Source organism: Deinococcus planocerae (genome assembly GCF_002869765.1).
Taxonomy (GTDB): Bacteria; Deinococcota; Deinococci; order Deinococcales; family Deinococcaceae; genus Deinococcus; species Deinococcus planocerae.
The window spans coordinates 1-53885 of record NZ_PNOR01000018.1 but is presented as its reverse complement, the minus strand read 5'-3'; the positions used below and the strand labels follow the sequence as shown (position 1 = coordinate 53885).

Here is a 53885-nt window from a genome sequence, read left to right as displayed (position 1 = left end):
CCACCGGATGCATGAACTTCCCCTCCCCACCCTGACCGTGCCCCAGGGATGGCGGGTGCAGATGCAGGGCGGGGGAGGCGGCGAGGCCGAACGCAGCGAACGTGCGCTTCTCCTGCCCCCCGAGGGCGCCGCGGAACAGCCGGACCTCCTCGTCCACCTCCGGCCACAACTGGAACGGCAGGGGTGGCGGGTGCTGCATGTGGAAAACGAGGCGGACGGCGCCTCCCTGACTGCCCGCACGGCTCAGGGCGTGGGCGTCCTCACTCTCGGCCCGAAGGTGGGAGCGTGGGAGGCGGTCTTGCTCCATCTGGTGCTGGGACCGGATCGACACGGCAGCGCCAGCTTCTACACCCTAAGCTCGTAGGGATGAAGGCCCGCACCCTCGCCCCCCTCCTCCTCGTCTTCCTGGCCGTGCAGCGGCTCTTTGAGCTGCGCCTCGCCCGCGCGAACGAACGCTGGGCGCGCGAACACGGCGCCGTCGAGTACGGGCGGGAACATTACCCCCTCTTCTTCGTGCTCCATGCGGGCTGGATGCTCGCCACCCTGCTCGAAGGCCGCCGCTCGGGGGGGCGGGTGAACTGGCCCGCCTTCCTCCTCTTCGTGCTCGCGCAGCCGCTGCGGTCCTGGGTCATCCGCACCCTCGGGCGCTCCTGGAACACCCGCATCCTGATCGTGCCCGGCGGAGAACGGGTCCGGCGCGGCCCGTTCCGCTTGCTGCCGCACCCCAATTACGCCGTCGTCGCGCTGGAACTCGCCTCGGCTCCCCTGGCCGTCGGGGCGTGGCGCACGGCGCTGGCCTTCACGCTGCTCAACGCTGCCCTGCTGCTCCTGATCCGCATTCCCGCCGAGGAGCGGGCGCTGCGGGCGTATGCGCAAGGGCGCGGGGAGAGGAGCTGAGCGGGCCCTAGAGGAAGGGGTCACCCTGACTTGGGAAGCTGCGCATCAGAGCGGAGCGGAGCATCCCACGCCGGGGGTGAAACCCTTCGCTCGGCTCAGGGTGACATCGTTCGTATGTGGGGCGCCCTAGCGGTGCCGCTCCTTCCAGCGCCTCGGCGCGCGGCGCTCGAAGACCAGTCCGCGCGGGGTGTCGGCGAGTTGCAGGGCGGTGTAGACCCGCACCCCCTGGAGTTCGAGGCGGCCCCGGGCCCCGGCACTCGTGCGCTCGACCGCCGCCGCGACGGCCACGACGCGCAGGCCGTGGCTCGTGGCGAGGGCCACCGCCTCCAGCTCGGGCCCGCCGCCCTGAAGATGTTCGGTGACGAGCACGACCTCCCCGCTGGGGGGAATCAGGGGCAGCCAACTGTCCACCTCGCCGGGAAGGGCCGCGTCGAGCAGCGTGACCCCGCGTGCCTGCGCGAGGCTGGCGGCCAGAGGGGCCCCGCTCGGCAGCGTGAGCACGGCGTCGAGTTCCGGCAGGGCCGCCGCGAAGACCTGCGCGAGGTCCGCCCACTCCCCCGGTGACATCTGCGCGAGCCGTTCGAGCAGCCGCTCCTCGGACGGCAGGGTGGCGGCGATCATCTCGCGGAACGTGGCGACCATGAGGGGCAGCTTAACGTCTGGGCTCACACACGGCAGTCACCCGCCGGGTGGGGCAAACTTCACACTCCGGGGGGCGAGCGGCAGCCTCCGGCCCGCCCCGCTGGACGCCCCGCGCATGGGGAGGCGTAGGGTAGAGACCTATGCGCGCCACCGCCGCCCCCGCCGCCGTCCGCCACGCCACCGCCGTCGCCGTGGCCGTCACGGCGGGGCATTTCATCAACGACGCCTACGGGGCGATGCTCACCCCCCTGACCCCCGCCCTCCAGGACCGCTTCGGGGTGTCCATCGCCGCCGTCACCCTGCTCTCCTCCGTCTACAGCCTCACGAGCAGCGTGCTTCAGCCCCTGCTCGGCATCGTCGGGGAGAGGTTCGACCGCCGCTACGCCGCCGCCCTCGGCCCGCTGATGACGGGGCTGGGCCTGACGATGATGGGCTTCGTGCCGTGGTTCGGGGCGCTCGTGCTGCTCGTCGCCGCCTCCGGGTTCGGCAGCGGCTTTTTCCACCCGGCAGGGGCCGCCTACGTGGCCCTGAACAGCCCACCCGAGAGGCGGGGGCTGTGGGCGAGTCTGTTCAGCGCCGGGGGCACGGCGGGCATGGCGCTCGGCCCGGTCTTCGCGGGGGTCGGCCTGGAGCATCTGCCGTGGTTTTCCCTGATCGGCGCGGGGATCGCGGCCCTCACCTTCGCGGTCACGCCGTCGGGGCGGGCGAGCGGGCGGCGGGTCGGCCTCGCCGAGTACGCGCGCATCTTCCGGGGGCCGCTCGTGGCCCTGTGGGCGATGGCCGTGCTGCGCTCGCTCGCCAGCATGGGGTACAACGCCATGCTCCCCTTCATCCTGCTGGGTCGGGGCTTCGGGGCGCGTGAGGTCGGGGTGACGCTCGCCGTCTACGCCGTCGCCAGCGCCCTCGGCGGCATCGTCGGCGGGAGGGCGAGTGACCGCTACGGGCGGGTTCCCGTGTTGCGGGCCGCCATCCTCACCACCATTCCCTTCTTCGCGCTGCTGATCTTGTCGAGTCCGGCGAACTGGTGGTTTTACCCGCTCACCTTTCTGGTGGGGGCGGCGGTGAATGCGAGCGTGCCGGTGGGCGTGGTCGCCGCGCAGGAATATGCGCCGGGGCACGTGGCCGTGGCGAGCAGCATCATGATGGGGTTTTCGTGGGGGTTCGCCGGGCTCCTCATCTTCCTGGTCGGGGCGCTGGCGGACGTGACGAGTCCGACGACGGCGGCGCTGGTGAGCCTGACATTGCTCTTGCCGAGTGCGGTGATCGCCTACCGGTTGCCGGAGCCTGGGCGGGGGCGGTTCGAGTAGGGAGGGGGGCAGGGTGACTTGCCACGGTTGGCCCCCACCCCCCCGAGGCGGCTGGGGGAGTTTTCCGCTGCGCTCGGCAAGGGCACACGGGCGGCGTGGGTGGACGGGTTTCTCCGAACGCAAGGTGTGATCTTGTCGCGTCCCATCCGCGAGCCCACCGTCTCGCTGCGCGAGCCGACGTGGCCGTGGGCCAGGAGCGTTTACTCTCTGTCACTCATGGGGCGTCCGCATAGACGTATTGAACAGCGCAACAGCTTTCGCTTCTTGTGCCCCTCCCCCTACTCCCGCCCCGCCCGCTGCCTCCGCACGAACTCCAGAAACTCCTCCTGTTCCAGCGTGTTCACCACCCGCTCCGGCGTCAGGCCCGCCTTGCGCGCGATGAGGACGCCGAAGCGGGTGTCGGTCAGGCCGCCCAGGACGTGCGCGTCGGTGTTGATGGCGAAGGTGAGGCGGTCCCGCCAGCGCAGCGCCTCGCGCCAGTCGAGGTCGAGGCGGTAGGCGTTGGCGTTGATCTCGACGACGGTGCCGTTCGCTTCACACGCGGCGAGCACGGCGTCGAGGTCGAGGGCGTAGCCGGGTCGGCGCAGGAGCAGGCGCCCGGTGGGGTGACCCAGGATGGTGACGAGGGGGTGCGAGGCGGCCCGGATCAGCCGCTCGGTCTGCCGCTCACGGTCGAGGGTGAAGAGGCTGTGGACGCTGGCGACCACGTAGTCGAGTTCGGCCAGTTCCTCGTCCGGGTAGTCGAGCGAGCCGCCCTCCAGAATGTCCACCTCGGATCCCGCCAGGACGGGCAGGCCCGCCGCCTGAAGCTCTCGGACCTCGCGGATGTGGGCGCGCAGCCTCTCGATGCTCAGGCCGTTCGCATAGTGCGCGGCGCGCGAGTGGTCGCCCGTACCCAGGAAGGCGTGCCCGAGTCGCACCGCTTCCTCCACCATCTCCCGCACGGTCGCCGCCCCGTCCGACCAGACCGAGTGCGTGTGGAGCATCCCCCGCACGTCGGCCTCGGTGACGAGTTCGCTGGGCGGAGGCAGGGTCTCCCAGATTCCGTCGTGCTCGGGTTCGCGGTACTCGGCGGGGCGCAAGGGGAGGCCCAGTTCGCGGGCCACGTCCGCCTCAGTAGGGGTGGGGAGGATCACGCCGTCCCGTTTCAGCCCGCGCCCGCTGAGGTCGAGGCCCCTTGCCCTCGCCTCCGCCCGCAATCCCTCGCGGTACTCGGTGCTGCCGCCCATCATCAGGTCCAGGGCGCCGCGCACCTCCGCCGGGCCGTGGGCGATCTCCACGGGCACCCCGTCCACCCGGCCCGCGAGGAGCGGCTTGGGGTCCACCGGGGCCAGGTTTTCGACCACCCCGGCGAGGCGGGCGCTCACCTCCTCGGCGGTGCCCGTCACCGTCACCCGCGCCGCGCGCACCGTGTCGAGCCCGCGCCGGGCGTCCCCCGCCACCCGCGCGCCGAGGTCGGCCAGCCGCCTCGCAAGTCCCAGCGACACGTCGAGCCCGGTGCTGAGGTGCTGGCGTTCCTGCGCGGCGAGGGCGAACTCGACCGCCTCCAGGATGGCCCCCGCACTCTTGGGCCCAAAGCCCTTGAGGGCCGCCACCCGCCCGTCCCGCGCCGCCTCGCGCAGGGTTTCGAGGGAATCCACCCCCGCGTCCCACAGCAGCCGGATTTTCTTGGGACCCAGGCCGCGCACCCGAAATAAGCCCAGCACCCCCGGCGGCACCTGGCTGGCGGCGTCCTCCAGCGGCTCGAAGAGGCCTGTGTGGGCATAGGTCACGAGTTCGGCGGCGATGCTCCGGCCCACCTTGGGGATGCCCGCGAAGCCCGAGGCGACGAGTTCGGCGGGGTCGGTGTCGAGGGCTTCGAGGCTGCGCGCGGCCCCCCGGTAGGCGTTCGCGCGGAAGACCTCCTGCCCGAGCAGGTCGAGGAGGTCGGCGGTGGTCTTCAGGACATTCGTGAACGCCTTGCGGGTGAGGTCAGCCATGCCGCACCCGGCCCTGATAGGTCACGATGCGGGCATCCACGTCACGCAGCTCCTTGATCGCCTCGGTGAAGTGGTAGCCGACCTCCTCGGGCCGGTGCGCGTCGCTGCCGAGCACAAAGCCGATGCCGCGCTCGGCGGCGGCGCGGGTGAGGTCGGGGGCGGGGTAGGCTTCCGCGACGGGTTTGCGCCAGCCCGCCGTGTTGAAGTCGAGGCTGAGCCCGCGTTCGGCGATCACGTCCAGCGCGTGCAGCGCCGCGTAGCCGTCGGGGTCGCGGTGCCCGAACTTCTTGGGCAGGTCGAGGTGCCCGATGGCGTCGAACAGCCCCGTCCTCGCCGCGCCCTCCACGAGCACGTAGTAGTGACGGTAGAGGCTGCCCAGGTCGCGCGCCCCGTATTCATCCACGTACTCGGGGTTGTCGAAGCCCCAGGCGCCGAGGTAGTGGACCGAGCCGATCACGTAGTCCCAGTCGTATGTTTCCAGCAGCTCGGCCACGTACCGCTCGGTGCCGGGGTGGAAGTCGGCCTCCAGCCCCAGCCGGACCTCCAGCCGTCCCTGGAACACCGCCCGCGCCTCCAATACGTTTCCCACGTACTCCCCGAGCTGGTCCCGCCGCATCCGCCACGGCGCGTCGTACCACGCGGGCATGGGGATGTGGTCGGTGAAGCACACGCCGGAGAGCCCCGCGTCGAGGGCCGCCTGGGCGTACTCGCGCGGCGTGCCCGTCGCGTGCCCGCACAGCGGCGTGTGCATGTGGGAGTCGAAGAGGGGCGAGGTCATGGAAGACAGGGTACGGGATGGGGAAAAGCGCGGCGGAAGTCCCACCTTGGTCGTCCCTTGCGCTCAGCCCCTGCCCTCGTCGGGCCACCCGGCGGGAAAATGGGTGGCTGGAAAAATGGCGCGAGCCGCCGCCAGGAACTCCGGCCACCTCTGGGCCCGGTACCGCCGCGAGAGGTGCAGCAGGCAGAGTTGCCCCACCCCCGCCGCCCTCGCCAGGGCCGCCACCTGCGTGGCCGTCGTGTGGTCGTTGCGCCGCGCGAGGTCCGCGTCCTCCGGGAGGTACTGCGCCTCCGCGTAGAGGGTGCCCACCCCCGCCAGGAGAGGTGCGAGCCGGGCCTGCTCCGCGGCGTCCAGCAGAAAGTCGGTCAGGTAGGCGAGGCTCCCCCCCGGTTGTCGGCGCAGCAGCCGCGCCCGCAACTCCTCCGCGTCGTGGGGCGTGCCGTGAACGTCGAGCGTCCCGGTCGCCCCCGCCTTGAGCGCGGCGAGCCACGGGCCCCCCCTCAGCCCGAGGGTTTGCAGGGCCCCCGGGTCCACGCTGACCCGCTCGGGTTCCCGCACCACGTACCCCAGGCAGACGCCCTGATGCCGCAGGGGCACGGCCTCGACGCTGACCTCCGGGGTGGTGAAGAGGGGGCCGTTCACCGGACGTGTGCTCTCCTCGTGCGCCACCTCGAACGCCTCGCGCAGCTCGAAGCGAAAGGACCGGATTTCCCGCCCGTCCACGTCGTGCACATACCACCTTCCGCTCAGCTCGGGCGCGTGGTTCCACCAGTAGCCCCGGAAGCGGTGCGACAGGATGCGCGCCGTGCCGGGCGGGCCCCAGACGTGGTTCTCGCGGCCCGGCAGGTCGAAGGTCGCGCGGAAGAGGCTGTCGAAGCCCGCCACGTGGTCCATGTGCAGGTGCGAGAACAGGACGTGATCCACCGCCCGCACCTCCGCGAAGGGCAGGGTGTCCAGCGTCCGCGCCCCGCAGTCGAGGAGTAGCCGCGTCTGCCCCTGCCCGGTGTCCGCCGTCACCCACAGGGCGTTGTCCTCCGCCGGACGCCCCAGGACCTGAGCCTTCAACATGGGTCTCAGGGTAGACGACACGCGGGCCCACTCCCGGATGCATCTTTTCTCACCCACTGCGTATACTCATGCCCTATGACGAAGGCCCCCTCTTCTCGAAGAGCTGCGCGGGCCGGAAATGACGGGCAAACGGCGATTCCCGCCGCACCCTCACCGGCGAATAATCCTGCGCTCTTCACCCCCGAGACGCTGCCCGCACCGGTGCTTGCCGGGCGCGACTTCCTGAGCAACCTCGACATGACGGCCCCCGAGCTGCGCGCCGTGCTCGACACCGCCCACTCGATGCGGCGGGGAGAGTGGCGCAGCGTCAAGCCCCTGAGTGGTCTGAGCCTCGCCCTGGTGTTCGAGAAGGCTTCCTTACGCACCCGCACCACCTTCGACGTGGGGATGTATCAGCTCGGCGGGCACGCGATCACCCTCTCGAATACGGAGATCGGCCTGGGCACCCGCGAGCGCGTCTCCGACGTGGCGCGCAACCTGGAGCGCTGGGTGGACGGGGTGATGGGCCGCGTCTACCTCCAGCAGACCCTCCACGAACTCGCCGACCACGCCTCGATCCCGGTCATCAACGGGCTGTCGGACATGCTGCACCCCGCGCAACTCCTCGCCGACTACCAGACCATCGAGGGGGAGTTTGGCCCCGACCTGAAGGGGCGGCGCGTCGTGTACATCGGCGACGGCAACAACCTCGCCAACAGCCACATCCACATGGGCATCCTGACGGGCACGGACGTGACGGTCGTCACCCCGGTCGGCTACGAGCCCAACGCGGGCGTGCTGATGGACGCGGTGCGGGCGGGGGTGCAAGTCACCCTGACGCACGACCTCGCGGCGGTGGAGGGCGCCGACGTGCTCTACACCGACGTGTGGATCAGCATGGGCCAGGAGGCGGAGGCCGACATCCGCCGCCGGGCCTTCCGGGGCTATCAGGTCACGCCGGGGATGCTGGAGACCATCGCCCCCCACGGCATCTTCCTCCACTGCCTGCCCGCCCACTACGGCGAGGAGACGGTCCCCGAGGCGACCGAGCACCCCAAGAGCCGCGTGTTCGACCAGGCGGAAAATCGCCTGCACGCGCAAAAGGCGCTGCTGTACCACCTGATGGGGGAGATGAGGCCGAGGTGGTGAGAGACTAAGGACATGACGGGGGGTGAACGCGGCTTGACCGGCGTGGGGTCGGAGTATGACCCGACGCAGATGCTGCTTGCCAGGATGTATGTGCCCGATGACTTCCCACACGTCATCTATCGGCGCGCAGATTGGCCGGGGTGGCCGCCGGATCCAAGTTTTATCTCTTTCACACGGCAAGGCGACACGTTGATCGAGATGGCGGCCTGGGAACCCTACGACGTGCCCATTCTGCAAGCTGGACAGGTCGGGACTGTCCTGATCATTCCCCTCTGGCCCAAAAGGTGGCAGCATCTTAAACCGGGGCAGACGCTGAACTGGCGACATGCCCCTCTCTCCGCTCAAGTTCTGCAAGGCATTCAGAAAGACGGGATCGTATGACTCAACCCCGCATCTTCATCGACGGCGAGGCCGGAACCACCGGCCTGCAAATCCGCCAGCGCCTCGCCGGGCGCCGCGACGTGGAACTCCTGAGCATCGACCCCGCCCGCCGCAAGGACCCAGAGGCGCGGGCCGCACTCCTCAACGCCGCCGACCTCAGCATCCTCTGCCTGCACGACGACGCGGCGCGCGAGGCCGTCGCGCTGACCACCAACCCGGGGGCCCGGCTCCTCGACGCGAGCACAGCACACCGGGTCGCCGAGGGGTGGGTCTTCGGCTTTCCCGAGTTGAATGCGGAGCAACCCGAGCGCATTCGTACCGCCCGGCGGGTGAGCAACCCCGGCTGCTACAGCACGGCGGCCATCGCCCTCCTCGCGCCCCTGACGGCGGCGGGACTGCTGTCAGGAGATCACCCGGTCGCCATCCAGGGGTTCAGCGGGTACTCGGGCGGGGGCCGCGCGCTCGTGGACGCCCACGAGCAGGATCAACCCCACCCCATGCGCGGCGCATACCTCAGCTACGGCCTGAACCTCGACCACAAGCACCTGCCCGAGATCATGCGCTACGGCGGCCTGACCCGCACGCCCATCTTCACGCCGAACGTGGGGGCGTGGGCGCAGGGGATGACCGTCACCATTCCGCTGCACTTGGAGCCGCTGGGGGTCTCCGCCGCCCGGCTGCACGAAGCCCTGGCCGACCATTACGCGGGCGGACGGTACGTGCGGGTTGTCCCCATGTCCGAGAACCCCACCATCCTCGATCCGCAGGCGCTGAACGGCACGAACGACATGGAACTCTTCGTCTACCCCAGCGCGGACGGGGCGCGGGCCGTCCTCGCCGCCCGCCTCGACAACCTGGGCAAAGGGGCGAGCGGGGCGGCGGTGCAAAACCTCGGCGTGATGCTGGGGCTGGGCGAGCCTGCCCCCTGGGCCCTGGCATGAGGCTGTCCTTGACATGAGGATCAGCAAGGACACCCGGCTGTGCATGTCCCTGGCGGGCCGCCCCGGCAACTTCGGCACCCGCTTTCACAACGCCCTGTACGAGGAGCTGGGCCTCGACTACATCTACAAGGCGTTCACGACGACCGACCTGCGCGGGGCCATCGTCGGCATTCGGGCCCTGGGCATCCGGGGGTGCGCGGTCTCCATGCCCTTCAAGGAGACGTGCGTCGAGTACCTGGACGAACTCGACCCCTCCGCCGCCGTCATCGGCTCCGTGAACACCATCGTGAACGAGGACGGGTATCTGCGCGCCTACAACACCGACTACATCGCGGTGTCGAAGCTGCTCTCCGGCGTGCCCACCGACTCCACTTTCGTCCTGCGGGGCAGCGGCGGCATGGCGAAGGCGGTGGCGTACGCCATGCGCGACGCAGGTTTTTGTTCGGGCACCATCCTCGCCCGGAACGAGAGGGCGGGACGTGCGCTGGCGGAGGCGTGCGGCTATACCTGGCGCCCTGACCTCGACCCCGCCGGGGCCGACCTGCTCATCAACGTCACGCCGGTCGGCATGGCGGGCGGCCCGGAGGCGGACGACCTCGCCTTCCCGCCCGAAACCATCGAGCGGGCACAGACCGTCTTCGAGGTGGTGGCCCTCCCGCCCGAGACCCCGCTGATCCGCCACGCCCGGACACTCGGAAAGAGAGTCATTACCGGGGCTGAGGTCGCCGTCTTGCAGGCGCTGGAGCAGTTCGTCCTCTATACCGGGGTTCGACCAACCGACGAGCAGGTGGAGCGGGCGGCGGTATTGGCGCGGGGCTAAAAGGGCTTCATTCTCCCTCTCCCCTCGCGGGACTCGTAGAGCCGCTTGCGGAGAGGGTTGGGGTGAGGGGGAGGCGAGCGGCCCTACCGCTGAGAGGATGCCTCCGCCTTCCCAATGTCGCTGGGACGCTCTGCCCGCTCACCCCCTCCCAGCCTCCCCCCTCAAGGGGAAGGAGAAAAAGTGTCACCTCTGGATGTCTTGTCTCACCTCTTTCCTGCGGAGCTTTACAAGTCCACCACGTGCGAAGTCACCCGAATCTCCCCGTACGCCCCCTCCTGCTCGGCGCTGAAGGACCCCTCCTTGACCCCCTCCAGCAGCGCGGCGAAGTAGGTCGTGCGCTCGCCCCAGTCCTGGGCCGGAACCCCCCGGAAGGTGAAGGTCCGCAGCCGCACCCCGAAGGCGCGCAACGCCCCCAGCGCGTCTGCCAGCGTCAACCGCTCGCGGGCGAGCAGGGGCACCTCGACCTGCCGCACGGCGCTCTGGGCGGCCTTCACCAACTTGGCGAGGCTGCCCTGCGGGTTGCGCTTGCGCTCGCGGCGGGGGAGGTCGAGCGGCACGGCGCGGGCCGGAATCAGCCCCTCCCGTTCCCGCCTCCGGGCGGCCAGGAAGCCCACCAGCGCGTCCAGCTCCGCCAGCGCTTCCACCCCCTCGATCACGTCGTCCAAAGGGTCGTCGGGGAGGTCGCTGGGGTCAATCTCCTCCGGCTCGGGCTGCGGCAGCAGGAGGCGGGCTTTCAGGGCGATCACGTTCGCCAGCGCAGGCAGCACCTCCGGGTGCGCCTCCGCGAAGGCCGCGCCGCCTTGCCCGGTCAGCGCGGCCACCCACGCCAGCACGTCCCGCGTGAGGACGAGCAGCGGCACCTCCCCCGGCTCCACCCGCCCCGCCCGCAGCGCCCCACCGAGGTCCGAGAGTGACCCCTCGAACTCAGGCAGGCGAACGACGAAGCTCTCCGGAACGGGCGGGGGAGGGGCGGCCAGAACGGTCAAGCCTTTCCCCCCGAGTCCCGCGCACCGCGTTCTGCCTCCCTCACAACTTCAAAAACCCCACCTTCTCCCGCGCCTCCCCCATCACCGGCACGGCGATCTCGCGGGCCTCGCGCGCCCCGGTCGCCAGAGCGTCGCGCACCCGGTCGGGGTCGGCCCGCAACTCGGCGGCCCGCTCCTGCACCGGCGTCAGCTCGCGCCGCACGCCCTCCATCAGCATCTTCTTGCAGTCCACGCAGCCGATCCCGGCGGTGCGGCAGCCCTGATACACCGTCTCGATGGTGGGGAGGTCCGAAAAGAGCTTGTGGTAGTCGCCGATCAGGCACTTGTCGGGGTCGCCGGGGTCCGAGCGGCGCACGCGGGCGGGGTCGGTGGGCGCCACCCGGAGCTTTTGCCAGATCGAGTCGAAGGGCTCCAGGATGCCCAGGGTGCTCGTCTCGCCCTTGCTCTTGCTCATCTTGCCCTGGCCGTCCACGCCGGGAATGCGCAGGGCGTCTTTCGCCAGCACGGCCCTGGGCTCGGGGAAGGTCTCCCCGAAGGCGTGGTTGAACTTGCGGGCGATCTCGCGCGTCAGCTCGATGTGCTGCACCTGATCCTCGCCGACGGGCACGGTGTCCGCCTTGTACAGCAGGATGTCGGCGGCCTGGAGGACCGGGTACATCAGGAGTCCCGCCGGAACGCTCTCCAGTTGCCCCGCCTTGTCCTTGTACTGGGTCATGCGCTCCAGCTCGCCGACGGGGGTGATCACCGTGAAGAGCCACGCGAGTTCGGTGTGCTCGGGCACGTGCGACTGGGCGAAAAAGATGACTTTGGCGGGATCGAGGCCCACCGCCATGTTCGCCAGCGCCATCTCGAAGGTGCGCTCGGCGAGGCGGGCGGGATCGTAGGCGCCGGGGTTGGTGGGCGCGTGGAGGTCCACGACGCAGTAGATGGAGTTCTTGCCGTACTCCTCGCCCAGCCGCACATAGTTCTTCATGGCCCCGAAGTAGTTGCCGATGTGGGGATCACCCGTCGGCTGGATTCCTGAAAACACGCGCGGCATACGCGGGCGATTCTAGCGGGCGCGGCGGGGCGGCGTCTTGCGCCGAATGACGGGGGAAAAGAAAAGCGGCCCCCGTCTCCGGAAGGCCGCCTCTGGGGGTGGAGCTTCAGCGGTTGGTGCCGCTGGTGTTGCCGTTGGAGGCGCCGCCATCCGCCGGGGTCCCGGTGGAGGAGGTGCCCGTCCCCCCGTTCTGGGCAGGAGCGTCCTCGCCGTTGCCCGCGCCGGGCGTCGCCGGGGTGGTCGCGGCGGGGGGCTTGGGCGCCTGGGCCGCCACCCGCTTCTCCTGCGCGGCGAGCACCTGCTGGAGGTTGTTCACGGGCTTCAGGGTGGCGATCTCCTTGGCGAGGTACGCCTGACCCGCCTCCTGCCGCTTCTGGGCGAGCACCTGATCGCGGATCTGGCCGCGCACCGCCGCGAGGGGCTGCACGGTGGCGGGCTTGAGGTCGGTCACGTAGGCCACCACGAAGCGGTTGCCGACGGGCACGACCTCGCTGAGGCTGCCCTCGCCCACGTCGCGCAGGTTCTTCGAGGTGAAGATCGCCGCGTTCAGTTCCTCGCCGAGCGTCTCGCCGCCCGCCGTCACGCTGCCGCGCTCGCTGACCGTGCCGCCCGCACGCGCCGCGGCGGTGACGAAGCTGCCCTGGCCGTTCCAGCCCTGCCGGAAGGCGCTCGCCCGTGCGCGGTCGGGGAAGCTCGCCTCGTTCACGGTGGCGCTGCCGGGCGTCTGGAACTGCGCGCGGTTCTCGGTGTAAAAGGCCTGAATGTCCGCGTCGGTGACCCGCACGTCACGTGCGCCGTACGCCGCCAGGGCCGCCGCGAGCTCCTGGCGGGTCCCGGCCAGGGGCAACTTGCGGTCCTGCACGATCTTCTGCGCGCCGTAGCCGCTGATCAGCCCCTCGACGACCTGCGGCTTGAGGATACCGTTCACCAGCCCCGCTGCCTGCTCGCCGGGCACCTGACCCAGGAGGGAGGCGAACTGCTGGTTTTGTACGACCTGCGACACCACGTCCGAGTAGGGAATCTTCTGACCGGCGACCTGCGCGACCGTGGGGTTCTGGGTCTTCCAGTTGGGGTCCACGGCCTCGATCTCGGCATTCCGTTCGAGGTCGGTGATCCACCGCTCCACGACCGCGTTCTTCTTCTGCTCGGTCACGGCGGTGGTGGCGTCGGCCTTGGCCTCGGCGAAGGGCTTGACGGCGGGCGGCAGGAAGCGCTCGACCTTCACGATGTAGAACTTGCCGCCGCTCTCGATGACGTCGGTCACCCCGCCCTGCGTGAGGGCGAAGGCCGCCGTGCCCACCTCGGCGGGCAGGGCCACCTGCGCGACCGGGCGGGGAGCGCCGTTCTCGATGGGACCCAGTGCCCCACCGCGGTCCTTGAACTCGGTGCTGTTCTGGCTCGCCAACTGGGCGAAGTCCGCCCCGCCCCTCGCCTGCGTGAGGAGGCTCTGCGCCTTCGCCCGGTCGGCCACCACGATCTGACGGCCCACGATGCGGGGGTCGCTCTGGAAGGCCTGTGGGTTGAGGTCGTAGTACGCCTTGGCCTCGGCGTCGGTGGCGGGGGCGGCGGTCTTCTGGAGTTCTTCGACCTTGCGCTGGATGGCGATCTGGTCGCGGACCTGCGCGCGGTAGGTGGCGTCGGTGAGCCCGGCGCCTTGCAGGGCGTCGGTCCAGGCCTTGTTGTCGGTGAGGTTGTTCGCCTCGCGGACCTTCTGGACCTCGGCGTTCACGTCGGCGCGGCTCACGTCGATGTCCCGCACCGCCTGCTGGAGAAGCGAGCGCTGCGCGGCCTGCGACACGACGAAGGTCTTGAAGTCGTCGGCGAGGACGCCGGTGTCCACGCTGCCGAGCACCGGGTTGCCGCGGCGGATCGCCTCGAGTTCCTCGACGGTGACGGTCTGGCCGTTTACCCGCAGGGCGGGGGTGCCCTGCTGGCGGTTGCCGAACAGGCTCCCCACGTTGGGCGTGAACTGGTAGGCCATCCCGACCACCAGCAGGAGTGCGAGAACGCCCAGGAGGACGTTCACGACCTTTTTGTTCTTCACTTGATCTCCTTGGAAACGCGTGCTAGGTTACCCGTGCCTTGCGCCCGTAGCTCAGTTGGATAGAGCGTTGGCCTCCGGAGCCAAAGGTCACAGGTTCGAGTCCTGTCGGGCGCGCCATCCATCCGACGAACGCCACCCTCCGGGGTGGTGTCTTCGTTATCGCCCCGTCCGGTTAAACCGGGGAGAGTGACGGGTGAGTTCCGAAGACGCACGCGGGCGATTCTAGCACGGGGCCGCGGGGACGCATGAAGCGAAAAAGTGCCTCCAGCACGCGCTTTTTCGCTTGTGGTCTCATGCCTTCCGCCCGTGGCTTCCCTCCCCCGGGCCCCCCGGACCTGCCCGGCCCGCGTCTCCCACCTGTACCCTGGGCCTATGGACGCCCTCACCCTGCTCGCAGGCCTGCCCGGCAGCTACGCCGGACCCACCCAGCCCGAACCCGGCCCGCACGCGGTGATCGGGGTGGGAGAGGGCACGCTCGCCGCGCACCTCGCGGGGTTGCTCGTCTCCGGCACGCTGGCCCGGGGCGGCACCCAGTTCGTGATCGGGAGTGCGGACGCGGCGGACCCGGCGCGCGACTACGCCGACCTCGCCGAGGTGGCGGGGGCGAACGTGCGGCGCGTGAGCACGGGCGGCTCGCCCAGCGAGGTGGACGTGCTCGTGCCCGGCGGGTTGAGCACGACCTACCACGCCGCCCAGTACGTCGCCTATGCGGGCGGGCACGCCGATCAGGCGCGGGACGCCGAGCGCCTCCTCGCGGGGTTGCGGGACCGCTGCGCCCCACAGGTGACCGGGGACAACCCCGCCCGCGACCTCGCCTGGACCCTGTGGGGCCGCACGCCCCTGCTCCTCGCCGCGCCTGACGCCGACGCCCTGCCGCACGCGTGGCAGACCCTCCTCGCGCGGGTGGGCAAGACGCTGGCCGTTCCCGTCCTGGGAGACCCCCTCCCCCTCGTCACGGGCGCCTTCGAGGCCCAGCACGAGAAGGGGGACGCCAAGGTCGCCCTGATCCTCGGCGACCCCGACCCCGCCCTGAACATCGCCCGCGAGGTGCTGGAGAGCCGGATAGACGAGGTGGTGGCGGTGCCCTACCCGCCCGGCGTGAATCCCGCGCACCCCGGCGGGTACGCCGCGCAGCTCGCCCTGTGGTACCTCGGCGCCTGGGTGGCCGCCTACCTCGCCGAGCGGTACGGGGCGCGGGGGGAGGACACCCCCGTCCTCGCCCGCGCACAGGCGGCCCTGGCGGGGGAGGGGGACCCGGACGCCCTAGGCCTGGCCGCCCCCCGTGAGCGGGACGACCTGCGCCGCACCGACCTTGTGCGCGACTGGCGAGGGGACGCGGCGGACGAGGACGACCTCGACGAGGACCTGGACGAGGACGAGCTGGACGACGAGCGCTGAGGCCGGGCGGCTCAGGCCACCGCGAGCGCCTCTACCTCGACCCGGTCGCGCCCGGCGCGCTTGGCCGCGTAGAGCAGGGCGTCGGCGCGCTCCAGGGCGGTGGCCGCCGGGTGGGCCCCGGCGAGGCCGAGCGACACGGTGACGTGCAGGTCGGGGTGGCCCGCGCGGGCGCCCACCTCCTGGGCTACCCGCGAGCGGACCTCCTGGGCCAGTTCCTCGGCACCCGGGGTGCTCAGCCCGCGCAGCAGCACCGCGAACTCCTCCCCGCCGAGGCGGTAGGCGAGGCCGCGCCCCCCCAGGGCGTCACGCAGCACGGCGGCGGTGGCCTCCAGCACCCGGTCGCCGGTGTCGTGGCCGCGTGTGTCGTTGACGAGCTTGAAGTGATCGAGGTCGAGGAGCAGCACGTGGGAAATGCCTTCCGGGCTCAGCAGGGCCTCGTCGAGCGCGCGGCGGTTGCCCACGCCCGTGAGCTTGTCGGTGTAGGCGAGGTCGGTGAGCACCTCGGCCCGCTCCAGCGCCCGGAGCTGCGTGACCGTGATCGCCTGGGAGGCGAGCATCCCGACCGTCTGCGCCGCCGTGAGCAGCAGGGCGACGCTCGCCGAGTAGCCCGCGTCCCCGGTCGCCAGGTAGGCCCCGTACGCCAGCGGCAGGTTGCTCGGGGCGAAGATGCCGAAGGGCACCCACCAGCGCACCCCGGCGTTCTCCACGTCCCGGGGAATGCCCCGCATGGCGAGGGCGCACAGCCCCACCACCAGCCCGAGCGTGAGGGCGTGCACCGGGGCCCGCTCGCCCCCGCGCCAGACCTCGTACACGACGAGGGGCAGCGCCACCGTCACCCCGGCGGGCACGCCGCCCCCGACGGTTGCGAGCGCCACGGGCACCGCGCGCAGGTCGAGCGCCACCCCCCCCGCCAGCGGCACCGCGTTGGCGATCAGCACGAAACTGCTCGCCAGGGTGAGCAGCGCCCGCAGCGCGATCTGGGTCCACGTCCAGGCGTGCTTGAGGGAGCGCAGCGTCCACCCCACCAGGAAGGTCGTGGTGCACAGCACGCAGAAGTTGACGAAGAGGTCGTTGAACATGGGAGTCGGGTCCGAGCCTCCCCAGCGTACCGCCCGGGCCGTCACTTCTTCCTGACATCCCGCAGGCAGGGGGGAGGGTGCGCCCCCGGTTCGGCCATCCGGGACACGGCCCCCGCCACCTCAACGGGGTCGGACGGCCAGTTCGGGCGCCGCCGGGGAGCGCCGTCTCAGGGGCCGTCCGGCCTCCGACTCCGGGGAGAGGAGGCGCGGCACCTCGGCAACCTCGCGCCGGGTCCGGCGGCGCAGGTCGAACCGGGGGCGTCCGTCTGGAGAGGTCACGCCCGAACGCTGGGTGCGCCGGTCTGATGTCGCGACCTGACCGCTCCGGCGGGGTGGGTCATCACGGGCCAGACCCGGCCCCGCCCCTCCGCTGGCGGTCGGGAGGCCCACATGGACGAAGGGGACGCGAGCGACCGGACGCGGCGGAGTCTCGCCCTCGCCCTGGCGGGGGTGCGGCGGCACCCCGACCCGGAGTGCGCCCGGGTCCTGGGCCGATTGCGGCGGGAGTTCGTCGACCTGCGCGGCGCGATGCTCGCCTCCCGGCTCGACCCGGCCCGTGCCCAGCGGCAGATGAGAGAGCTGGGCATCGCCGCCGAGGGGGTGTGGCGCGACCTCACCGCCGCGCCCGGGGGCGGGGGCGTGGAAGAGGCCGCCCCGACGACGCCCGCGCGCTAGCCCTCTGCCAGCGCGAGTTCGGGCACGCGGCCTTCCGCCCCCTTCCCCTCCAGCCCGAGCAGGTGACGCACCGCCGCGCTCCAGCCCTCGTCGTCGAGCACCCGGTACAGGTGCGCCCACTGCCAGCGGCGGTAGGCGTCGGCGGCAGCCTCCAGCCCCGCCTCGTCCGCGTGGGCATCGGCCAGTGGGTTGGGCGGCGGCGAGGCGAGGTGATGGCGGGTCAGCGCCCCCTCCAGCTCGGCGAGCGTCTTGGGCCCCAGGGCGAAGGCCACCCGGCCCCCGGCGAGCCAGCGCCGCAGGTCGCCTTCCCCCGGCAGGGCGTACAGGATCAGCTCCCCGCCGGGGTGCGCCTCGCCGGGAGAGACGAGCGTCAGGCCCGGCACCTGATCGCGCAGGTAGGCGGCGACCGGACTGTTTGTGGAGGGACTGCTCGCGGAGGGCCCGTCCGCGTAGGCCGCCGACCCCGCCTTCAGGTGGCGCATGGCCTCTTTCGGGTCGAGGCGGGGCAGAGGCGCGGCGCCCGCCGCGCCGCCCGCCAGCCCCAGGCGCCCCGGCGCCCGCAGCGCCTGACCGTGCAGCTCCAGCCGGGTCCGCCCGCGCCACTCGCTCGTGACGAGGTGGGTGGCGAGGTCACGCTCGCCGGGGGTGTCGTCGCGCTCGCCGTGCTTGATGCCGCGCAGGGGCCCGACTTGGAATTGCAGGCTGTCTCCCCGCTTGCCCACGAGGCGGGTGCCCGCGAGCGGCTCGCGCACGTGCCACAGCGGCGGGGCGTGCCCGGTGCCGTACGGCTCGAAGGCGGCGGCCTCGGTCACCAGGCCCGGGGTGGCCCCCAGGCTGGGAAGCGGCGCGTCGAGGCGGTACTCGGGCACCGGGGGCGGGAACTGCCGGGCGTACTCGTGCAGCCGCCCCCGGAAGGCCGGGAGGTTCGCCGGGTCGATGGCGAAGCCCGCCGCGCCGGGATGCCCCCCGTACCGTTTGAGGAGGTCGTGGCTGTAGCGCAGACCGTCCACCGCGCTGATCCCCGGCGTGCTGCGCACCGAGCCCTTGCCCTGCGCGACCACGAAGACGGGCTTGTGGAAGGTCTCCACCAGCTTGCTCGCCACGATGCCCATCACCCCCGCGTGCCAGTCCTCCCGGGTCACCAGGATGGCGGGCGAGTCGGGATCGGCGATCTCCAGCGCCTGCGCGAACATGCGGTCCTGAATGGTCCGGCGCTCCTGGTTGCGCGCCTCCAGGTAGGTGGCGAGGGTCGCCGCCTCGTGCTCGCCCGGTGCCAGCAGCAGCGCGAGCGCGAGGTCCGCCTCCCCCAGCCGCCCCGCCGCGTTCAGCAGCGGCGCGAGGAGAAAGGCCACGTCCCGGGCACTCGGGCGCTCGACCCCCTTGGCCTTCAGCAGGGCCCGCACGCCCGGCAGCCGCGACTCCGCCAGCGCCGGGAGCCCCGCCCGCACGAGCGCCCGGTTCTCGCCGACCAGGGGAGCCACGTCCGCAATCGTGCCCAGGGTCGCGACCCCCGACAGCTCACGCGGTTCGGTCAGCCCGAGTTCCGAGCGCACCGCCCACAGCAGGTGGTAGGCCACGCCCGCCCCCGTGAGGTTGTGCAGGGCCGGGTCGTACCCGGTCGTCAGGCTGGGGTGCACGACCAGGCACGCCGGAAAATTCGGCCCCGGCGCGTGGTGGTCGGTGACGATGACCTCGACGCCGCGCGCGAGCAAAGCCCCCACCTCCTCCAGATTGGTCACCCCGCAGTCCACCGTCACGAGCAGGTCGCAGGCGGCGGCGTGTTCCTCCACGCGGTCCGGGTGGAGGCCGTAGCCCTCGTTCAGGCGGTGAGGGATGAAGCCGTGCACGTCCGCTCCGAGGTCGCGCAGCCCCAGCACGAGCACGGCGGTCGCACTCACCCCGTCGGCGTCGTAGTCGCCGTGGATGCGCAGGCGCTTGCGCGCCCGGACCGCCGCCACGATCCGGCGGGCGGCCTCCCGCAGCGCCGGGTTGGGCGTGGGCGTGAGCGGCGGGTCGAGGTGGGTGGGCGTCAGGCCCCGTCCGTGGAGCACCTGCGCGAGGGGAGGCGACACCCGCCAAGCCCGCATGGCGTCCAGCAGGGCCGCGCGGCTCGCCGGGGGAGAGAGCAGCCAGCGGGCCTCCGGGGGAGGGGGGGGCTTCACGCGCTCCTCGCCGGGGGAGTGGCGGGCTCGGACGGGGGCAGGGCCGGCAGCGCCCCCAGCCGCGCCTGGAGGGTGGCGGTGAGGCGGTGTTCGAGCAGCTCGCGCTCGCGCCGCGCCCGGCGCACCCGCCGCCGCGCCTGCCACAGGGGGGGCAGCAGCAGCAGCAGGACGTACCCCCCACCCAGCGCCGTGAACACGGCGACCGCCACCCCGGCGGGCAGGGCGAGTTCTCCCTGACCCAGCGGCAGGGGCAGCCGCACGGGCGCCGGGTTCTCCAGGGCGACGAGCAGCAGGTACGCCGCGAGCGCGAGGAGCAGCAGCACCTGGATGAACCCCACGAGTCGCATGGGGCCAGTCTAGCGCCGCAGACGTGCGCCGCGCCGCGCAGGTGTCCGGCGGGACGCGACGGTGGGAGCTCCTCAAGGACGTGGGCGCTGCGGGATGCACAAGGCGGAAGGCCAACCGGGAACCCCCTTGACCCTCCGCCCTCGACTTCTGCACTTTCCACAACGAAAGAAGGCCCCGCGTGGGGGCCTCCTGGGTGCGGCGGCGGGCTTAGAAGTAGAACTTCAGGCCGGCCTTGACCGCGTTGCCAAAGCCGCGGGCGGCGGTGCCGTCCTGAGCGGCGCCGAGGCCCTTGTTGGTGAGGTAGTAGCGGGCGTCGGCTTCTGCGAAGGCCGAGATGCTGTCGGTGATCTGGAAGTCCACGCCGATCAGGGCGCTGAGGTAGGTGTCCGTCACGTTGCCGGTCGCGGCGGTGTCGCGGGTGCGGCTGCTCGTCAGCCCCAGGCCCGCGCCCGCGTAGGGCTGGAAGCGGCCAAAGGTCGTGCCGATGGTCGCGTTCACGTCCGCCGAGATCGCGTTGGGCCCGGGGCGGTAGTCGGCGGCCACGCGGGCACCAATCGGCCCGATGATCTGGGTGCTGCCGATCACGCCGCCGAAGCTGGCGCAGAAGTTCACCTGGCGCCCGTCCGCGTTCGGGATGTAGCAGGAGCCCAGGCTGCCCGGGTTGGCCGCGCCGACGCTCACCCCGGCGAACAGGTTGCCGCGCGTGGGGGTGGTGGCGACGGGCGTCGTGTCACCGATCACCACGGTGCTGGGAGCGGGCTCCGTCGTGGTGGTGTCGGCGGGCGTCGTGGTCGTGGGGGCGGGGGTGGTCGTCGCAGGCGTGGTCGCGGCGTTGCGGGCGGCGGCTTCCAGCGCGTCCACGCGGGCCGTCAGGGCGGCGGTGTCCGCCGTGCCCGCGGCGGGGGCGGTGGGGAGCGCGCGCACGGCGGCCTCCAGCGCGTCGATCCGGGCGGTCAGGGCGGCGGTGTCCGCGCCCCCGGTGCCCGTGCCGGTGCCCAGGGCGGCGATGCGGCCCTCGAGCGCGGTGATGCGGGCCTGCTGGTCGGCGCTCAGGCGCTCCAGGTCGGTCACGCGGGTGGTCAACGCGGCCAGCTCGGTGCTGACCTCCTGGATGCCGCGGGTGATCGTGGTCAGGTCACCCTGGCTGAGGTTGCCGCTGCTCAGGCCGCCGCCCTGGAGCAGGCGGTAGAAGATCAGGGCGGCCTGGTAGCGCGTCAGGCTCTCGTTGCCGCGGAAGGTGCCGTCCGGGAAGCCCTGGATTAGCCCGCGCTGCACGATCACGTCCACCGCGTCCTTCGCCCAGTGCCCGGCGGGCACGTCGCTGAACGTCGTGACCTGGCTGGGGGTGGCGGTCGTGGTCGCCGGGGTCGTGGTGGCGGGCGTGGTCTGGGCCGGCGTCGTCTGCGCCGGAGGCGCCTGGGCGGGGGTGGTCTGGGTGGCGGGTGCGGCGGGGGTGGTCGTGTCCTGGGCGCTGGCGGCGCCGACGCTGAGGGCCAGGGTGGACGCGATGATCAGGGACTTGCGCATGGGTTCTCCTTTACCTTCGCACGGGCACGGCCCTAGCCGCCCCGGTGCATGGGTTTACCGTAGGCAGCCCGCGTGAGTGCCTTGTGAAGCTGCCTGACTGAACCTTGGGGACTGCGTTACAGTTCGTGGAAAAGCCGACAAAAAGCCCACCGAATGAGGAAAGCCTGAAGACGAGCGCGCCCGCATGAGCCTCCGAGACCCGGCTGCGGAGCCCTGACCAACCTCATCCATGAGAAAGCTTGAGGGAGCTTGAGCGCGTGGGTTCATGAAGCCTCTCTCATCCTGGTGTCCGGACGGGTGAGGGGCTGGCCGGATTTCTCATCAGCGTCGGCAGCCTGGGTCGGCGGCCCAGGTCCCTATACTCGCTCCCATGACCCAGATTCACGTGCGCGCTCGACCCGGGGACGTGGCCGAGTACGTCCTGCTGCCGGGCGACCCCCACCGCGCCCGCCGCATCGCGCAGGGGTACCTGGAGGGCGCGACGCTCTACACCGAGCACCGCCAGCTCCTGGGCTTCACGGGCACCTACCGGGGCGTGCGGGTGAGCGTGCAGACGACCGGGATGGGCTGCCCGAGTGCGGCCATCGTGACCGAGGAACTCGCCCGGCTGGGGGCGCGGACCTTGATCCGGGTGGGCACGCTGGGCGGCGCGACCCCGGCGGTCAAGCCCGCCGACCTCGTGGTCGCCACCGCCGCCGTGCCGAACGACGGCACCACCCGGCAGCTTCTGGGAGGCGCTCCCTACGCTCCCGCCGCGAGCTTCGAGGTCGTGGAGGCCGCCGTCCGCGCCGCCCGTGAACACGGGGTCCCGCACCACGTCGGTCTGGTGATGACCGAGGACGCCTTTTACGCGAGCACGCCCGAACACGCCCGGCTGTGGGCCTCGCGCGGGGTCCTGGGCTTCGAGATGGAGGCGAGCGCGATCTTCCTGGTGGCGGCGCAGCGTGGCCTGCGCGCCGGGTGCCTGACCGCGTGCAGCAACGACATCGGCGACCCGCAGCTCGTCCCGGACGACGTGCTCGCGGGCGGGGTGGACCGGATGATCCGGGTGGCCCTGGGCGCCATCGTGACCCTCGCGGGGGGGTAGGGGGAGGCGACCCTTTCTTTTCTCCCGACCTCCCCGTGGCAGGATGAGGGAATGACGATGCTCGACGAGATCGAATTCCGCAACCTTCAGCTCGACCAGCACGGGCCCATCGCGGTGCTGACGGTCACGCGGCCCAAGGCGCTCAACGCCCTGAACGCCGACACCCTCAACGAACTCTCGCAGGCGGTCGAGGCCGTCATCGAGAATCCGGAGGTGGGGGCCCTGATCGTCACCGGGGGCGGCGACCGGGCCTTCGTGGCGGGGGCGGACATTCAGGAGCTGTCGCAGCTCGACGGGGTGTACGCGGGCCGTGAACTCGCCCTCGCCGGGCAGGACGTGATGCATTCGGTCGCCAGCCTGCCCATTCCCGTGATCGCCGCGATAGGCGGCTTCGCGCTCGGGGGCGGCCTCGAACTCGCGCTCGCGTGCGACGTGCGGGTGGCGTCCCCGAACGCGAAATTGGGTCTGCCCGAGGTCTCGCTGGGCCTGATTCCCGGCTTCGGCGGCACCCAGCGGCTCGCGCGGCTGATCGGCTCGGGGCGGGCGCTCGACATGATGCTCACGGCGCGGCAGGTGCCCGCCGAGGAGGCGCTCGGCATGGGGCTGGTGAACTACGTGGCGGACGATCCCCTCGCCAAGGCGCGCGAGGTGGCCGAAGCCATGCTGAAAAACGCGCCCATCGCCCTTTCGCTCGTGAAGGAGGCGGTGCGCCGGGGGCTCGACACCACGCTGGAGGCGGGGCAGGAGGTGGAGGCGGACCTCTTCGGGATGACGGTCGCTACCAAGGACTTCCGCGAGGGAACCTCGGCCTTCCTCGCCAAGCGCCGGGCGGCCTTCCAAGGTGAGTGAGTCGAGGCGGCAAACGCCCGGGAACGAACGGCCAGAGTTGGAGGACAGCATGTCGGGAGAGCAGAAGTTCACCCTCAGCGTGCAAGACGGCACCGTGCAGGACGTGGAGAGCCGCCACCCCGAGGCGGCACTCGCGATCCCCGTCAACGGCGCGCGGGTGGTGGAGTACACGACCCCCCGTGCCAAGCTGATCGAGGAGGCGCACCGGGCGATCCGCGCCGACCTCGCCGACTACCCCCGGGCGCTCGCCGCGTACGAGGCTGTGCGCGGCGACCCCGAGGCCCTGGCGCACTGGGACATGGCGAACTACATCACCATGCGCAAGCTCGGGTACAACGACCACGGGCGCGTCCACGCCTTCATCACGGGCGCGGCGAGCATGGCGATCACCGAGCTGCTGCTGGAGGCGGGGGTCAAGCCCGACCTGATGGAGTCGGGCGTGGGCGACCCCGACGACGTGTTCCTGACGGTGATCCTGGGGACGATGCTCCACGACATCGGCAACCAGATCCACCGGGTCGGCCACGAGGGGCACGGGGTCGCGCTGGCGCTGCCGATCCTCGACCGGATCATGGGCCCCCTCTACCCCGACCCCTTCAAGCGGATGAAGGTGCGCTCCTTCATCCTGGGGGCGATCAACTGCCACGACTTAGGCCCGCCGCCGCTGACGCTGGAGGGCGGCATCACGGCGGTCGCGGACGGCACCGACATCACCAAGGGGCGGGGGCGCAAGGCCTTTGCGCTCGGCAGCGTGGACATCCACTCCATCAGCGCGCTCGCCGTCGATCAGGTCGTCATCGAGCGCGGGCGCGACATGCCGGTCCTCATCAACGTGACCATGAACAACTCGGGCGGCATCTTTCAGGTGGAGGAGGTGCTCGCCCCCAAGGTGATCCGCACGCCCATGCGCCGCTTCGTCGAGCTGCGCGCCTCCATCCGCCCGCAGGGGGAGGCCCAGATTCTGAGCCGGGTGCGGCTCGACGGCGACCACTTCGTGATGGACCTCGACAGCGGCGAGCGCGTGGTCGCCGAGGTGCAGGACACCCAGAAGAAGGTCACCGACGCCATCGCGCAGAACCTGGGCATAGGCAGCGAGCGGCGGTAGGAAAGGCCCGGCCCCCACCTGTACGAAAATCGGCCCGCGCCCTTCCCCTGCCCGCTCTACACTGGGGGGGTGAAGAGGGCTTGGGCCGTGGGTCTGTCTGCCGCCGCGCTGCTGGGCGGCGCGCTCGCGTTGGGGGTCGCCGTGGGGGACGGCGGGAAACTTGCCCCCGGGTTGAGGGTCGCCGGGGTGGACGTGGGTGGCCTGACCCGCGAGGAGGCGGCCCTGGCCCTGAAGGAGCGCGGCGCCGCCCCCCGCGTCACGGTGACGGCGGGCTCCCGCACCTGGACGGTGGGAGCCGACCGACTGGGCTGGCGGGCGGACGTGGGGGCGAGCCTGGACGCCGCCGCGCGGGCGGGCTCGGAGCGCAACGTGTTCGAGCGCGTCCGGGCCTGGATCGGCCAGGCCCGGGTTCAGGAGTTCCCGCTGGCGACGAGGGTGGACGCCGCCCAGGCCCGCGCGGGGCTCTCGGCGCTCACCCGTGAGGTGAACACCCAGCCGAAGGACGCGACCGTCTTCTTCGACAAGGCCATCCTCCGCTACGCCGTGACCCCCGACGCCCCGGGCCGCCGCGCCGCCGTGGAGGTCGCCGCGAACGCCTACGCCGCGAACCCCGCCCTGACCACCCTGACGGTGCCCGTGACCGAGTGGAAGGCGCGGCACACCGCCCAGGCCGTGCGGGCGCACGTGGAGCGCGGCAACCGCCTGATCCGGCCCCTGACCGTGCGGCTGGAGGGCACGGACCTCACGGGCGAGCTGAGGCCCCTGCAAGTCGCCAACCTGTACTGGGTGCGCGGGTCGGGCGTCGTCCTCGACGACGCGATGGTGCAGGCCGTCTTCGAACGCTTCACCGGAGAGATGGACCGACCCGCGCAAAACGCCCGCTACGTCCAGCGGGGCGGTGAGTTGGTGAGGGTGGGGGAGAAGGCGGGCCTCGTCACCAGCCGGGAGGCCGCCCTCGCCGCCTTCCGCAAGGCCATTCTCGACCCGGCGGTCACGACGCTCGTGTTTCCCAGCGAGGTGAGCCGTCCCACCCTGCGCCTTGCCGAATTGCCCGACCCGCAGGGGCTCGAACTCATCGCCACGGGGCGCAGCACGTACTACCGCAGCAGCCCCGAGCGCCGGGCCAACGTCGCCGTCGCCGCCGCGAAGATCAGCGGGGTGGTCGTGCCCGCCGGGGAAGACTTCAGCTTCCTGAACGCCCTCGGACCCATCACGCCCGGCAACGGCTTCGTGGGCGGGCTGATCATCAGCGGGGGGCGCACGGTGGACGGGCTGGGCGGCGGGGTGTGTCAGGTGTCCACCACGGCCTTCCGCGCCCTGTACTCGGCGGGGCTGCCGGTCGTCGAGCGCAATCCGCACTCCTACCGGGTGAGCTACTACGAGCCGCAGGTGGGCTTCGAGGCCGCCGTGTACGACCCCGGCGTGGACCTCAAGATGAGGAACGACACCGGGGCTCCCCTCCTGATCAAGACGGTGAACGACAACGCCCGCAGCACGCTGGCGGTGCAGGTGTGGGGCGTCAAGCCGGAGCGCACGGTCACCGTCCATCCCGCCGTGATCCTCTCGCGCACGCCGCACCCGCCCGCGCAGTACGTGGTGAACCCGGAGATGCGCCCGGGTGCCCTGCGGCAGGTGGACTGGGCGCAGGACGGCTACAAGCTCTACATCACGCGCACGATCAAGGACGCGGCGGGCACCCGCACCGACAAGGTGAGCACCGAGTACAAGCCCTGGCGCGCGGTCTACGAGTTCGGCCCGCGTGGCTGAGCGTCACCGGGGCGCCTTCCCCGCCAGCCGCGGGGGGACGAGCCGTTCCAGCAGCGTCACGAGGTCCGGGTCCATGAACTCGTACTCGTCCGGGATCCCGAGGGTGAGGAGGCGGTCATCGGACAGGGCACCTTTGATCTTCGGGCGTATCCAGTCGCGGTGCCCCTTCTCCATGCATACCGCCACATCCGCCCACTCCAGCAGGTCGCGGGTGAGGGGCGTGTTCGCGTCCCGCGCCGTGCCCGCCGAGGCGACCTCCCAGCCGGGGTGGGTGCGGAAGAGGGCTTCGGCGGTGGGGCTGCGCAGCCGGTTCCGGGTGCAGACGAACAGCACCCGGAGAGGCCGCGCCTCGCCACTCACGGCTCCTTCCCCTGCGTCAGCCACTGCGCTTCGAGGTCGGCGAGGCTGGCCGGAGCGTGTGCCCTGGCCCACGTCGCGGCGGCCTCCACGTCGTAGGCGGTGCGGCGGAACTCGGCGGCCCAGGTTCCCTGGCGGCGGGGGAGGAGCACCCAGCGGGCAAGGGGCAGGCCGTCCTTCTGACGGCTGACGGGTCCGGCGTTCACCACCGTCACCCCGTCCACCACGCTCAGCATCTCGCGGTGCGTGTGCCCGACGACGCAGACGCGCCCGCCCGAGTCGAAGGTGAAGCCGCCCAGCCTCTCGCGCACCTCGCGGAAGCGGGCGGGGCGGGTGTGCTCGCCCACCTCCGTCAGCATCAGGTCCTCCCACGGGCTGCGGGGGCTGCCGTGGGCTACGCGGACCTCGCCGTCCGCCACGTCGAGGAAGGTGGGCAGGGCGGCGAGGAGGCCCGGCACCTCGGGCGGAAGCTGGGCGAGAAGCCACGCGCGCAGGGTCTCCTTGCCCGCGCGCAGCCCGGCCACCCGCTCGTCGGTGTTGCCGCGCACGCTGGGCGGGGCGTATTCACGCTGAAGAGCCCACGCGCCTCCCGGGTCGGCGGCCCCCCACACCGTGTCGCCGAGGTTGAGCACCCGGTCGGGCGCCGCCTCCCGCACGTCGGCCAGCACCGCCTCCAGCGCGAGGTGGTTGCCGTGAACGTCGCCCAAGACGGCGAGCCTCATGTGCGTTCCCCCTACTGCGGCCTGCGGATCGCCGCGAAGATCAGCCCGAAGAGCGCGCAGGTGAAGACGATGGCAAACAGCGAGGCGGTGGGGTTGAAGGTGAGGCGCAGGGCGTCGCCCGTGAAGCGGTAGACGGCGTAGGGGGCGAGCCACCCGAGGGCGTAGAGCAGGGCGCGGCGGGGGTAGGCGCGGGTCGCCGCCGCTTCCGGGAACATGCGGGCCGGAACGATCATGGCGGGGATCAGGAGGAGTTGGGCGAGCCAGAACCACACGGGCAGGTTCCCGAAGCCGTACTCCACCCCGGCGAAGACCACGTTCAGGGCCGCGATGAGGAGGCCCGTCACGAGCATGGAACGAAGCAGCAGCGAGTTCACACCCGGCATGTTCGCACAGCCTGCCCCCCGCTTCCGTGTCGCCTGGGGCCGCCCGCGGGTTGTGGCTGGGAGCACCCCGCCTCCATCATGGGCGGGATGACCGACCAACCGCACAACGACCCCCTGCACGGCGTCACCCTCGAACAGATCGTCGTCCGGCTCCAGGGGCGCTACGGCTGGGACGGCCTGGCGCGGCGGGTGCCCGTGCGCTGCTTCGAGCAAAATCCCAGCGTGCCCTCCAGCCTCAAGTTCCTGCGCAAGACCCCCTGGGCGCGGGCGAAGGTGGAGGCGCTCTACGTGGCCCTCGTGCGCGACGAGCGGGAGACCTGAGACGTGCCTGCCTTCCCTTGGCGGAGAGCGGGCGCCGGTTGAACCTTTCCCGCCCCGCCCCCGTACCCTGGGTGTGACGTGGCTCTTTGCCGAATTGACCTGGACCCGGGGGCGCCGGGGCGAGGTGGCTGACCCGGTGCAAGGCGACGCGGCCCTGGCCGCCCGGCTGCGCGGGCGCGACGAGGAGGCCCTGGCCGAGGTCTACGACCGCCACGCCGGGGCCGTGTACGGGGTTCTCGTGCGCCTGCTGGGCGAGGCGGGCGCGGCGGACACCTTGCAGGACGTGTTCCTGACGCTCTGGGAGCGGCCCGAGAGGTACGATCCCGCCCGCGCCGGGCTGCGCGCCTACCTGCTCGTGCTCGCGCGGTCCCGGGCCCTCGACCGCCTGCGCGCCGAGCGGGCGCATCTGCCCCTGGTGGACGAGGCGGGCGAGACGCTGCCCCTCCCCGACCCCCGGCCCGGCCCCGGCGAGCGGGCCGAGGCTGAGCGGCGGGGTGAGCGGGTGCGGGCGGGCCTCGCCCACCTGAGCGCCGCGCACCGCGAGACCGTGAGCCGCGCTTTCCTGGGGGGCCAGAGCCGGGAGGAGATCGCGCAGGGCATGGGCGTGCCGGTGGGCACGGTCAAGAGCCGCCTGAAGTACGCCCTGGACCACCTGCGGCGCGTGCTGGGCGAGGAGGCGAGCACATGGCTGGACTAGGCGGGAGGGGCGTGACGTGTGCGGAGGTCCGTGAGGCGCTGGAAGCCCACATCTTGCGGAGAGAGCCGTTGCCGGTAGAGGTCGCCGCGCACCTGGAGGGTTGCCCCGACTGTGCCCGCGAACTCGCTCTTCTCCGCTCGGTCGAACTCGCCCTGCTGGAGGAGGTGCCCGGGCAGGCTCCCCCGCCCGGGGTGCGCGCGGCCATTCTGAGCCGCGCCCGGCAGACCCGCCGCCGCGAGAGGCCCCCGGTCCTGCGCCCCGCCTGGGGCCTGGGCCTCGCGGCGGCGCTGACAGTCCTCCTCGTGACGGGGGCCCTGCTGCCGGGCTCGCGCACCTCGGCGGGGCCCCTGCCCGACCCGGCGGTTGTCGTGAGCACCGGGCCCGACCTGATCGTGGCGAGCAACGACCGCGCGGGGACCGTGACGCTCGTGCGGGGCGACCGGGCGCGGGCCTCCGTGAGTACCGGGGGACGGCAGCCCGCGTGGTTCACCGAAGGGGTGCGGCTGGGCAACCGCATCTACCTCGCCGACGCCGCCAACGACCGGGTGCTGGAGGTCCAGCCCGACCCCCTGCGCGTGTTGCGGGGCATTCCCGTGCCGGGCGGGGTGGCGGGGCTCGCCGCCGGGGAGGGGGCCGTCTACTTCAAGAGCGCCCGGGGCGAGGTGGGCCGCCTCGGCGGAACGGTCGTCGCCCTGGCCGACGAGGGCGAGATGCCTCTCGCGGACGTGATGGACGGCGTGCTCCTGCGCGGGGGGCGGCTGTACGTCACCCATCATCTCGGCGGCGAGGTCTGTGTCCTCGATCCCGTCAGCCTGCGGGTGCAGGCCCGCTGGCGGGTGGGCGGGGCTCCCGTCGCCCTGGCCGGGACCCGGGACGGCGTGCTCGTCCTCGACCTGGGGGGCCGCCTCCTGCGGCTGGACGACTCCGGGCGCGTGAGCCGCGAGTGGGCCGTGCCCGGCACCCCCGACAAGCTCACCCTGAACGGCGACCTCGCCCTCCTGAGCGACCGCGCGGGGCGGGTGACGCGGGTGAACCTGGAAAGCGGCGCGGTGACCCCCGTGCCCGCCCGGCACCCGATGGACGTGACCACCTTGCCCGGCGGCACCTTCGCCGTCGCCGAGGGCGCCGTGGACGGAGGCGGCGCGGGCGTGCGGCTCCTCGACGCCTCGTTGACGACGAGGGGGCGGCTGGAGGATTAGACCCTCCGCGCGGGTGGCTGATGGGGGCGGAAGGTCGAAGGCAGAAGGCACCCCGTCCCTGGCCTTCCGCCTTCTGCACCGTCCGCAGCAAGGCGATTGAACCTTCGCCCCCTTCCCTCCGTACCCAGGTCAGGAGGCCAACATGAACAAGTTCCACCTGTCCGCCCTCGCCGCCGCCCTGCTCGCCACCGCCTTCGCCGCCGCGCCCTCGTCCAACACGATGACCGGGCATAGCATGACGGGCGATTCCATGATGAAGACGACGGCGTACCAGCCCTACTCCAAGGCCGCCTTTGACGCCGCGAAGGGCATGCGGCGGGTGCTGTTCTTCCACGCGACGTGGTGCCCCAACTGCAAGGCCGCCGACGCCGACCTCACGAAGAATCTGGCGGGATTGCCGAGGAACGTGGTCGTCTTCAAGACCGACTACGACCGGGAGACGGCCCTGAAGCGGCAGTACGGCATCACCTCCCAGCACACCTTCGTCCTTGTGGACGCGGGGGGGAGGGCGCTGACCAAGTGGTCGGGCGGCGGCGTGCGCGAGATCGTCGCCAAGACCGGCATGGTGCGGTAACGCCATGCTCCTGCTGCTGGTGGCCTTCCTCGGCGGCGTGCTGACCGTGCTGTCGCCGTGCATCCTGCCGGTGCTGCCCGTGGTGCTCTCGGGCACGGTGGGTGGACGGGCGCGGCCCTGGGGCATCGTCGCCGGATTTATCGGCAGTTTCGTGGTCCTCACACTCTTTCTCAGCACGCTCGTCACGGCGCTGGGCATCCCCGCTGAGGCCCTGCGCTGGGGGGCCGTCGCCCTGCTGTTCGCCTTCGGGCTGACGCTGGCGGTCCCGGCGCTGGGTCGCCGTTTCGAGCAACTCGCCGCGCGGGCGGTGCCGCAGGGGGCAGCGCGCGGCGGCGGGGACGGGTTCGTGGGCGGTCTGCTCGTGGGCGCCACCCTCGGCCTCGTCTGGACGCCCTGTGTGGGGCCGATCCTGGCGAGCGTGACCACCCTGGCGCTCAGCGGGCAGGTGACGACCTTCGCCGCCGCCGTCACGACCGCCTACGCGCTCGGCGTGGCCCTCCCCATGTTCGCGGTGATGGTGGGAGGGCGGCGCCTCCTGACCCGGATGCCGGCCCTGCTGCGGAACCTGGGCGGGTTACAGCGGGCCTTCGGGGTGGTGCTGGCCCTCTTTGCCGTCGGCATGGCCCTGGGGGTGGACCGCGCCGCGCAGACCTTCATCGTGGAGCGCGTGCCCTACGTGCAGAACCTGGCCTTTTTGGAGGAAACGGGGGCGGTCCGGGGGGAACTCGACCAGATCGGGCGGTAAGAGCCTCACGAGGAGGCCCCGGGCAAGCATCCCGGGGCCTCTTCTGCTGCGCCACGCCCTTTTCTCCCCCCCGTTCACCCCTCTGGGGAGGTGGAGGGGATGGGCGCGGCGGCCACGACGGGGACTTCCAGCACTTGCAGCAGTTGCGCGGCCACCGAGACGGCGATGGTGAGCGGGTCCTTATAGGGGTTTCGGCGCCCGTCGTCTTCCGTGGCCTGGGAGGTGACGTGCCCCCACGCTGGAGCAGGACACGCGGTCAAAAGGTAAGCCGCCTCCCCAAGCTTGGGGCTCGGGGGGCCTTCCCGTCACCTGTGGGCCGAGGGAAGCGGAGCGCCGGGGGTCTGTTCGGAGGAACCGGACGCCCGGTGCGCACCCGTGGTCGGGGCGGGGCAGGCCTCAGCGGCCCAGCTTGAGCACCCGCCCGCTGCCGTACTCGGCCACGTACAGTTCTCCCGCCTCGTCTTCCCCGAAGGCGGAGGGATTTTGCACCCGCCCGATCCTGACCTTGTTCCAGTTCTGCCCGGTCGTGGGAGCGGCCCAGACGTTCCCCGTGCCGAAGTCGCCGAAGACGTACTGCCCCTTGAGCGCGGGGAGGGCGCTTCCCCGGTACACGTACCCGCCCGTGACGCTCTGGCCCTCGTCGCGCCCGTATTGCAGCACCGGGTCGGTCAGGCCCTGGGAGCGGCAGCCGCTCGGCGGGTCGAAGCACGAACGGCCCTCGCGCACGCGCCAGCCGTAGTTCTCGCCGCCCCGGCTGCTCCTGGGCTGGCGGTCCACCTCCTCGAACTCGTTTTGGCCCACGTCGGCGATGATCAGGTCACCCGAAACGCGGTCGAAGGAAAAGCGCCAGGGGTTGCGCAGACCGTACGCCCAGATGTTGGGGTTGGCGCCCTGCCGACCGAGGAACGGATTGCCGGGGGCGGGCCGCGCCGCGTCACCCCCGACGTCGAAGCGCAAGATCTTGCCCAGGGGCGAGGCGAGGTTTTGCCCGAAATTCTGCGGATCGCCCCCCGACCCGCCGTCCCCCAGCCCCAGGTACAGGAAACCGTCGGGCCCGAAGGCCACCTGACCCCCGTTGTGGTTGGCGTAGGGCTGCTCGGCGGTAAAGAGGATGCGGGCGCTCCCCGGCTCGGCGCGGGAGAAGTCGGGGGTGGCCGTGTAGCGGGCGAGCACCGTGTTTCCGCTCCGGTCGGTGTAGTGGACGTACAGGCGGCGGTTGGTCTTGTAGCCGGGATCGAAGGCGAGGCCCAGGAGGCCCCGCTCGCCGCCCGCCCGGGTCAGGGTGCCCACGTCGAGGAACGGCTGGGCGCGCAGCCTCCCCCGCTCGATCACCCGCACGCGCCCGCCCTGCTCGGTGGCGTACAGGCGGCCCGAACCGTCGCCCGCGTGGGTGAGGGTGGTGACCTGTTCCAGGCCGCTCACGAAGGGGGTGAAGCGGACCTGCGGGGCGGCGCTCTGGTTGTTCTGGGCGCACGCGGAGGAGAGCCAGGCGGCGAGGGTCAGCGCGGCGAAGAGGCGGGTTGTGGACATACACCAGTGTGCCGGGTCACCCGGGCACGAAGTGTAAGCGGGGCAGGACGCGCCCGGACCCGGCCCGCACGGGCCGCTCAGTTGGCGCCGCCACTCTCGTTCTCCTCGTTCTCGTCGTCGTTCTCGCCCCCGTTCGCCGGGCCGCACGCCGCGAGACTGAAGACGACGAGCCCTCCCAGCAGCCACCGGACCACGTTTCCCAGAGGTCACGGTATGCACAGGGGGGCATGGGGCGGGTGTGAAGACGTTGAGGAGGGGAAGGCCCGGTCCTCCCTGCCGCCGGGAACGGGTACGCTGGGCCATGACGAAAACGGCGCCCACCCCCGCGTGGCTCGAAAAGTACCGCGCCCCCGGTCCCGAACGGCTCAGGCTCTATGCCTCGCTGTTCGTCCTCCTCGTCCTGACCGCCGTGCTGGGCCGCGCCCGCCCCGACGACCTCGGCCTCGGCGGCACGTTGAGACAGAGCACCTTCGCCCGCGTCATGTTCATGGACGTGGGGGCGCTCAGCACCCTGGGAGCCCTCTACCTCGTGCTGAACGGCAAGACGGCGGTGCGCCTTCCCGCGGCGGTCGCCACGCTCTTCGTCGGGAGCTTCGCGCTGCTGCCCGCCCTCGCGTGGGAGGACTGGGTGGCGATGCGGGAGGGGCAGGCGGAGTAGTGGAGCACCCGGCCCCGCCCTCCCGCTTCCGCCGGGCCACCAACGGGGCGGCGCTGGCCGTGCTGGTGGGGACATTCCTGTGGCTGGCCTATCACTGGGCGGCTCTTCCCGAGAGTCTGCCCCTGCGCATGAACCTGAACGCGCCGCCCACGCTGGGAAGTAAGGGACGGCTGATCCTCCTGCCGACGATCATGCTGTTTCTCTACGGGCTGCTCTCGTACACGGAGAAGATCGGCGTGATCAACATGCCCGACCTGGGCTCGCCCGAGCGCAACCGGGCCGCCGCGCGGGAAGCCTCGGCGGGCCTGAAGTTCTTCTGCGTGGCCCTGATCGCGCTGATTCAGCTCTCTATGCTCGCCTCCTCGGACGCCGCGCCGCCCGGGGTGGTGGGGTCGTTCTTCGCGTTCGTGGGCGGGGTGGGCGCCTTGCTGCTGCTTGTCGCCTCGCTGCGTCGTCGCGGTTGAAAGGAAAAGGGCCGCCCCACACGCCGGACGGCCTTTCCTGACGGTGTGACCTACGCCTCCGCCGCCTCGCCCTTCTTGCCCCTCCGGTACGGCCCCTTCTCCTTCCACTTCAGCCGCACGGGCACTCCGGCCAGTTGCAGGTCCTCGCGGATGCGGTTTTGCAAGAAGCCCTCGTACGCGCGGGTCACGAAGTCGGCGCGGTTGCAGAAGATGGCGAACGTCGGCGGCGCCGTCTCCACCTGGGTCATGAAGTACATCCTCAGCGGCTTGCCGTGGAAGTTGGGCATGGCCTGACGCATCTGCCAGACCTCCAGCCAGCGGTTGAGTTCGGCGGTGGGGATGCGGCTTTGCCACTTCGCGTGGAGCTTCATCGCCTCGGCGAGCATGTCGTGGATGCCGTAGTCGTTGATCGCCGAGGTGTACACCCGCGGCGCGAAGGCGATGTGGTGGAGCTTCTGGTTGAGGTCCTTTTCCGTGCGCTTGAGGTCCTCGTCGGGCACGAGGTCCCACTTGTTCACCACGACGATGACGGGCTTGCCGCTGTCGTAGGCGAGGTTGGCGAGCTTGAGTTCGTGGTCGCCGATCTCGGTGGCGTTCACGACGAGCCAGATCAGGTCGCTGCGCTCGATGGCCGCCTGGGAGCGCTGAATCGCGTACTCCTCGATGGCCGTGTCGGGCTTCTTGCGGATGCCCGCCGTGTCCACCAGCACGAAGCGCTGCCCGCCGTAGTTCCACTCCACGTCGAGGCTGTCGCGCGTGGTGCCGGGCCGGTCCGCCACGATGGCCCGGTCGCTCTGGGTAATGGCGTTCAGGAGGCTCGACTTGCCCACGTTGGGGCGCCCGATCAGCGAGATGCGGATGGGGGCGACCTCCGGCACGTCCTCGTCGTCCTCGGGGAGGTAACCCATCACCCGCTCCATCAGGTCGTCGAGGCCGCGCGCGTGCTCGGCGCTGATGGCGATGGGGTCGCCGAAGCCGAGAGCCCACAGCTCCGCGAGGTACACCTCGTGTTTGGGGCTGTCGATCTTGTTGGCGACGACGATCACCGGCTTGCCTAAGCGGCGCAGCCACTCGGCGACCTCGTAGTCCGCCGCCGACAGACCCTCACGCGGGTCGAGGACGAAGATCACGGCCTGCGCCCCCTCCATCGCCCACTCGGCCTTCTCGCGGATGGCCTGCTCCCACTCGTCCCCGCTCCACAACCCGCCCGTATCGACCAGGGTGATGCGGTGGTTGTGGTAGAGCATCAGCCCTTCCTTGGCGTCCCGCGTCACGCCCGGAAAATCGGCCACGACGGCCTCGCGCCGCCCGACGAGGCGGTTGAACAGGCTGGACTTGCCGACATTGGGCCGGCCCACGATGGCGACTTTGTGCATGTGGACGCTCCTTTCGGTGTCGAAACCTCCTTGGCGTCAGCAGGAGGTTTCGCCGCTGCCCGCCGCCTGTCTCCAGGCTGGGCGGGCCATAGACTAAGAAGACTAACGGAGAAGAGCCTGACGGTTTGGAACCTGAGCCCCCGTGTAACCGTCCGCACCGTCTTGAAGGCGGCGGCGGGCGAACATCCCCCATGCGGAAGAGAAGTTGGGGTCTGGGCCTTCTCCTGGCGGGAGGCGGGGCGGTGGCCTGGGCGCACTACGCGCCCGCGCTGCCGGACAGCGCCATAGCGAAACCCGCCCGGCAGTTCGGGCTGCCCTTTGCCGGGGCGCCGGGGCCGGAGACGTGGCTGCTCGGGCAGGGCTACGGCAACACGACGGGGGCGTACCGCCAGCGCCGCTCGACCTACGTCAACCTCCAGGGTGTGCACGCGGGGCTGGACTTCAGCGCTCCCTGCGGCACGCCGGTGCGCGCCATCGGGGACGGGGTGGTCGCCGAGGTGGACGGCCCGCACGGCAGCCCGCCGCACAACGTGGTGATCAACCACGCGGGGAACCTCAGCAGCCTGTACGGGCACCTGCGGGTGCGCTCATCCGTGCGGGTGGGGCAGCGGGTCACGCGCGGGCAGGTCATCGGGGAGAGCGGCGACTCGCAGTTCACCTGTGTCAGCGCCCCGCACCTGCACCTGGAGCTGCGTGACCGCTCGCACCAGCGCTTCTTCAACCCCCTGCCCTACATCGCCGCCGACTGGGACTCGCTGGCGCTGGCGGGCAGCTTCGGGCGCGGCTACCAGTACGACCTCGCGGCGCCGCGCCGGTGGCAGACGCCCGAGTCGCAGCCCGAGGTGCGCCGGGGTGGCCGAATCCTCAACGAGTTCGCCCGTCCGTGGCCGCCCTCGCCGGGGGGTGCCCGGTGAGACGGGCCCTCGCCCTCGCCCTGGCCCTCGCCCTCCCGGCCTCCTCGCTCGCCGCCACGCTGCCGTCGCGGGCTGTGCTCTCGGGCACGTGCTGCCCCGGCGCGGTGTGGACGCCCGACTCCCAGGCCCTGCTCTTCCTCGACGGGCCGCCCGCGCGCTCCGCCACGGGCATCTATCAGGTGTCGGCGGACGGGGAGACGGTGAGCCGCCGTTTCTCCACCGTCGCCTTCTTCTCTCCGAAGCTGCGCTGGGCGGTCAGGCCGGGGACGGGCGAGAACACCACCATCGAGCGGCTCGCGGACGGGCGGAGATTTACCCTCCCCACGCGCGGCGGGGACGTGACGTGGACGGCCTCGGAGAACCGGCTCGCGTTCGCGCGCAGCGACACGGCGGGGAACTTCGACCGCCGCGCCACCCGCGTCTTCGTGGCGGACGTGTTCGGCTCGCCGCGTCAGGTCGCCACCCTTTACGGGGGCGGGATCAGCGGGTGGCTGAATGAGACGACCCTCCTGCTGAACGGCAAGCGCAGCGCGGCGAACCGCGACCGCGACCTCTTTACCCTCGACACGCGCACGGGGGCCCGCCGCACCCTCGCCTCCGCCCTCTCCTTCCGGGGGGTGAGCGTCAGCCCGGACGGCTCGCGCGTCATCTACTACGTCGCCTTCGACTCGCCGGGCCGCAACGGCCTGTGGCTGCGGCCCACCTCGGGCGCGGCGCCGCGCAAGCTGGACGCCTTCGGCTCCTACCGCTGGCGCGACGCCCGGCGTCTCCTGTTGATCCCCCTGCGCGCCGACGGCTCCCCCCACGTCCTGCGCGAGTACAACGCCCAGACGAACGCCTGGCGCACCCTCGGCGACCTCGGCGATCAGGTCCGCCAGGGAGACTGGAACGTCAGCCCGGACGGAAAGAGGCTGTCGTACCTCAGCGCGCGGGGCGGGAACGTGCGGGTGGTGGAACTGCCTTGAGAGCGGTCAGCTCTCAGCCGTCAGAAAGAACCTGTTTTGCTGATCGCTGACGGCTGACCACTGACAGCTATGTCAAAAACAGCCGGTATGCCGCGTTCCCCGTCATGTCCGTCGCCGGGTAGCCGACCCCCTGGAGGAAGGCGGCGAAGGCGTCCAGGTCCTCGTCGGGCACCTGGATTCCGGCGAGGACGCGACCGTGGGCGCTGCCGTGGTTGCGGTAGTGGAAGAGGCTGATGTTCCAGCCCGCGTGGAGGTGGGTCAGGAATTCGAGGAGGGCGCCGGGCCGCTCGGGGAAGGTGAAAGAGTAGACCCGCTCGTTCGTGGCCTCGGGGGCGCGGCCTCCGACCATGTGGCGGATGTGGACCTTGGCGATCTCGTTGTCGGTGAGGTCGGTGACCCCGTAACCGTGCGCGGTGAGGGTGTCCACGAGTTCCGACCGCTCGCCGGGGTGCCGGAGCTGCACGCCCACGAAGATGCGGGCCTCATGACGGGGGGCATAGCGGTAGTTGAACTCGGTGACGGCGCGCGGGCCGATCACCTCGATAAAGGTGCGGAAGGCGCCGGGCCGCTCGGGGATGGTCACGGCCAGGGTCGCCTCACGCCGCTCGCCGATCTCGGTGCGCTCGGCGACGTGACGCAAGCGGTCGAAGTTCATGTTCGCCCCGCAGGTCAGCGCCACCAGCGTCTCGCCCGCGAGGCCCCGCTCGGCGGCGTACTTTTTCAGGCCCGCGACCGCCAGCGCCCCGGCGGGCTCCATCACCGCCCGCGTGTCGTCGAACACGTCCTTGATCGCCGCGCACACCTCGTCGGTGCTCACCCGCACCCAGTCGTCCACGTAGCGCCGGGTCAGGTCGAAGGTGTAGGCGCCGACCTGCTTGACCGCCACCCCGTCCACGAAGATGCCCACGGTGCCCAGCCGCACCCGCGTGCCCGCTTGCAGGCTCTGGTACATCGCGTCGGAGTCGTCGGGCTCCACGCCCACGATCCGCACGTCGGCCCACAGCGCCTTGAGGACCGAGGCCACCCCCGCGATGAGTCCCCCGCCGCCCACCGGCACGAACACGGTGTAAGCGCCGCCCTCGACCTGCCGCAGGAGTTCGAGCGCGATGGTGCCCTGCCCCGCGAGCACCAGGGGATCGTCGTACGGGTGGACGAAGGTCAGGCCCGACTCGCGCTGCAACCGGTAGGCGTGGGCCTCGGCGTCGCTGAAGGAGTCACCGTGAAGGACGACCTCCGCGCCGCGCGACCGGCACGCCTGCACCTTGATCTCGGGGGTGGTCACGGGCATCACGATGACTGCCTTCAAACCGAGTTCCTGGGCGGCGTAGGCGACGCCCTGCGCGTGGTTGCCCGCCGAGGCGCAGATCACGCCGCGGGCGGCCTCCTCGGGGGTGAGGTGGCTCATCTTGTTGAAGGCGCCGCGCAGCTTGAAGGAGAAGATGGGCTGCTGGTCCTCGCGCTTGAGCCACACCGCACAGCCCGTGCGGGCGCTGATGCCGGGGGCGGCGCTCAGGGGCGTCTCCACCGCCGCGCGGTAGACCCGGCTCGTCAGGGCCAGCCGCAGCACGTCCTGCGCGTCCAGCGAGCCGGGGGTGAAGGTCTGGGTCTGCGTCATGTGCCTATTCTCCTCGCCAAGAAAAGACCCCCGCCACTCCAGCGGGGGTGAACGTGGGGCGCGCGGGCCCCGGCAACGTCAGTCCCCGGGAGCCCCACAAATTCGCGCCGCCTGCATGGGGAGAGCATAGGCGCGGGGTGGGGAAGCGAAGGTGTGCAGGGGTAGACAAGGGCCGCGGCTTTGCGTCCCCGGGTTCGGGCAGGCGGCGCGAACGGGCCCTCTCGTGACGGGGCCCGGGTTGCGGGCCCCTGCCCTCAGCGTCCCCGCAACTTCTCGGCCCTGTCCTGCGCGGCGTGGGCGAGGTCTTCGAGGGCCTGAACCTGCTCGGAAGGGGTGGTGCCCGTCTCTGCCACCTTCTCGACCACCGCCTCCCCGATGCGGGCCAGGACCCCCAGTTGGCGGGAGTTGGCCTCGTCGAGTTCGGCGATACGTTCCACGACCTCCTCGCCGATCTCGCCCAGCGCCTGCACCTCCTCCTGGGCGCCGAGCTGCCGGATGGCCTCCACCCGCTGAAGGTGATCGGCACTCACCCGCTCCAGCCGGGCGATCTGTTCGAGGGTGTCCGATTGCGCCCGCGCCGCCTCGATGATGGTCGAGAGGGCGCCGACCTGCGCCTGCAACCGCTCGTGAATCCGGCGCAGGGCCTGGACGCTCACCTCGCTCACGGGCGTCTGGGCCACCTCGTCAAGCGCGCGGCGCACCAGCGCGTCGAGGGCCTCGGCGGCGCCGAGCTGCTCCTCGCCGCTCTGGACGATCTCCGAGAGCGCCTGCGCCTGGGCCTCGCGCGTCTCGCCCGGGGCGGCCAGCGGCAGCGTCCGCACCTGCTCGGTCGTCAGGCGCACGACCTGCCGCAGCGCGTCGGTCGCGGCCAGGCCCTCGCGCCCCGCCCGGATGATCGCCTCCAGCGTGCTCGTCTGCGCCCAGCCCGCCGCCCCCACGTGCTCGCGCGCCCGCGCCTCCGCCACCCGGCGCCGATGCTCGCCCACCGCCCGCTGCGCGTCCGCCAGCAGGGCGTCTCTCCTCTCGACCGACCCGTCCACAGGGGCATCTTGAGCCCGGCGGATCGTGAGAAAGGTGACCCAAGCCGGGAAGCGCCAGGAGCGCGACCAACAGGCTCCGCCGTGGGCCAGTGAAGGTGGAATGAAGCGGGCGGGACCGGCCCCTTGAGGTCCGGGCGCCGGGGCGGGTATACTCCCCAGGTTCGCCCCGCCGTGAGCGCGGGAGATGCACATCAGGCCAAGAACGTCTCTGCCCGGCTCAGCCGGGAGGTGGGGCGGTCCGCTGGCGAAGGAGTTCAACATGCAGAGTGCCGTCAAAGTCAACCGTGGTGCGATCCTGCGCGCCGTCGAGCAGCCTCACGTCAAGCAGGGTCACCCCGAGTTCCAGCCGGGGGACACGGTGCGTGTCGAGACCAAGGTGGTCGAGGGCAACCGCACCCGCAACCAGGCCTTCGAGGGCGTGGTCATCGCCGTCAACGGCACGGGGAGCCGCAAGAGCTTCACCGTCCGCAAGATCAGTTTCGGTGAGGGCGTCGAGCGCGTCTTCCCCTTCAGCAGCCCCCTGCTCGCCAAGGTGACCGTGCTGGAGCGCGGTAAGGTGCGCCGGGCCAAGCTGTACTACCTGCGCGAGCTGCGCGGCAAGGCCGCCCGCATCAAGAGCGACCGCAGCCGCGTGATGAAAGACGCCGCCCGCGCCAAGGCGACCGCCGCCGCGCCCGCCGTTACGGCCACCGAGGCCGGGAGCGATTTCACGCCCGTCGAGACCCTCGGCGAGTAAGTCCGCCCTGCCCCCCTTCCGCCCGCCCGCGACGGTGGGCGGTTTTCTTTGACCTGTGTTTTCCCGGCCTGGGCTTTTGCCCGCCCCTCACGATCCCCCCCGGCGCAGGCTTGCTAGGCTGCCCCGCGTGACCACGCCCCGTCTCCTGCCCGCCAGCTTGCCGCTGCTCCTCGCCTTCGACCTCGACGGCACCCTGATTCCCGACCAGGGCCGCGAGGTGCCGGGGGCGAGCGTGGAGGCGCTGGCGCGGCTGAAGGGGTTGGGCGTACGGGTGGCGATCATCACCGGGCGGGACACCGCCCCCCGGCCCGTGCGCGAGGCCGTGCAGCCCGACGCCATCGCCTCCAACAACGGAGGTCGCATCGAGGTCGGCGAGGAACTGCGCGCCGAGGCCCGCTTCAACCCCGGCGAGCTGGAGGCGGTGCTCGCGCACGAGCTGGAGGACGCCCGCGTCGTGGTCTTTACGCAGGAAACCCTCTACATCGACCTCCCGCCGGGCCGCGAGCCCGAGCCGTGGATGCGGATGCGCTCCTGGCGCCCCCTCGCCGAGGCGCCCACCGACGGCGTGCTCAAGGTGGGCTTCTACCACCCCGGCGTGAGGGACTTCGCCGCCCGTCTGAAGGCCAAGCACCCCGGCCTCGTGATGACGGGGGCCCAGCCTCCCTACGACCACTTCCTGACCGTCACCCCGGTCGGCGCGCACAAGGGGGCGGCCCTCACCCTGATCGCGGAGGCGCTGGACATTCCCCTGGAGCGCACCGTCGCCTTCGGCGACAGCGACAACGACGAGGCGATGCTCGAACTCGCCGGGTACGCCGTGCAGCTCGGGAATCTGCCCCTCCTCGCCCGCCACGCCCACGCGCAGGTGGCGGGGCCGGAGGCGCTGGGGGCCTTTCTCGACGCGCTGGCCGACCGGCTGGAGGGGAAAGTTTCGCAGCCGCAGACGGGCGGGTTATAGGAGTCGGCTGAACACCACCTGTCCGCCCCCCAGGTGCAGGTGGTGGCTCAGACCCGGCGGCGCGTCCGCAGGGCGGTGGGCGATCACCATGACGTGCGTGCCGTTTCTGGCGAGCCCCGGCAGCAGCGCGAGGAAGCGGGTGCGGGCCTCCGTGTCCAGAAAGTCCAGCCCCTCGTCGAGGATCAGGAGGCGGGGGGCGTGCGCGACCGAGCGGGCGAGGAGCAGGCGCCGCAGTTGCCCCTGCGAGAGCGTCCCGGCGCTGCGGGGGAGCAACTCGGTGACGCCGAGGTGCGCGGCGAGCGCCTCCACCCGCCCGGCCTGCCCCGGCGTGAGCCCCTGGGCGAAGCCCTCCGTGCCGCCCCACGCGCTGCCGATCACGTCCTGCCCCGTCCACTCGCGCCGCTGCCGGATGCCGACCTCGGCACCGACCAGTCCTATCGTGCGCCGCCGTGAGGTCAGGAGGTCGCGGGCCAGGTAGGGCCGCTCGACCGTGCCGCCCAGGGCCGGGTGGAACTCCCCCGCAATCAGCCGCGCGAGGGTGCTCTTGCCGCTGCCGTTCTCCCCGGTGACGAGCCAGTGCTGCCCGGCCTCCCACGTCCAGCTCAGCGGGCCGAGGGCGAGGTGGCCGTTACGGTAAACCTGTACATTTCGCAGCCGCACGAGGTCGCCGGAGCCGGGCGGAACGGGAAGAAACTCGTCCGCGTCCGCCGCTGTGGGTGGCCCGCCCTCCGCCGTGACCCGCCCCTCCCTCACGTGCAGTGTCCGCCAGGGCAGCGGTGGGGCCTCCTCCGGCCTGTGGGTGGCGAGCACGACGGCGACGCCCGCCCCATGCACCCTCGTCAGCACGCCGCCCAGTTCCGCCCTCGCCTTGCCGCTCAGCCCGTCGGTGAATTCGTCGAGGAGCACGGCCTCGGGGCGCGGCATCAGGGCGCGGGCGAGAACAGCCCGCCGCCGCTGCCCGTGGCTGAGGGTGCGGAAGTCGCGGCCCAGAAGCGGGCCTACGCCCGTCAAAGAGGCGACCTCCTCCAGCCGCGCGAGGGCTTCCGGGGTGGCCTCCCACAGCCGCAGCGTGTCGCCCTCGAAGCCCGCCAGGAGCACGTCGCGCACGGTCTGGGCCCACTCGCGCGTGAGGTAGAAGGCCTCGGCGTCCGGCCCCACGACCGAGAGGGTGCGCCGCGCCCGCACCGCCGACCGCCGCACCTCGCCTCCCAGCCGGTAGACGCGCTCCCCACCCACCGGGGCCACCTCCCCGGCGAGCAGCCGCAGCAGGGTCGTCTTGCCGCCGCCGTTCGGACCGCTCAGGCGCAGGGCCTCGCCGGGGTGCAGGCAGAGGGTCACGTCTTCCAGCAACGTTCGCCCGCCCGCGCGCACCGTCACGTCCCTGAGTTCCACCAGCGGCCCCGTCATCGCCGCCGAGTGTAGAGCGGGAACCCAGGCCCCCGCCCCCGCGTAGGGAAGACAGGAGGCCACAACCTATGGGCGTACTTATCCTCGTCAGCGTTCTCGTGCTGCTCGTCATCGTGACCCTGCTCGCGGGCGTCAAGAGCGTGCCGCAGGGCTACGAGTGGACCCAGGAGCGCTTCGGCAAGTTCCTGCGCACCCTCAAGCCGGGGCTGAACCTGATCATCCCCTACATCGACCGGGTGGGCCGCAAGGTCAACATGATGGAGCAGGTCCTCGACGTGCCCTCGCAGGAGGTGATCACCAAGGACAACGCCCTCGTCACCGTGGACGCCGTGGTCTTCTATCAGGTCCTCGACGCCGCGAAGGCGAGCTACGAGGTCCGCAACCTCGAGCAGGCCACCCTCAACCTCACCATGACGAACATCCGCACGGTGATGGGCGGCATGGACCTCGACGAACTGCTCTCCAACCGCGACCAGATCAACGCCCGGCTGCTGCTCGTGGTGGACGAGGCGACCGAGCCGTGGGGGGTCAAGGCCACCCGCATCGAGGTCAAGGACATCCGCCCGCCCGCCGATCTGGTCGCCAGCATGGCCCGCCAGATGAAGGCCGAGCGCGAAAAGCGCGCCAACATCCTCGACGCCGAGGGCTTCCGCCAGGCCGCCATCCTCAAGGCCGAGGGCGAGAAGCAGGCCGAAATCCTCAACGCCGAGGGGCGCCGTCAGGCCGCCTTCCTGGAGGCCGAGGCCCGCGAGAGAAGCGCCCAGGCCGAGGCCGAGGCGACCCGCATGGTCAGCGAGGCCATCGCGGCGGGCAACGTGCAGGCGATCAACTACTTCATCGCGCAGCGGTACGTGGACGCCCTCAAGGAGATCGCCACCGCCCCCAACCAGAAGACCTTGATCCTGCCCGTCGAGGCGACCAGCATCCTCGGCAGCATCCAGGGCATCGCGGAGGTCGCGCGTGAGGCCTTCGGCGCTGGCAACAGCATGAACAGCCCCATGACCAACCTCGGCAAGGTCGAGACGCCCGTCCTGAGCGGCCCCCGGAGGCCCTGACCGTGGACTGGCTGCCCAGCCTCGGCGGGGTGCAGCCCTGGCACTGGTGGGTGCTGGGGGCCCTCCTGCTGCTGCTCGAACTCGCCGCGCCGGGCGTGTTCTTCGTGTGGCTGGCGCTGGCCGCCTTCACGCTGGGTCTCGTCGTCTTCGTGCTGCCGCTGCCCGTCACCGTGCAACTCCTGCTCTTCGCGGCGCTGAGCGTGGCCGCCTTCGTCATCGGGCGCCGCCTCGTGACCCGCCTCCCCGGCACCGAGGGGGAAGGCACCCTCAACACCGGGGCGAACCGCTTTTTGGGCCGCACGGTCACCGTCACCGCCCCCATCGTCAACGGCGTGGGCCGCGTGCGCGTCGGCGACAGCGAGTGGCGCGCGACCGGGCCCGACCTCCCCGCCGGGAGCCGCGTGCTCGTGGTCGGGGCGGAGGGCACGACCTTGCAGGTGGATGTGGAGCACAGGACGCTGGAGCGCACCTAGGACGGGCAACGCAAACGAAAACCCCCTCCACTCGGAAGGGGGTTCTGCTTTGCCGGGTCCGCTCAGCGCTTGCTGAACTGGGGGGCGCGGCGGGCCTTTTTGAGGCCGTACTTCTTGCGCTCGACCTCGCGGGGGTCGCGGGTCAGCAGGCCCCGGGGCTTGAGCTGGGCGCGGAAGTCGGGGTTGACCTTGAGCAGCGCGCGGGCGATGCCGAGCTTGATCGCGTCGGCCTGACCGCTGGGACCGCCGCCCGCCACGGTGATCACGGCGTCGTAGCGCCCCGCCGTGCCCGTCTCGCGGAAGCCCTGGAGGGCGTGGACGGCGCGCAAGAGACCCCGGAAGTAGGTCTGGAACTCCTTGCCGTTGACGATGATGCGGCCCTCGCCGGGGCGCAGGAACACGCGGGCGACGGCGGCCTTGCGGCGGCCCGTGCCGTAGAACTGTTCAATAGCCATGATTTAGCGAACCTCAAGCCGCTGGGGCTTCTGAGCGGTGTGGGGGTGTACTGCACCCGCGTAGACCTTCAGCCGGGTGTGCATCGCGCGGCCCTGGCGGCCCTTGGGCAGCATCCCGAAGACGGCGTGCTCGATCACGCGCTCGGGGTGCTTGGCCAGCGCCACGCGGGCCGTCTCGGTCTTGAGCCCGCCCTGGTAGCCGCTGTAGCGGGTGTAGACCTTGGTGTCCAGCTTGCCGCCGGTCAGCACGACCTTCTCGGCATTGAGCACAATCACGAAGTCGCCCTGGATGATATTGGGGGTGAAGTCGGGGCGGTGCTTGCCGCGAATGCGGCTGGCGATCAGGGTCGCGAGGCGGCCCAGCGGCACGTTCGCCGCGTCCACCACGACCCAGTTCTGCTCGTCGTTTTTGGGTACGAAAGTCTTCACGTCTTGCCTCGTGGGGGGAATTTGGCTGCGAGTGCGCCCCGCACCTTTGGGGGAAAGGTCTGCGTGCGCCTCCGGGAGCCTCCCGAACGTTTCGGCCCTACCAAGCGCGAAACACCGCTAGGGAGTGTATCAGGGCAAGGGGGAGGGGAACAAGGGCGGGGACACCGCGAAGAAGAGTCCGTCGGCGAGCCGGTTCAGGCGTCTTCCTGCTCCAGGCCCCGCAGGAGCGTCCGCAGGCCCGCCTCCACCCCCGACTCGGGCTTGCCACCGTGGAAGGGCCGCATGGCCTCCAGCCCCGCCACCCCGTGCAGGTACGCCCACAGCGCCACCCCCGCCTCAGCGGCCCGCCGCGCCCCCAGCCTGGGCGTGAGCAGGTCCAGGACAAAGGCCCACAGTTCACCGCTGATGCGGGGATCGGCGTGGGGGGCCGTCATCAGGGCGTAGAGGTGGGGCCGCGTCCGCGCGAAATGCAGGTAAGCCGCCGCCACGGGCGAGAGGTCCGTGAGTGCCTCCGCCCGGGGAGGAACGGCCCCGGCCAGCGCGTCCCGCAACTCCCCCATTCCCCGAGCGGCGAGCGCACCCAGGAGGGCTTCCCGGTCTGTGAAATGCCAATACAGGGCGTTTGGCGTGACCCCCAGACGGGCCGCCACCGCCCGCACCGTCACACTTCCTTCGCCTCCCTCCTCCAGCAGGGCCAGGGCCTGGGCCAGTACCTCGTCGGCATGAATCTTGGGAGGTTGGGGCATGGGGTGGACAGCGTACAGCTTGACCCACCTGGGACCAAGGTATACAGTGTCCATCATCAAGGTAGACGGTGTATACCTTGGAGGGGGTTCCTATGAACGACGCCCGCACCGCCCTGATCACGGGGGGAAACACCGGCCTGGGGGAGCAGGCCGCCCTGCACCTTGCCCGTCTGGGCTGGACGGTCGTGCTCGCCTGCCGCTCGGTGGGGACGGGGGAGGCCGCGGCGGGACGACTGCGCACTCAGGTCTCCGGGGCCGCCATAGGCGTGTTGCCGCTGGACTTGGGCGACCTCGATTCCGTCCGGCGGCTGGCGGAGGGCTGGGCCGGAGACGCCTTCCCGCCGCTGCGTGCGGTCGTGGCGAACGCGGGCATCCAGTACCCCCACCCGCACGCCCGCACCGCGCAGGGGTTCGAGGCGACGTTCGGCGTCAATCACCTCGGGCACCTGCTGCTTCTCGATCTGTTGCTGCCCCACCTGGCCGAGCCCGCGCGCGTCGTGTTCGTCGGCAGCGGGACGCACGATCCGCGGCAGGGAGGCGGTTACCCCCCGCCCTACGACGCCTCCGCGCGGGCGCTCGCCTTTCCCGACCAGGTTGCCCAGGCGCCCGAACCGGAGTGGCGGGCCGGGATGCGCCGATACGCCTCCAGCAAACTCGCCAACGCCCAGACGGCTTTCCACCTCTCCCGGCTGTTCCGGAGCCAGGGGCGGCGCATCACGGTGAACGTCTTCGACCCCGGCCTGATGCCCGGCACCGGCCTGACGCGCGGGTACGGCGGCCCGGTTCAACTGTTGTGGAAGCGGGTCCTGCCCGTGCTGGCCCGGCTCCGCCCCGATTTCGCCAGCACGCCCGTCCGCTCGGGTGACCACCTGGCCCAGCTTGTGGACGGGGAGAAATACCAGGGCATGACCGGACGGTACTTCGTGCAGGGGGGGCGCAAGGCTGGCCCGCAACTCGGCCAAGCCTCCGACCTCGCCCGTGACCCGGCGAAGGCCCGGCTGTTGTGGGAAGAGAGTCTGGTTCTGGTGGGACAGCGTTCGCCGTCCACCGGGTAAGGGCGAAGCGCGTTACTCGTTGGACGCCAGCAAAACCGTCAGCGCCCCCGGCAGCCGCCGCGCCCACGCGCTCTCGTGGTGCGTCCCCTCCGGCTCGGCCACGAAGCGCAGCCGCTCGCCCATCCCCTTGTCCAGCAGCAGGTCGCGCATGGCGTGGGCGTCGTCCCAGTAGGCCCGCTGGCGTTCCGGGTTGTCGGGTCCCTCCTGGCCGCCGATGTCGAGCCAGATGCGCCCGGCGGGGGGAGGGCTCACCCGCACCAGCCGCTCGGCGTCGCCGGGGCAGGCCCAGAAGGCGGGACTCATCACTCCCGCGCCCCCGAACACGTCGGGGCGGGTCAGCAGGCCGTGGAGGCTGATCAAGCCGCCCAGGCTGGAGCCGATCAGGGAGGTGTGCGCCGCGTCCGGCAGGGTGCGGAGGCTGCCGTCCACCAGCGGCTTCACCGTGTCCGCCAGAAAGGCGATGTAGTCGTCCGCGCCGCCTCCGCCCTCCTCCGGGGGGAAGTCGGGGTGCCGGGACGTGCTGTACTCGTGATACCGCCGCTCCCCACCGTTGGGGATGCCGACGGCGATGGCCTCGACTTCCCGCGCCACCAACTCGGTCAGCGTCTCGTCCGCCTCCCACTCGCCGCTGTAGCCCGTGGCCGCGTCGAAGACGTTCTGGCCGTCGTGGAAGTAGACGACGGGGTAACGGCGGTCTGGGTCCGTGTCGTAGGAGGGGGGCAGCCAGACGAGGAGGGTGCGCGGGGTGTGGTTTGCGTCGCCCACCCCCTCCCACTGGAGTAGGGTGCCCGTGACCGTGCTGTCCGGCCTCGCCTCGTAAGGACGCCAGCTCACGCGCCGCTCTCCGTCAGGGCCTCCATCGCCAGCCGGTAGCCCAGGAAGCCCAGGCCGCTGATCTTACCCCGGCAGACGGCGGCGGTGACCGACTTGTGCCGGAACTCCTCCCGCGCGTCCACGTTGCTGATGTGAACCTCGATCACGGGGAGGGGCTGCCCGGCGATGGCGTCGCGCAAGGCGTAGGAGTAGTGGGTGAGGGCGCCGGGGTTGATGACGATGCCGGAAAAGCCCTGCTCCTGCGCCTCGTGAATCCATTCGAGCAGTTGGCCCTCGAAGTTGCTCTGGCGGCAGGTGACGGTGACGCCGAGTTCGGCCCCCCATGCCTCGCACAGGCGTTCCAGGTCTTCCAGGGTCTGCGAGCCGTACACGCCCGGCTCCCGCAGGCCGAGGCGGTTGAGGTTGGGGCCGTTCAGGACGAGGATCAAGGGGGCACCTCTGCTTTGCAGCTCTGCGAGTCCGGTGTGGGGCGTGTGGCGTGGGCCGGTCGCCTGTCGAAAAGCGACTGCATGGACTTTTCTGTCCCCACAAGCTACACGCCACGGGCCAAGGGCCCCTCAACCTCCTCCCGCCACCGGGCGAACTCCCGCCGCAGCACGTCCTCCGGCACCCGCGCCAGGTAAGGCCGCGCCAGGTCACGCAGCAGCACGAAGCGCACCCCCTCCGCGTCGGCCTTCTTATCGCGCGCCATGTAGGGCCACACGTCCTCGAAGGTCAGCGGGGGAAGGGGCCGGGGCCGCTGCCAGCGCAGGAAGGCGAGGGTGTGCCCGGTCAGGTCCGCCCCGCCCAGCGCGCGGGAGAGGCGGGCGGCGTAGTGCATCCCGTATCCCACCGCCTCGCCGTGCGTCACGGCGTGATCGGTGACGGCCTCCAGCGCGTGCGCGAGGGTGTGCCCGAAGTTCAGGAAGGCCCGCTCGCCCCTCTCGGTCAGGTCGCGGGTGACGACCCCGGCCTTGACCGCGATGGCGTCCGCGAGGGTGTCCTCCAGACCGGGCCCGCCGGGGCGGAAGTCGGGCGACAGGACGCGGGGCAGGAGGGTGGGGTCGGCGATCAGGCCATGCTTGTACGCCTCCGCCGCGCCCTCCGCGAAGACGGCGGGGGGCAGGGTGGCGAGCGCGCCTACGTCGCACCACACCGCACGGGGGGGCCAGAAGGCGCCCACCAGATTCTTGCCCTCGGGGAGGTTCACGCCCGTCTTGCCCCCCACCGCCGCGTCCACCATGCCGAGCAGGGTGGTGGGCAGGGTGTAGAAGGCCACGCCGCGCAGGTAGCTCGCCGCCACGAAGCCCGCGAGGTCGGTCGCCGCGCCGCCGCCCAGCCCCACGACCGCCCCGGCGCGCGGGAGGTTGGCCTGGGCGAGCCGCGAGAGCACGCCCGAGAAGACCTCCAGCGTCTTGCAGTCGTCGCGGGCGGGAACGGGGACGGTCAGGCTGGGGGAGAGGGCGGCCTGCGCCAACTCAACGAATTGAGCGGGTAGGTCCACTGGGTGGATCAGGGCGACGTGCCGCTCGGGAACCCGTGCCCGGGAGATCAGCCCTGAGCCGACCTCCACCGCGTAGGGTTGTGCCCCGCCAACCTCAATCCGTCGCACGCTCGGCCCCGACGAGTTCGGCCTCTTCCAGGTCTGCCCCGGCCTCGGCCCAGTCCCACAGCCGCTCCACGATCTCCCCGGCGATCTCCTCGGCGGGGCGCCCGTCGCTGTGGACGTGGAGGGTGCCCTGGCGGTAGTGCTCCTCGCGCTCGGTCATCAGGGTGCGGATGCGCGCGAGGGGATCGAGCGTCTGGAGCAGGGGGCGGTCGCTGTGCTTCGTCCGCTGGTAGACCGTCTCGGGGCTCGCCCACAGCACGACGACGGGCCCGCGCTCCAACAGGGTGCGGCGGTTCGCCTCGTGGATGAAGGTGCCGCCCCCCAGGCTCACGACCGCGTGGTCGAGGCGGGTGACCCGGTGCACGACCTCCTGCTCGCAGGCGCGGAAGTAGCCCTCCCCCTCCTGGGCGAAAACCTCGGGGATCGTCTTGCCGACCACCCGGGTGATCAGCTTGTCGGTGTCCACGAAGTGCAGGGCGAGCATCCGCGAGAGTTCCCAGCCCACCCGGCTTTTTCCGGTCCCCATGAAGCCCGCCAGCGCCACCCACGTGACGGGGCGCTCGATCAGGCCGGACCCGTGCATGGGGGACAGTCTAGTGGAAAGCCCGCCTCCGAGCGTGACCGCCACACCCTGCCCGCGGCTCGCGCCCTCGGGAGGCTCCGGGTGGGCGAGGGAGGCCCGGAGGCCCGCCTCCACCTGCTCCGCCAGGGGCGAGGGCACTGGAGCCTCAGTACGCCCGCGCGTAGTCCCGCGCCGCCTTCAGTCGCTCCTGAAGCTCGGGCAGAGTGTCGCCCCCGAATTTCTCCAGCAGCGCGTCGGCCAGCACCCAGCCGATCACGCACTGGAGGATCACCCCGGCGGCGGGCACGGCGGTCGTGTCGCTGCGTTCGCGGGCGGCGTCCGACGCCTCGTGCGTGAGCACGTTCACCGTCGGGAGCGGCTTCATCAGCGTGGCGATGGGCTTCATGGCGACCCGGACGATGAGTTCCTCGCCGTTCGTCATGCCCGCCTCCAGACCGCCCGCGCTGTTCGTCTCGCGGGCGTAGCCCCCGTCCTTGTAGTACACCGCGTCGTGCACACCGCTGCCGGGCTTGACCGCGTTCTCGAAAGCCCGCCCGATCTCCACGCCCTTCATTGCCTGCACGCTTAGGCACGCCTGGGCAATCCGCCCGTCGAGCTTGCGGTCCCAGTGGACGAAGGAGCCCAGCCCCACCGGCAGGCCCCGGAAACGCACCTCCAGGATGCCGCCGAGGGTGTCCCCGTCCTTCTTCGCCCGGTCGATCCGCTCGCGCATCTGCGCCGCCGCGTCCGCGTCCGGGGTGCGCAGGTCGGATTCCTCGATGGCGTCGAGCGCGTTCCAGGAGAAGGGCTGCCGCGTCTCGACGCCGCCGAGGCTCGCCACGTAATTCGCCCCCTCGACCCCAAGTTCCGAGAGGAGCTTGAGGGCCACCGACCCGACCGCGACGCGCGCCGCCGTCTCGCGCGCCGAGGCCCGCTCCAGCACGTCGCGCAGGTCCTTGTGGCGGTACTTGATGCCGCCGGTGAGGTCGGCGTGGCCGGGGCGGGCGTCGGTGAGGGCCTTTTTGCGGGGTTCATTGCCCGGCTCGGGGGACATGATCTCGGTCCAGTTGCGGTGGTCGCGGTTTTCGACCACGAGGGTGACGGGCGCTCCCGTCGTGCGGCCCGCGCGCACGCCGCTGAGAATCTGGGCCTCGTCGGTCTCGATCACCATGCGGCGGCCCCGCCCGTAGCCGCCCTGCCGACGGCGCAGCCAGGGGTCGATGTCGCCCTTGCCGAGCGGCAACTGCGCAGGCAACCCCTCGATGATGGCCGTCAGTTGCGGCCCGTGCGACTCCCCGGCGGTCAGGTACCTCATGCGGGGACTGTAGCGTCGGGGCCGGGCGCGGCGGGAGGGGCTGCCCAGACGGCGGGGGAGGGGAGACGGGCGGCCCCCCCCGCGTGGAGAGCCGCCCGCCTTCCTGCCGTCCCGCCTATTTGACGACGCTCCCTGTGATGACGACGAGAAGCTGGGTGGCCTTTTTGGTCGTGGACTGCTTGCCGAACAGGCCGCCGATGACGGGCAGGCTCGACAGGAAGGGCGTGCCCTGCTTGCCACTCGTCTCGGTGTTGCCGAGCAGGCCGCTGAGCAGCACCGTCTGGCCGTTCTTGAAGGTGATGGTGGTCTGCGCCTCGCTGTTGGCGAAGTCGAGCACGTTGGGAACGGAGGAGGGCGTGATGGTGGACTTCGGGGTGTTGACCTGACCGCGCACGCGCACGGTGATCGTGCCGTCGGGGGCCACCTGCGGGTCGAAGAAGTCGAGGTTGACGCCGTAGTCGATCTGTTTCTGGATGGGGGGGACGTTGGCCGCGCCCGAGGGAATGTTGAGTTCCAGCCGCCCGCCCGACTTGATGGTGGCCGCCGCGCCGTTCGACGAATTCTGGGTGCTGCCGCCCGCGCCCAGGGACCGCTGCCCGCTCTGCATCGTGATGCTGCCGTCGTAGACCTGTTTGCTCAGGCCCTGAGTCTCCTGGGCCTGAAGGGTCGGGAAGATGTTGAAGCCCATCAGGCTGCGGGTGGGGTCGAAACTCGCGCCGAGCCCGCCCCCCCCCAGGGTAACGTTGAAGCCCCCGAAGCCCACCTTCCAGTCCACGCCCAGGCTGCGGCTCGCGTCCTCGGTGACCTCCTGAATCCGGACCTGCACGTTGACCTGCGGCACGACCTGATCGAGTTGCGGGATCAGCTCGGCAATCTGCCGCACCTGCGCCTCGGTGCCCCGGGCGATCAAGGTGTTCGTGCGCTTGTCGGCGATCAGGGTGACCGCCTCGGCGGCGGGCCGCGTGGCCGCGCCCGTCGTGCTCGCCCCCGGCGTCCCCGCCGTGGTGCCGCCCGCGCCGGTGCCGCTCGCGGGCGGCAGGGCGAGGTTGATGGGGTTGCCGTTCACGTCGAGCAGGGTGGTGGGCAGGCTCGTCAGGTTCTGCCCGATGCCGCCCTGGTCGCTCACCTCGCGCGCCAGCGTGCCCTCCAGCGTCGCCTTGACCTCCTCGGCGCTCGCGTTGATGAGCTGGAAGACGCGCTGCACCGTCTGCGGCCCGGCCTGGGGGGGCGGCGCCGCGCGGTCCACCTGGGCCAGCAGGGTGAGCGCCGTGTCGAGTTGAATCGGCTGCCCGGTGATCACGAGCTGCCCGGTCTGCCCGACCGGCGTGACCTTGAGGGCCGGGTACTGCGCGCCGAGCAGCGCGGTGATGTCGGCCTGCTGGCCCTTGACGCTGTAGACGCGCTGCACGTCGGGCGTGGGGGCGGCAGGCGCCGGGGCCGGGACGGTGCGGACCGCCGGGGGCTGCACGGCGACGATCTCGTCGAGCAGCCGCTGAACCTGCGCCACCTCCTGATTCGTGCCCCGGATGATCACGCTGTTGGAGGCGGGCTCCGCGATGATGCGCATGGTGGGCGAGTCGAGCACGACTTCCTCGCGGGTGGTCTCGGTGGTGCTGCTACTTGCCCCCTGGGACGAAGCGGCGTTGCTCTGACTGTTGCTCACGGTCTTCAGCGTGCCGAAGGACAGCTTGAGCTGCCGTTCGACCAGCGGGGCACTGAGGGTGCCCGGCAGCTTGACGATTCGCTGAACGGGCTTGGCGCTCACCCGCAAGACGGGCTTGCCGCCGACCCTCAGGGTCTCGTAGCTCAGGCCGTAGAGGTCGAGCACGAGCGGCCAGACCTCGTTGAAGGGCTTTTGCACGAAGGAGTAGGACACCTGGGCCGGGCTGGCGGGGGCGGCACCCTGGGAGCTGGGCACGTCGCCGCCCTCTCCCCGCAGGACCGAATTCACGCCGGGTTCGAGGAGGATCTCGTAGCCCGCGCTCATCGCCAGGGCCAGCAGCCTGGAGGTCATGTCGCTGCCGGGACCGGGCAGGGCGAAGGTCACGCTGGCGCCCGTGAGCCCTGGGTCGGCGAGGCGGGAGGCGTTGGCTGCGGTGGCCTGGGCGGGGGCGGAGGGGGTCTGCGCGGCGGCCATGCCGAGCGCGGCGGTCAGCAACAGGGCGTATCTCTTCATGGCTCACCTTGGGTCGAGTGCGAATTGCCGAGTTCGAGGAGCTTGGTTTCGGTGCCCAGCGCGAGGATGGCCCCGGTGGCGGTGACTTCCCGGACCACCGCGTCCGAGTCGGGGAGCGTCTGCCCCGCCGACACGACCACAAAGCCGTCTTTGGAGCGCAGGATCGCGGTGTTCACCGGGCCGAGGACCCCGGCGTCGAAGACGAGTTCGCGCCGCCGCACGAGGTCCTCGAGCGGGCTGACGGGCGCCGCCTGGACCGCCGCGTCCGCCCCGAGCTGCGTGATGGGCTGCGGCAGCTCGGGGGTCGGCAGCGCCGTGGCGGAAGCCGTCCTCGTCCCCGCCGCCTCCGGGGCGCCGGGCCGGGAGCGTTGGCCGAGCAGCGCCGTCAGGTCGAGGGTCCCGCCGGGCACGCGGACGCCCGCCACGGGGGGCCGGACCGGGGCCGGGGGCACGGGCGCAGGCTCACGGCCCCCGCTCGGCGGGCTCAGCGTGACGACGCCCGCCGGAGGGGTGACGGGCACGGGGAGCG

At 71.6% G+C, this 53885-nt stretch carries 57 protein-coding genes, 1 tRNA gene and 1 pseudogene (1 of these 59 running past the window's edge); 28 read left to right on the top strand and 31 right to left on the bottom strand.

The features are described 5' to 3' along the window. Both A7B18_RS11865 and A7B18_RS11860 read left to right on the top strand, forming a co-directional pair. Positions 1–364: the 3' end of a hypothetical protein gene (locus A7B18_RS11865; protein WP_102126911.1), read on the top strand. 494 nt of this gene lie to the left of the window's left edge; only the last 364 of its 858 coding nucleotides appear in the window; the start codon falls outside the window, past its left edge; its stop codon occupies positions 362–364. Positions 365–366: 2 nt separating this feature from the next. Then, the gene (locus A7B18_RS11860) at positions 367–897 is read left to right on the top strand and encodes an isoprenylcysteine carboxyl methyltransferase family protein (protein WP_102126910.1); all 531 of its coding nucleotides are present in this window, start codon (positions 367–369) and stop codon (positions 895–897) included. A gap of 126 nt (positions 898–1023) precedes the next feature. Here A7B18_RS11860 and A7B18_RS11855 read toward each other — a convergent pair whose 3' ends face one another. After that, the gene (locus A7B18_RS11855) at positions 1024–1539 is read right to left on the bottom strand and encodes a hypothetical protein (protein ID WP_102126909.1); all 516 of its coding nucleotides are present in this window, start codon (positions 1537–1539) and stop codon (positions 1024–1026) included. 140 nt (positions 1540–1679) lie between these two features. Here A7B18_RS11855 and A7B18_RS11850 point away from each other — a divergent pair, with 140 nt between their 5' ends. Next, positions 1680–2846 (top strand): MFS transporter, encoded by a 1167-nt coding sequence (locus tag A7B18_RS11850; RefSeq protein WP_102126908.1) that lies wholly within the window; start codon positions 1680–1682, stop codon positions 2844–2846. Between the two features lie 278 nt (positions 2847–3124). Here A7B18_RS11850 and A7B18_RS11845 read toward each other — a convergent pair whose 3' ends face one another. The 3 genes from A7B18_RS11845 to A7B18_RS11835 form a co-directional block, all read right to left on the bottom strand. Next, positions 3125–4825 carry a DNA polymerase/3'-5' exonuclease PolX gene (locus A7B18_RS11845; protein WP_102126907.1) on the bottom strand — a complete coding sequence of 567 codons (1701 nt, stop codon included), beginning with the start codon at positions 4823–4825 and terminating at the stop codon, positions 3125–3127. After that, entirely contained in the window at positions 4818–5603 is a 786-nt protein-coding gene (locus tag A7B18_RS11840) for a histidinol-phosphatase HisJ family protein (protein ID WP_102126906.1), read from the bottom strand. Before A7B18_RS11840 ends, A7B18_RS11845 begins: the two co-directional genes overlap by 8 nt. 63 nt (positions 5604–5666) lie before the next feature. After that, entirely contained in the window at positions 5667–6671 is a 1005-nt protein-coding gene (locus A7B18_RS11835; RefSeq protein WP_102126905.1) for an MBL fold metallo-hydrolase, read from the bottom strand. 75 nt (positions 6672–6746) lie between these two features. On the opposite strand from A7B18_RS11835, the gene argF reads away from it, so the two are divergent. The 4 genes from argF to A7B18_RS11815 are packed head-to-tail and all read left to right on the top strand — an operon-like array spanning position 6747 to position 9941. Next, complete coding sequence (gene argF, locus A7B18_RS11830) at positions 6747–7799, top strand: ornithine carbamoyltransferase (protein WP_102126904.1); 1053 nt, start codon at positions 6747–6749, stop codon at positions 7797–7799. A gap of 12 nt (positions 7800–7811) precedes the next feature. After that, complete coding sequence (locus tag A7B18_RS11825; RefSeq protein ID WP_102126903.1) at positions 7812–8180, top strand: hypothetical protein; 369 nt, start codon at positions 7812–7814, stop codon at positions 8178–8180. Continuing rightward, the gene (gene argC / locus A7B18_RS11820; RefSeq protein ID WP_102126902.1) at positions 8177–9121 is read left to right on the top strand and encodes an N-acetyl-gamma-glutamyl-phosphate reductase; all 945 of its coding nucleotides are present in this window, start codon (positions 8177–8179) and stop codon (positions 9119–9121) included. The genes A7B18_RS11825 and argC overlap by 4 nt, the downstream gene beginning before the upstream one ends. Positions 9122–9134: 13 nt before the next feature. Then, the gene (locus A7B18_RS11815; RefSeq protein WP_102126901.1) at positions 9135–9941 is read left to right on the top strand and encodes a shikimate 5-dehydrogenase; all 807 of its coding nucleotides are present in this window, start codon (positions 9135–9137) and stop codon (positions 9939–9941) included. Between the two features lie 224 nt (positions 9942–10165). On the opposite strand, the gene A7B18_RS11810 is transcribed toward A7B18_RS11815, so the two are convergent. The 3 genes from A7B18_RS11810 to A7B18_RS11800 all read right to left on the bottom strand — a co-directional run bounded on the left by A7B18_RS11810 (position 10166) and on the right by A7B18_RS11800 (position 14010). After that, positions 10166–10927, bottom strand: a complete 762-nt coding sequence (locus A7B18_RS11810; protein WP_102126900.1) for a segregation and condensation protein A — start codon at positions 10925–10927, stop codon at positions 10166–10168. A 40-nt stretch (positions 10928–10967) separates the two neighbouring features. Next, positions 10968–11966 (bottom strand): tryptophan--tRNA ligase, encoded by a 999-nt coding sequence (gene trpS / locus A7B18_RS11805; protein WP_102126899.1) that lies wholly within the window; start codon positions 11964–11966, stop codon positions 10968–10970. Between the two features lie 106 nt (positions 11967–12072). Continuing rightward, a complete protein-coding gene (locus tag A7B18_RS11800; RefSeq protein WP_102126898.1) occupies positions 12073–14010 on the bottom strand; it encodes a peptidylprolyl isomerase in 1938 nt (645 codons plus the stop codon). 40 nt (positions 14011–14050) lie between these two features. Here A7B18_RS11800 and A7B18_RS11795 point away from each other — a divergent pair. Continuing rightward, a tRNA-Arg gene (locus A7B18_RS11795) sits at positions 14051–14127 on the top strand. Between the two features lie 255 nt (positions 14128–14382). After that, the gene (locus A7B18_RS11790; protein ID WP_102126897.1) at positions 14383–15408 is read left to right on the top strand and encodes an SIS domain-containing protein; all 1026 of its coding nucleotides are present in this window, start codon (positions 14383–14385) and stop codon (positions 15406–15408) included. An 11-nt stretch (positions 15409–15419) separates the two neighbouring features. On the opposite strand, the gene A7B18_RS11785 is transcribed toward A7B18_RS11790, so the two are convergent. Together A7B18_RS11785 and A7B18_RS21985 are read right to left on the bottom strand one after the other, a co-directional pair. Then, entirely contained in the window at positions 15420–16487 is a 1068-nt protein-coding gene (locus A7B18_RS11785) for a GGDEF domain-containing protein (protein WP_102126896.1), read from the bottom strand. Between the two features lie 120 nt (positions 16488–16607). Continuing rightward, complete coding sequence (locus A7B18_RS21985) at positions 16608–16766, bottom strand: hypothetical protein (protein WP_180970132.1); 159 nt, start codon at positions 16764–16766, stop codon at positions 16608–16610. 111 nt (positions 16767–16877) lie between these two features. Between A7B18_RS21985 and A7B18_RS11780 the strand changes: the two genes are divergently transcribed. Continuing rightward, positions 16878–17162, top strand: a complete 285-nt coding sequence (locus tag A7B18_RS11780) for a hypothetical protein (RefSeq protein ID WP_102126895.1) — start codon at positions 16878–16880, stop codon at positions 17160–17162. On the opposite strand, the gene A7B18_RS11775 is transcribed toward A7B18_RS11780, so the two are convergent. The 3 genes from A7B18_RS11775 to A7B18_RS11765 all read right to left on the bottom strand — a co-directional run bounded on the left by A7B18_RS11775 (position 17159) and on the right by A7B18_RS11765 (position 21199). Next, a complete protein-coding gene (locus A7B18_RS11775) occupies positions 17159–19249 on the bottom strand; it encodes a single-stranded-DNA-specific exonuclease RecJ (protein ID WP_102126955.1) in 2091 nt (696 codons plus the stop codon). The genes A7B18_RS11780 and A7B18_RS11775 overlap by 4 nt on opposite strands. Before the next feature lie 71 nt (positions 19250–19320). After that, on the bottom strand, positions 19321–19671 hold the full coding sequence (locus A7B18_RS11770; protein WP_102126894.1) for a lipopolysaccharide assembly protein LapA domain-containing protein: 351 nt from the start codon (positions 19669–19671) through the stop codon (positions 19321–19323). 208 nt (positions 19672–19879) lie between these two features. Continuing rightward, on the bottom strand, positions 19880–21199 hold the full coding sequence (locus A7B18_RS11765) for an S-layer homology domain-containing protein (RefSeq protein WP_102126893.1): 1320 nt from the start codon (positions 21197–21199) through the stop codon (positions 19880–19882). A 370-nt stretch (positions 21200–21569) separates the two neighbouring features. On the opposite strand from A7B18_RS11765, the gene A7B18_RS11760 reads away from it, so the two are divergent. The 4 genes from A7B18_RS11760 (at position 21570) to A7B18_RS11745 (ending at position 26007) form a co-directional block, all read left to right on the top strand. After that, on the top strand, positions 21570–22286 hold the full coding sequence (locus A7B18_RS11760; protein ID WP_102126892.1) for a phosphorylase family protein: 717 nt from the start codon (positions 21570–21572) through the stop codon (positions 22284–22286). Between the two features lie 51 nt (positions 22287–22337). Beyond that, entirely contained in the window at positions 22338–23135 is a 798-nt protein-coding gene (locus A7B18_RS11755) for an enoyl-CoA hydratase/isomerase family protein (protein ID WP_102126891.1), read from the top strand. Positions 23136–23184: 49 nt separating this feature from the next. Next, entirely contained in the window at positions 23185–24240 is a 1056-nt protein-coding gene (locus A7B18_RS11750) for a phosphohydrolase (RefSeq protein WP_102126890.1), read from the top strand. A 69-nt stretch (positions 24241–24309) separates the two neighbouring features. Then, a complete protein-coding gene (locus tag A7B18_RS11745; protein ID WP_102126889.1) occupies positions 24310–26007 on the top strand; it encodes a VanW family protein in 1698 nt (565 codons plus the stop codon). Between the two features lie 3 nt (positions 26008–26010). On the opposite strand, the gene A7B18_RS11740 is transcribed toward A7B18_RS11745, so the two are convergent. The 3 genes from A7B18_RS11740 to A7B18_RS11730 are packed head-to-tail and all read right to left on the bottom strand — an operon-like array spanning position 26011 to position 27469. Continuing rightward, positions 26011–26367 carry a low molecular weight protein tyrosine phosphatase family protein gene (locus A7B18_RS11740; protein WP_180970131.1) on the bottom strand — a complete coding sequence of 119 codons (357 nt, stop codon included), beginning with the start codon at positions 26365–26367 and terminating at the stop codon, positions 26011–26013. Next, complete coding sequence (locus A7B18_RS11735) at positions 26364–27086, bottom strand: metallophosphoesterase family protein (protein WP_102126888.1); 723 nt, start codon at positions 27084–27086, stop codon at positions 26364–26366. Before A7B18_RS11735 ends, A7B18_RS11740 begins: the two co-directional genes overlap by 4 nt. Positions 27087–27097: 11 nt before the next feature. Continuing rightward, the gene (locus A7B18_RS11730; RefSeq protein WP_342747171.1) at positions 27098–27469 is read right to left on the bottom strand and encodes a hypothetical protein; all 372 of its coding nucleotides are present in this window, start codon (positions 27467–27469) and stop codon (positions 27098–27100) included. A gap of 87 nt (positions 27470–27556) precedes the next feature. Here A7B18_RS11730 and A7B18_RS11725 point away from each other — a divergent pair, with 87 nt between their 5' ends. The 5 genes from A7B18_RS11725 to A7B18_RS11705 all read left to right on the top strand — a co-directional run bounded on the left by A7B18_RS11725 (position 27557) and on the right by A7B18_RS11705 (position 31005). Further along, positions 27557–27790 (top strand): VF530 family protein, encoded by a 234-nt coding sequence (locus A7B18_RS11725; RefSeq protein ID WP_102126952.1) that lies wholly within the window; start codon positions 27557–27559, stop codon positions 27788–27790. A gap of 73 nt (positions 27791–27863) precedes the next feature. Then, on the top strand, positions 27864–28487 hold the full coding sequence (locus A7B18_RS11720) for a sigma-70 family RNA polymerase sigma factor (protein WP_180970130.1): 624 nt from the start codon (positions 27864–27866) through the stop codon (positions 28485–28487). Next, the gene (locus A7B18_RS11715; protein ID WP_146009534.1) at positions 28475–29686 is read left to right on the top strand and encodes a hypothetical protein; all 1212 of its coding nucleotides are present in this window, start codon (positions 28475–28477) and stop codon (positions 29684–29686) included. Before A7B18_RS11720 ends, A7B18_RS11715 begins: the two co-directional genes overlap by 13 nt. 142 nt (positions 29687–29828) lie before the next feature. Then, entirely contained in the window at positions 29829–30260 is a 432-nt protein-coding gene (locus tag A7B18_RS11710) for a thioredoxin family protein (protein ID WP_102126885.1), read from the top strand. A gap of 4 nt (positions 30261–30264) precedes the next feature. After that, positions 30265–31005 carry a cytochrome c biogenesis CcdA family protein gene (locus A7B18_RS11705; protein ID WP_102126884.1) on the top strand — a complete coding sequence of 247 codons (741 nt, stop codon included), beginning with the start codon at positions 30265–30267 and terminating at the stop codon, positions 31003–31005. 74 nt (positions 31006–31079) lie between these two features. Here the strand turns inward: A7B18_RS11705 and A7B18_RS21450 are convergent, their stop codons facing one another. Both A7B18_RS21450 and A7B18_RS11700 read right to left on the bottom strand, forming a co-directional pair. Beyond that, positions 31080–31265 carry a hypothetical protein gene (locus A7B18_RS21450; protein WP_146009533.1) on the bottom strand — a complete coding sequence of 62 codons (186 nt, stop codon included), beginning with the start codon at positions 31263–31265 and terminating at the stop codon, positions 31080–31082. A 136-nt stretch (positions 31266–31401) separates the two neighbouring features. Next, positions 31402–32535, bottom strand: a complete 1134-nt coding sequence (locus tag A7B18_RS11700; RefSeq protein ID WP_102126883.1) for a PQQ-dependent sugar dehydrogenase — start codon at positions 32533–32535, stop codon at positions 31402–31404. Positions 32536–32836: 301 nt separating this feature from the next. Here A7B18_RS11700 and A7B18_RS11695 point away from each other — a divergent pair, with 301 nt between their 5' ends. After that, positions 32837–33193, top strand: coding sequence for a hypothetical protein (locus A7B18_RS11695; RefSeq protein ID WP_102126882.1), 357 nt, complete (start codon positions 32837–32839; stop codon positions 33191–33193). Next, the gene (locus A7B18_RS11690; RefSeq protein ID WP_102126881.1) at positions 33193–33657 is read left to right on the top strand and encodes a hypothetical protein; all 465 of its coding nucleotides are present in this window, start codon (positions 33193–33195) and stop codon (positions 33655–33657) included. The genes A7B18_RS11695 and A7B18_RS11690 overlap by 1 nt, the downstream gene beginning before the upstream one ends. Positions 33658–33707: 50 nt before the next feature. Here the strand turns inward: A7B18_RS11690 and der are convergent, their stop codons facing one another. Then, on the bottom strand, positions 33708–35033 hold the full coding sequence (gene der / locus A7B18_RS11685; protein WP_102126880.1) for a ribosome biogenesis GTPase Der: 1326 nt from the start codon (positions 35031–35033) through the stop codon (positions 33708–33710). Positions 35034–35224: 191 nt separating this feature from the next. On the opposite strand from der, the gene A7B18_RS11680 reads away from it, so the two are divergent. Beyond that, positions 35225–35947, top strand: a complete 723-nt coding sequence (locus A7B18_RS11680; RefSeq protein ID WP_102126879.1) for a M23 family metallopeptidase — start codon at positions 35225–35227, stop codon at positions 35945–35947. After that, entirely contained in the window at positions 35944–36912 is a 969-nt protein-coding gene (locus A7B18_RS11675) for a TolB-like translocation protein (protein WP_102126951.1), read from the top strand. The genes A7B18_RS11680 and A7B18_RS11675 overlap by 4 nt, the downstream gene beginning before the upstream one ends. 67 nt (positions 36913–36979) lie before the next feature. On the opposite strand, the gene ilvA is transcribed toward A7B18_RS11675, so the two are convergent. Then, positions 36980–38527, bottom strand: coding sequence for a threonine ammonia-lyase, biosynthetic (ilvA, locus tag A7B18_RS11670; protein ID WP_102126878.1), 1548 nt, complete (start codon positions 38525–38527; stop codon positions 36980–36982). A gap of 254 nt (positions 38528–38781) precedes the next feature. Continuing rightward, a complete protein-coding gene (locus A7B18_RS11665; protein ID WP_245872849.1) occupies positions 38782–39567 on the bottom strand; it encodes a hypothetical protein in 786 nt (261 codons plus the stop codon). Between the two features lie 259 nt (positions 39568–39826). Here A7B18_RS11665 and rplS point away from each other — a divergent pair, with 259 nt between their 5' ends. Together rplS and A7B18_RS11655 are read left to right on the top strand one after the other, a co-directional pair. Next, positions 39827–40303, top strand: coding sequence for a 50S ribosomal protein L19 (rplS, locus tag A7B18_RS11660; RefSeq protein ID WP_102126877.1), 477 nt, complete (start codon positions 39827–39829; stop codon positions 40301–40303). Positions 40304–40430: 127 nt separating this feature from the next. Then, positions 40431–41261 (top strand): HAD hydrolase family protein, encoded by an 831-nt coding sequence (locus A7B18_RS11655; RefSeq protein WP_245872848.1) that lies wholly within the window; start codon positions 40431–40433, stop codon positions 41259–41261. On the opposite strand, the gene A7B18_RS11650 is transcribed toward A7B18_RS11655, so the two are convergent. Beyond that, positions 41256–42668, bottom strand: a complete 1413-nt coding sequence (locus A7B18_RS11650; protein ID WP_102126876.1) for an ATP-binding cassette domain-containing protein — start codon at positions 42666–42668, stop codon at positions 41256–41258. The two genes, A7B18_RS11655 and A7B18_RS11650, sit on opposite strands and share 6 nt — an antisense overlap. A 68-nt stretch (positions 42669–42736) precedes the next feature. Between A7B18_RS11650 and A7B18_RS11645 the strand changes: the two genes are divergently transcribed. Both A7B18_RS11645 and A7B18_RS11640 read left to right on the top strand, forming a co-directional pair. Then, positions 42737–43723: an SPFH domain-containing protein gene (locus tag A7B18_RS11645; protein ID WP_102126875.1), complete on the top strand. Its 987-nt coding sequence runs from the start codon at positions 42737–42739 to the stop codon at positions 43721–43723. A 2-nt stretch (positions 43724–43725) separates the two neighbouring features. After that, a complete protein-coding gene (locus A7B18_RS11640; RefSeq protein WP_102126874.1) occupies positions 43726–44196 on the top strand; it encodes an NfeD family protein in 471 nt (156 codons plus the stop codon). Positions 44197–44258: 62 nt separating this feature from the next. Here the strand turns inward: A7B18_RS11640 and rpsI are convergent, their stop codons facing one another. The 3 genes from rpsI to A7B18_RS11625 all read right to left on the bottom strand — a co-directional run bounded on the left by rpsI (position 44259) and on the right by A7B18_RS11625 (position 45826). Continuing rightward, a complete protein-coding gene (gene rpsI, locus A7B18_RS11635; protein ID WP_102126873.1) occupies positions 44259–44651 on the bottom strand; it encodes a 30S ribosomal protein S9 in 393 nt (130 codons plus the stop codon). 3 nt (positions 44652–44654) lie between these two features. Beyond that, the gene (gene rplM, locus A7B18_RS11630; RefSeq protein WP_102126872.1) at positions 44655–45080 is read right to left on the bottom strand and encodes a 50S ribosomal protein L13; all 426 of its coding nucleotides are present in this window, start codon (positions 45078–45080) and stop codon (positions 44655–44657) included. Positions 45081–45274: 194 nt separating this feature from the next. Continuing rightward, positions 45275–45826 (bottom strand): TetR/AcrR family transcriptional regulator, encoded by a 552-nt coding sequence (locus A7B18_RS11625; protein ID WP_180970129.1) that lies wholly within the window; start codon positions 45824–45826, stop codon positions 45275–45277. Positions 45827–45918: 92 nt separating this feature from the next. Here A7B18_RS11625 and A7B18_RS11620 point away from each other — a divergent pair, with 92 nt between their 5' ends. After that, on the top strand, positions 45919–46881 hold the full coding sequence (locus tag A7B18_RS11620) for an SDR family NAD(P)-dependent oxidoreductase (protein ID WP_102126870.1): 963 nt from the start codon (positions 45919–45921) through the stop codon (positions 46879–46881). A gap of 12 nt (positions 46882–46893) precedes the next feature. Here the strand turns inward: A7B18_RS11620 and A7B18_RS11615 are convergent, their stop codons facing one another. The 7 genes and pseudogenes from A7B18_RS11615 to A7B18_RS21980 all read right to left on the bottom strand — a co-directional run. Beyond that, entirely contained in the window at positions 46894–47715 is an 822-nt protein-coding gene (locus A7B18_RS11615; RefSeq protein ID WP_102126869.1) for an alpha/beta hydrolase, read from the bottom strand. Further along, positions 47712–48143, bottom strand: a complete 432-nt coding sequence (aroQ, locus tag A7B18_RS11610; RefSeq protein WP_102126868.1) for a type II 3-dehydroquinate dehydratase — start codon at positions 48141–48143, stop codon at positions 47712–47714. Before aroQ ends, A7B18_RS11615 begins: the two co-directional genes overlap by 4 nt. Positions 48144–48247: 104 nt before the next feature. After that, positions 48248–49306: a 3-dehydroquinate synthase gene (aroB, locus tag A7B18_RS11605; RefSeq protein ID WP_102126867.1), complete on the bottom strand. Its 1059-nt coding sequence runs from the start codon at positions 49304–49306 to the stop codon at positions 48248–48250. Then, positions 49293–49886, bottom strand: a complete 594-nt coding sequence (locus A7B18_RS11600; protein WP_180970128.1) for a shikimate kinase — start codon at positions 49884–49886, stop codon at positions 49293–49295. The genes aroB and A7B18_RS11600 overlap by 14 nt, the downstream gene beginning before the upstream one ends. A gap of 145 nt (positions 49887–50031) precedes the next feature. Continuing rightward, on the bottom strand, positions 50032–51180 hold the full coding sequence (gene aroC / locus A7B18_RS11595) for a chorismate synthase (RefSeq protein WP_102126865.1): 1149 nt from the start codon (positions 51178–51180) through the stop codon (positions 50032–50034). A 115-nt stretch (positions 51181–51295) separates the two neighbouring features. Beyond that, complete coding sequence (locus A7B18_RS11590; RefSeq protein ID WP_102126864.1) at positions 51296–53356, bottom strand: type II secretion system protein GspD; 2061 nt, start codon at positions 53354–53356, stop codon at positions 51296–51298. Continuing rightward, positions 53353–53885: pseudogene (locus A7B18_RS21980) on the bottom strand (hypothetical protein); the annotation flags it as partial. The pseudogene A7B18_RS21980 and the gene A7B18_RS11590, both read right to left, overlap by 4 nt.

Excerpts from the sequence above, each read along its gene's own strand:
- A7B18_RS11860 (WP_102126910.1), top strand. The coding sequence starts at position 367 with ATGAAGGCCCGCACCCTCGCCCCCCTCCTCCTCGTCTTCCTGGCCGTG.
- der (WP_102126880.1), bottom strand. The coding sequence starts at position 35,033 with ATGCACAAAGTCGCCATCGTGGGCCGGCCCAATGTCGGCAAGTCCAGC.
- A7B18_RS11705 (WP_102126884.1), top strand. The coding sequence starts at position 30,265 with ATGCTCCTGCTGCTGGTGGCCTTCCTCGGCGGCGTGCTGACCGTGCTG.
- A7B18_RS11700 (WP_102126883.1), bottom strand. The coding sequence starts at position 32,535 with ATGTCCACAACCCGCCTCTTCGCCGCGCTGACCCTCGCCGCCTGGCTC.
- A7B18_RS11730 (WP_342747171.1), bottom strand. The coding sequence starts at position 27,469 with ATGCCGGGTGTGAACTCGCTGCTGCTTCGTTCCATGCTCGTGACGGGC.
- A7B18_RS11695 (WP_102126882.1), top strand. The coding sequence starts at position 32,837 with ATGACGAAAACGGCGCCCACCCCCGCGTGGCTCGAAAAGTACCGCGCC.
- A7B18_RS11750 (WP_102126890.1), top strand. The coding sequence starts at position 23,185 with ATGTCGGGAGAGCAGAAGTTCACCCTCAGCGTGCAAGACGGCACCGTG.
- A7B18_RS11625 (WP_180970129.1), bottom strand. The coding sequence starts at position 45,826 with ATGCCCCAACCTCCCAAGATTCATGCCGACGAGGTACTGGCCCAGGCC.
- A7B18_RS11770 (WP_102126894.1), bottom strand. The coding sequence starts at position 19,671 with ATGCGACTCGTGGGGTTCATCCAGGTGCTGCTGCTCCTCGCGCTCGCG.
- A7B18_RS11845 (WP_102126907.1), bottom strand. The coding sequence starts at position 4,825 with ATGGCTGACCTCACCCGCAAGGCGTTCACGAATGTCCTGAAGACCACC.
- A7B18_RS11650 (WP_102126876.1), bottom strand. The coding sequence starts at position 42,668 with ATGACGGGGCCGCTGGTGGAACTCAGGGACGTGACGGTGCGCGCGGGC.
- A7B18_RS11840 (WP_102126906.1), bottom strand. The coding sequence starts at position 5,603 with ATGACCTCGCCCCTCTTCGACTCCCACATGCACACGCCGCTGTGCGGG.
- argF (WP_102126904.1), top strand. The coding sequence starts at position 6,747 with ATGACGAAGGCCCCCTCTTCTCGAAGAGCTGCGCGGGCCGGAAATGAC.
- A7B18_RS11835 (WP_102126905.1), bottom strand. The coding sequence starts at position 6,671 with ATGTTGAAGGCTCAGGTCCTGGGGCGTCCGGCGGAGGACAACGCCCTG.
- A7B18_RS11790 (WP_102126897.1), top strand. The coding sequence starts at position 14,383 with ATGGACGCCCTCACCCTGCTCGCAGGCCTGCCCGGCAGCTACGCCGGA.
- A7B18_RS11855 (WP_102126909.1), bottom strand. The coding sequence starts at position 1,539 with ATGGTCGCCACGTTCCGCGAGATGATCGCCGCCACCCTGCCGTCCGAG.
- rplS (WP_102126877.1), top strand. The coding sequence starts at position 39,827 with ATGCAGAGTGCCGTCAAAGTCAACCGTGGTGCGATCCTGCGCGCCGTC.
- A7B18_RS11780 (WP_102126895.1), top strand. The coding sequence starts at position 16,878 with ATGGACGAAGGGGACGCGAGCGACCGGACGCGGCGGAGTCTCGCCCTC.
- A7B18_RS11815 (WP_102126901.1), top strand. The coding sequence starts at position 9,135 with ATGAGGATCAGCAAGGACACCCGGCTGTGCATGTCCCTGGCGGGCCGC.
- trpS (WP_102126899.1), bottom strand. The coding sequence starts at position 11,966 with ATGCCGCGCGTGTTTTCAGGAATCCAGCCGACGGGTGATCCCCACATC.
- A7B18_RS11620 (WP_102126870.1), top strand. The coding sequence starts at position 45,919 with ATGAACGACGCCCGCACCGCCCTGATCACGGGGGGAAACACCGGCCTG.
- A7B18_RS11785 (WP_102126896.1), bottom strand. The coding sequence starts at position 16,487 with ATGTTCAACGACCTCTTCGTCAACTTCTGCGTGCTGTGCACCACGACC.
- A7B18_RS11590 (WP_102126864.1), bottom strand. The coding sequence starts at position 53,356 with ATGAAGAGATACGCCCTGTTGCTGACCGCCGCGCTCGGCATGGCCGCC.
- A7B18_RS11765 (WP_102126893.1), bottom strand. The coding sequence starts at position 21,199 with ATGCGCAAGTCCCTGATCATCGCGTCCACCCTGGCCCTCAGCGTCGGC.
- A7B18_RS11645 (WP_102126875.1), top strand. The coding sequence starts at position 42,737 with ATGGGCGTACTTATCCTCGTCAGCGTTCTCGTGCTGCTCGTCATCGTG.
- argC (WP_102126902.1), top strand. The coding sequence starts at position 8,177 with ATGACTCAACCCCGCATCTTCATCGACGGCGAGGCCGGAACCACCGGC.
- A7B18_RS11760 (WP_102126892.1), top strand. The coding sequence starts at position 21,570 with ATGACCCAGATTCACGTGCGCGCTCGACCCGGGGACGTGGCCGAGTAC.
- A7B18_RS11825 (WP_102126903.1), top strand. The coding sequence starts at position 7,812 with ATGACGGGGGGTGAACGCGGCTTGACCGGCGTGGGGTCGGAGTATGAC.
- A7B18_RS11680 (WP_102126879.1), top strand. The coding sequence starts at position 35,225 with ATGCGGAAGAGAAGTTGGGGTCTGGGCCTTCTCCTGGCGGGAGGCGGG.
- rpsI (WP_102126873.1), bottom strand. The coding sequence starts at position 44,651 with ATGGCTATTGAACAGTTCTACGGCACGGGCCGCCGCAAGGCCGCCGTC.
- A7B18_RS11725 (WP_102126952.1), top strand. The coding sequence starts at position 27,557 with ATGACCGACCAACCGCACAACGACCCCCTGCACGGCGTCACCCTCGAA.
- A7B18_RS11715 (WP_146009534.1), top strand. The coding sequence starts at position 28,475 with ATGGCTGGACTAGGCGGGAGGGGCGTGACGTGTGCGGAGGTCCGTGAG.
- A7B18_RS11710 (WP_102126885.1), top strand. The coding sequence starts at position 29,829 with ATGAACAAGTTCCACCTGTCCGCCCTCGCCGCCGCCCTGCTCGCCACC.
- A7B18_RS11600 (WP_180970128.1), bottom strand. The coding sequence starts at position 49,886 with ATGCACGGGTCCGGCCTGATCGAGCGCCCCGTCACGTGGGTGGCGCTG.
- A7B18_RS11850 (WP_102126908.1), top strand. The coding sequence starts at position 1,680 with ATGCGCGCCACCGCCGCCCCCGCCGCCGTCCGCCACGCCACCGCCGTC.
- A7B18_RS11735 (WP_102126888.1), bottom strand. The coding sequence starts at position 27,086 with ATGAGGCTCGCCGTCTTGGGCGACGTTCACGGCAACCACCTCGCGCTG.
- A7B18_RS11755 (WP_102126891.1), top strand. The coding sequence starts at position 22,338 with ATGACGATGCTCGACGAGATCGAATTCCGCAACCTTCAGCTCGACCAG.
- A7B18_RS11775 (WP_102126955.1), bottom strand. The coding sequence starts at position 19,249 with ATGCGGGCTTGGCGGGTGTCGCCTCCCCTCGCGCAGGTGCTCCACGGA.
- ilvA (WP_102126878.1), bottom strand. The coding sequence starts at position 38,527 with ATGACGCAGACCCAGACCTTCACCCCCGGCTCGCTGGACGCGCAGGAC.
- aroC (WP_102126865.1), bottom strand. The coding sequence starts at position 51,180 with ATGAGGTACCTGACCGCCGGGGAGTCGCACGGGCCGCAACTGACGGCC.